33 protein-coding genes, 1 other RNA gene and 1 pseudogene (2 of these 35 running past the window's edge) are annotated in these 50,714 nt (G+C 34.7%); 20 read left to right on the top strand and 15 right to left on the bottom strand.

The genetic code is table 11. The annotated features are described in order from the left end of the window. From C1A40_RS17215 to C1A40_RS17205, 3 genes are all read left to right on the top strand, one after another. Positions 1-118 carry the 3' end of an ISAon1 family transposase N-terminal region protein gene (locus tag C1A40_RS17215; RefSeq protein WP_102995903.1) on the top strand. Its footprint begins 227 nt before the window's first position, so only the last 118 of its 345 coding nucleotides appear in the window; its start codon lies off the left edge, out of view; its stop codon occupies positions 116-118. Positions 119-149: 31 nt separating this feature from the next. Then, positions 150-692 carry a transposase gene (locus C1A40_RS17210; protein WP_158651405.1) on the top strand — a complete coding sequence of 181 codons (543 nt, stop codon included), beginning with the start codon at positions 150-152 and terminating at the stop codon, positions 690-692. A 228-nt stretch (positions 693-920) separates the two neighbouring features. Further along, the gene (locus tag C1A40_RS17205) at positions 921-2,114 is read left to right on the top strand and encodes an IS256 family transposase (RefSeq protein WP_102994979.1); all 1,194 of its coding nucleotides are present in this window, start codon (positions 921-923) and stop codon (positions 2,112-2,114) included. A gap of 38 nt (positions 2,115-2,152) precedes the next feature. On the opposite strand, the gene C1A40_RS17200 is transcribed toward C1A40_RS17205, so the two are convergent. Further along, the gene (locus C1A40_RS17200; protein ID WP_102996965.1) at positions 2,153-3,328 is read right to left on the bottom strand and encodes an IS4 family transposase; all 1,176 of its coding nucleotides are present in this window, start codon (positions 3,326-3,328) and stop codon (positions 2,153-2,155) included. 39 nt (positions 3,329-3,367) lie between these two features. Beyond that, on the bottom strand, positions 3,368-4,372 hold the full coding sequence (locus tag C1A40_RS17195) for an IS30 family transposase (RefSeq protein WP_102996964.1): 1,005 nt from the start codon (positions 4,370-4,372) through the stop codon (positions 3,368-3,370). A gap of 385 nt (positions 4,373-4,757) precedes the next feature. On the opposite strand from C1A40_RS17195, the gene C1A40_RS17190 reads away from it, so the two are divergent. After that, positions 4,758-5,920, top strand: a protein-coding gene (locus tag C1A40_RS17190) for an IS3 family transposase (RefSeq protein WP_102996963.1) whose coding sequence is annotated in 2 segments (ribosomal slippage) — positions 4,758-4,995 and positions 4,995-5,920 — 1,164 coding nt in all. Because the reading frame shifts where the segments join, the coding sequence is not laid out codon by codon here. Positions 5,921-6,284: 364 nt separating this feature from the next. Here the strand turns inward: C1A40_RS17190 and C1A40_RS17185 are convergent. The 3 genes and pseudogenes from C1A40_RS17185 to C1A40_RS17175 form a co-directional block, all read right to left on the bottom strand. Continuing rightward, complete coding sequence (locus C1A40_RS17185) at positions 6,285-6,701, bottom strand: hypothetical protein (protein ID WP_102996962.1); 417 nt, start codon at positions 6,699-6,701, stop codon at positions 6,285-6,287. 10 nt (positions 6,702-6,711) lie between these two features. Next, complete coding sequence (locus C1A40_RS17180; RefSeq protein WP_102996961.1) at positions 6,712-8,256, bottom strand: T9SS type A sorting domain-containing protein; 1,545 nt, start codon at positions 8,254-8,256, stop codon at positions 6,712-6,714. Positions 8,257-8,336: 80 nt separating this feature from the next. After that, positions 8,337-9,119: pseudogene (locus C1A40_RS17175) on the bottom strand (IS30 family transposase); the annotation flags it as partial. A gap of 86 nt (positions 9,120-9,205) precedes the next feature. On the opposite strand from C1A40_RS17175, the gene C1A40_RS17170 reads away from it, so the two are divergent. The 3 genes from C1A40_RS17170 (at position 9,206) to C1A40_RS17160 (ending at position 13,148) form a co-directional block, all read left to right on the top strand. Then, the gene (locus C1A40_RS17170) at positions 9,206-10,375 is read left to right on the top strand and encodes an IS4 family transposase (RefSeq protein ID WP_102996525.1); all 1,170 of its coding nucleotides are present in this window, start codon (positions 9,206-9,208) and stop codon (positions 10,373-10,375) included. Between the two features lie 178 nt (positions 10,376-10,553). Beyond that, positions 10,554-11,753 carry an IS4 family transposase gene (locus C1A40_RS17165; RefSeq protein WP_102994434.1) on the top strand — a complete coding sequence of 400 codons (1,200 nt, stop codon included), beginning with the start codon at positions 10,554-10,556 and terminating at the stop codon, positions 11,751-11,753. 195 nt (positions 11,754-11,948) lie between these two features. Next, entirely contained in the window at positions 11,949-13,148 is a 1,200-nt protein-coding gene (locus tag C1A40_RS17160) for an IS4 family transposase (RefSeq protein ID WP_102994434.1), read from the top strand. A gap of 266 nt (positions 13,149-13,414) precedes the next feature. On the opposite strand, the gene ribB is transcribed toward C1A40_RS17160, so the two are convergent. From ribB to tpx, 6 genes are all read right to left on the bottom strand, one after another. Next, positions 13,415-14,581 carry a 3,4-dihydroxy-2-butanone-4-phosphate synthase gene (gene ribB, locus C1A40_RS17155; protein ID WP_241910446.1) on the bottom strand — a complete coding sequence of 389 codons (1,167 nt, stop codon included), beginning with the start codon at positions 14,579-14,581 and terminating at the stop codon, positions 13,415-13,417. 55 nt (positions 14,582-14,636) lie between these two features. After that, entirely contained in the window at positions 14,637-16,658 is a 2,022-nt protein-coding gene (locus C1A40_RS17150) for an LptF/LptG family permease (protein WP_102996959.1), read from the bottom strand. 7 nt (positions 16,659-16,665) lie between these two features. Continuing rightward, entirely contained in the window at positions 16,666-17,301 is a 636-nt protein-coding gene (gene lolA1, locus C1A40_RS17145; RefSeq protein ID WP_102996958.1) for an outer membrane lipoprotein periplasmic chaperone LolA1, read from the bottom strand. Positions 17,302-17,312: 11 nt separating this feature from the next. Next, the gene (locus C1A40_RS17140) at positions 17,313-19,724 is read right to left on the bottom strand and encodes an FtsK/SpoIIIE family DNA translocase (protein ID WP_102996957.1); all 2,412 of its coding nucleotides are present in this window, start codon (positions 19,722-19,724) and stop codon (positions 17,313-17,315) included. 110 nt (positions 19,725-19,834) lie between these two features. Beyond that, positions 19,835-20,203: a diacylglycerol kinase gene (locus C1A40_RS17135; RefSeq protein WP_102996956.1), complete on the bottom strand. Its 369-nt coding sequence runs from the start codon at positions 20,201-20,203 to the stop codon at positions 19,835-19,837. 1 nt (position 20,204) lies between these two features. Beyond that, positions 20,205-20,702: a thiol peroxidase gene (tpx, locus tag C1A40_RS17130; RefSeq protein ID WP_102996955.1), complete on the bottom strand. Its 498-nt coding sequence runs from the start codon at positions 20,700-20,702 to the stop codon at positions 20,205-20,207. 198 nt (positions 20,703-20,900) lie between these two features. On the opposite strand from tpx, the gene katG reads away from it, so the two are divergent. Both katG and C1A40_RS17120 read left to right on the top strand, forming a co-directional pair. Continuing rightward, positions 20,901-23,108, top strand: a complete 2,208-nt coding sequence (gene katG / locus C1A40_RS17125; protein WP_102996954.1) for a catalase/peroxidase HPI — start codon at positions 20,901-20,903, stop codon at positions 23,106-23,108. Between the two features lie 74 nt (positions 23,109-23,182). After that, entirely contained in the window at positions 23,183-23,653 is a 471-nt protein-coding gene (locus C1A40_RS17120) for an ankyrin repeat domain-containing protein (RefSeq protein ID WP_102996953.1), read from the top strand. A 446-nt stretch (positions 23,654-24,099) separates the two neighbouring features. Here the strand turns inward: C1A40_RS17120 and C1A40_RS17115 are convergent, their stop codons facing one another. From C1A40_RS17115 to C1A40_RS17105, 3 genes are all read right to left on the bottom strand, one after another. Beyond that, on the bottom strand, positions 24,100-25,119 hold the full coding sequence (locus C1A40_RS17115; protein ID WP_102996952.1) for a cytochrome d ubiquinol oxidase subunit II: 1,020 nt from the start codon (positions 25,117-25,119) through the stop codon (positions 24,100-24,102). Position 25,120: 1 nt separating this feature from the next. Continuing rightward, positions 25,121-26,425, bottom strand: coding sequence for a cytochrome ubiquinol oxidase subunit I (locus C1A40_RS17110; RefSeq protein ID WP_102996951.1), 1,305 nt, complete (start codon positions 26,423-26,425; stop codon positions 25,121-25,123). A 97-nt stretch (positions 26,426-26,522) separates the two neighbouring features. Further along, a complete protein-coding gene (locus tag C1A40_RS17105; RefSeq protein WP_102996950.1) occupies positions 26,523-27,557 on the bottom strand; it encodes a glutaminyl-peptide cyclotransferase in 1,035 nt (344 codons plus the stop codon). An 88-nt stretch (positions 27,558-27,645) separates the two neighbouring features. Between C1A40_RS17105 and ffs the strand changes: the two genes are divergently transcribed. From ffs to C1A40_RS17090, 3 genes are all read left to right on the top strand, one after another. Further along, positions 27,646-27,744: signal recognition particle sRNA small type (gene ffs, locus C1A40_RS17100), an RNA gene on the top strand. Positions 27,745-27,939: 195 nt separating this feature from the next. Next, on the top strand, positions 27,940-28,287 hold the full coding sequence (locus C1A40_RS17095; RefSeq protein ID WP_102996949.1) for an ISAon1 family transposase N-terminal region protein: 348 nt from the start codon (positions 27,940-27,942) through the stop codon (positions 28,285-28,287). Positions 28,288-28,321: 34 nt separating this feature from the next. Beyond that, entirely contained in the window at positions 28,322-29,266 is a 945-nt protein-coding gene (locus C1A40_RS17090; RefSeq protein WP_479685327.1) for an ISAon1 family transposase, read from the top strand. Between the two features lie 135 nt (positions 29,267-29,401). On the opposite strand, the gene C1A40_RS17085 is transcribed toward C1A40_RS17090, so the two are convergent. After that, positions 29,402-30,571: an IS4 family transposase gene (locus C1A40_RS17085; RefSeq protein ID WP_102994761.1), complete on the bottom strand. Its 1,170-nt coding sequence runs from the start codon at positions 30,569-30,571 to the stop codon at positions 29,402-29,404. 291 nt (positions 30,572-30,862) lie between these two features. Between C1A40_RS17085 and C1A40_RS17080 the strand changes: the two genes are divergently transcribed. The 8 genes from C1A40_RS17080 to C1A40_RS17045 form a co-directional block, all read left to right on the top strand. Further along, positions 30,863-35,218 (top strand): hybrid sensor histidine kinase/response regulator transcription factor, encoded by a 4,356-nt coding sequence (locus C1A40_RS17080; protein WP_158651404.1) that lies wholly within the window; start codon positions 30,863-30,865, stop codon positions 35,216-35,218. Positions 35,219-35,838: 620 nt separating this feature from the next. Next, the gene (locus C1A40_RS17075; protein ID WP_241910445.1) at positions 35,839-39,195 is read left to right on the top strand and encodes a SusC/RagA family TonB-linked outer membrane protein; all 3,357 of its coding nucleotides are present in this window, start codon (positions 35,839-35,841) and stop codon (positions 39,193-39,195) included. Positions 39,196-39,219: 24 nt separating this feature from the next. Beyond that, positions 39,220-41,034 carry a RagB/SusD family nutrient uptake outer membrane protein gene (locus C1A40_RS17070; protein ID WP_102997256.1) on the top strand — a complete coding sequence of 605 codons (1,815 nt, stop codon included), beginning with the start codon at positions 39,220-39,222 and terminating at the stop codon, positions 41,032-41,034. 16 nt (positions 41,035-41,050) lie between these two features. Next, positions 41,051-42,700 (top strand): DUF4957 domain-containing protein, encoded by a 1,650-nt coding sequence (locus tag C1A40_RS17065; protein WP_102997255.1) that lies wholly within the window; start codon positions 41,051-41,053, stop codon positions 42,698-42,700. Between the two features lie 185 nt (positions 42,701-42,885). Further along, a complete protein-coding gene (locus tag C1A40_RS17060; protein WP_102996945.1) occupies positions 42,886-44,364 on the top strand; it encodes a pectate lyase family protein in 1,479 nt (492 codons plus the stop codon). Positions 44,365-44,625: 261 nt separating this feature from the next. Then, complete coding sequence (locus C1A40_RS17055) at positions 44,626-46,260, top strand: glycoside hydrolase family 43 protein (RefSeq protein ID WP_102996944.1); 1,635 nt, start codon at positions 44,626-44,628, stop codon at positions 46,258-46,260. Positions 46,261-46,263: 3 nt separating this feature from the next. After that, a complete protein-coding gene (locus tag C1A40_RS17050; protein WP_102996943.1) occupies positions 46,264-48,900 on the top strand; it encodes a beta-glucosidase in 2,637 nt (878 codons plus the stop codon). Positions 48,901-48,930: 30 nt separating this feature from the next. Further along, positions 48,931-50,714, top strand: partial view of a glycosyl hydrolase family 95 catalytic domain-containing protein gene (locus tag C1A40_RS17045; protein ID WP_102996942.1) — the 5' portion only. Its footprint extends 1,141 nt past the window's final position; only the first 1,784 of its 2,925 coding nucleotides appear in the window; its start codon is at positions 48,931-48,933; its stop codon lies off the right edge, out of view.

Raw genomic sequence — 50,714 nt, 5'->3', positions numbered from 1 at the left:
CCGCAGATGGCGTGATGTAGACACAAAAGAAACCCTGCAAAGAGACTGGAATAATGTAGCAAAAGGCACTCGTATGACCACCGAGTTTGCCGCTTTTTTAAAAGAAATTAATCGATAATAACAATACTAGCACGCAAACTATAGCTAATTTGTATGGTTTAGATGGTAAAAAGCTACAGCGCCAATATCGAGATTATTTAAGTGAATTTAAAGATTGGGAATACCTTGAGCAATCCACCAAATGGTTAGTCTACCCTCAAAATATTGGCAAACGATTATCTATAGATGAAATAGCACTTTCACAAGGAGAGTTATACACCGTAGTAACCAATAAAAAAGCCAAAGGTAGAGCAGGTTCTATTGTAGCTATTATTTCAGGAACTAAGTCTGAAGAGGTTATTAAATATCTTAAAAAGATACCTGAAGGCAAGCGGAGGTTGGTAGAAGAAATAACCTTAGTTATGGCCGGTGGCATGAAACTAATTGCAAAGAAGAGCTTCCCAAGAGCCGTGCAAGTCATTGATCGCTTTCATGTACAACAACTAGCTTCTGATGCTGTACAAGATATTAGAGTAAAATACCGCTGGCAAGCTCTAGAACTAGAAAATGAGGCTATCAAGACAGCTAAAAATAATAACTACCAACCCGTTGTGCATTTTAAATTATTGTTGTCCGATAAAAAACAGAATTAGCTAAAAAAGCTTTGGTGTTGACCTTTTTTATTGATCGCACTCTTTATTTTGAAAACAGAACCTCCTTATGGGTCAAAAAGGCTTAATTGCCCAATGTTTTTGGTTGTAATCTCTTCCCAATTAGCTTCTGGGTTGGGACTGTAAACTATTTTGTGTTTTTGCTGTTAGTTAGTTTAAAAATGATTTTGAAATTCATAGGCAAAAAATTTACTTTTAAATTTTTATTTTATGAACTCAGACTTAGAAAAACAATTAGACGCCTTGATCGGCAAAATCAGCAACAAGGAGGACTTTGACCAGGTCAAGGAACAGTTGCTTAAACGTGGTATTGAATCACTTTTAAAAGCAGAAATGACTGCCCACTTAGGGTTTCAAAAAGGAGGTTCTGTAATTGAGAACAACCAGCGCAATGGTTTCTCAGAGAAAACTATCAAGACTCATAACGGCGAACAACGCATCAAAATCCCCAGAGATCGTCAAGCGAGCTTTGAGCCTGTTATTGTCCCCAAACATCAATCGATTAGTCAAGAATTAGAAGATTGTATTCAACTGCTTTACGCCAAAGGTATGAGCAATAGCGATATTATTGATTTTATTGAAAGTACCTATGGAGTGCAGTATTCCACATCACAGGTATCCATTATCACCAATCAATTATTGGAAGACATCAAACAATGGCAGAATAGACCTTTAGAAGACGTATATCCCATTGTCTGGATAGATGCTATTCATTATAAAATACGTCAAGAAGGCAAGGTAATATCTAAAGCCTGTATGATAGTTTTAGGGGTGAATACCGAAGGGCAACAAGATATTTTGAGCATGAGTATTGTGGAGACAGAAAAGGCAGCTGCTTGGATGTCCATTTTAGACGATCTGCGCTCTAGAGGCGTAAAAGATATCTTCTTTCTGTGTTCGGATAACCTCTCTGGATTAGATAAAGCTGTAGAAGCTATTTTTCCAGGTAGTATACGTCAAATATGTATCGTACATCAAATTAGAAACTCTTTAAAATATGTGAGCTATAAGGACCGTAAATCAATAATGGTCGATATTAAAGCTATTTATCAAGCCGATAATGAGAAATTCGCTTTAGAGGCTTTCGAAGTCTTTAAACAAAATTGGGAAGATAAATACCTCTCTGCCGTACAGTCTTGGGAAAACAATTGGGATAATTTGACCTCGTTTTTAAACTACCCAAAAGAGATTAGAAAACTTATATATACTACCAATATCATTGAGAGTTTTAATGCCAGTTTAAGAAAATATACACGCAACAAAAAAGTCTTTCCTCATGATGATGCAGCACTGAAATCCATATATTTAGCAGCTCAAAGCATCAGCAAAAAATGGAAGAAAACACGATTTAAATGGGGCCAAATTTACAATCAATTGTATATTTGTTTTCCAAACAGGTTATAATCTATATTATTTTAACCTATGAATTTTGAAATTATTTTTCAAAAACACAAAATTTTGGATAAACTCTCTGGGTTTTTCAGGAATTTGAACAAATCGATATATGTCATCAAATGGTATCGTATGACGGACATCATATTGGAATAAGCCCAGTTTCTTTGGGCTTTTCTCTGGATCACAAGCATAATGAGCTGGATTATCAAACTGACCCAGATTTGTATTTCGATGGCATTTTGATTGTCTCCCAAAAAATACTTTAGCGGAAAGTTCTGTTTAAGCCGCTTGAACATCGTCTCAATCTGCCACCTATTTTTATAGATGTCGGCTATTTTGTCTGCATCAAGATCATAATTATTAGTGATGAACTCATAAACTTTTTGGTGCTTTTCGTGCCAAAAAGCGATTCTCCTCAGGGAAAAAGCATTGCCGTTTTTGTCCGTAAGCCCTATTTTTTCGTCCTTTAGGACAGCATCGTCCACTTTATTGGAGATATCAAACTCTTCAAGGCTTGTATAGCGAGCATTGTCCTTTTGCCGAGTCACAAAGTAAACATCTTCCAGTGTCCATTTTTGGTATTGCTCATAATCCACATACCCTTTGTCAAAAACCACATAAGAGCCCTTCTTGAGTTCCAGGTCTTTTAAAAAGGTGTGGTCGTGCGTGGCCGCGCTTGAAAACTTAATCAGACAAGGAACGTCTTCCATGACGTTTATCATAGTATGCATCTTGATACCTCCTTTCTTTTTGCCGTTGAGCGGGTTCCTTCCTACACCTTTAAGAATGTCGCTAAATAGGGGGATGGTCGAGGAATCAACGATTTTAAGGTTCTTCACTGCAGGTTCTAAGGGTCTGCTGTCCGATAAAAAGCGATGGTAACGTTTGTAGAGTAAATGATAAATATCGGCAAATACTTCAGAGCTTCTTCTCCTGTTAGCATCTGACAAGGTACTGCGTTTTGGAAAGTCCGTGAGTCCTAGATGGTTGATCTTTCCCTCGCAGGCAAGCATAATACTGGAAACCTCACGAAGTGAGCTACAGCCACTGATCACGGTAAATACCATAGTGGCCAAATGCTCATAGGTGGTAAACTTTTTGGTATAGCGATCGCTGTTGTGCTTTTTGGCTGTCCGATGAACATCTTTGGGCAAAATGAAATTTAATACCTGTTTGATTATGGGGTGTCCGCTAAAGTTTTTACTTTTATTCGCTGCATTCAAGGTTCTAACGCAACAAACGTTGCTTTTTTTTGTATGAGTCTAAGCTACAATTTTTAGTTCTTTTATCATAACTTCATTAGGGGTTTTAAATCCAATAATTTTACGAGGTCTATTGTTTAATTTTTCTTGAATTTCGATGAATGTATTTAAGTCAATTTTGTTAAAATCTGTTCCTTTTGGGAGGTACCTTCTGATGAGTCCGTTAGTGTTTTCATTGGTACCTCTTTCCCAAGAAGAATAGGGGTGTGCAAAGTAAATTTTCATACCTGTTTTCTTGGTAATTGTTTCGTGTCTTGCCATTTCAATTCCATTATCGTAGGTCATAGATTTTTTGAATATGGGATCTAGTTTGTTAAGTTCTTTAGAAAACATTTTAGCAATTTCCTTAGAGTTCCTGGCTTTTAGTTTGATAATTAATGTATATCTAGATTTGCGTTCTACGATAGTTCCAATAGCCGATTTTTGATCCTTCCCAATCATTAAATCTCCTTTCCAGTGTCCGATTTCATTTCTTAGGTTAATATGCTCGGGCCTTAGGTCTATACTGACTTGGTTTAATATTTTAGATCCTGTTCTGCGTCTTTTTTTAGAGGGTCTACGTCTTGTTTTTTTGCGTACGAGGAGCTTAATTAGTTTTTTATTTAAACTAGCTTGAGGCTTTGCATATATGTACCTATAAATTGATTCGTGAGAAATAGACATTATAGGATCATTTGGGAATTCTTCTTTTAGTCTTCCAGCAATTTGTTCAGGAGTCCATTGTGATAATAAGCCCCTATAGACATAAATTCGAAGTCTAGGGTACTTAGATATTTTATCAATATTTCTTTTGTTTAGGTAATCATCTTTGGCGCACCAATGAGCTAGTTCTGCTGAGTATTTATCTCTATCTGTTTGCACCCATTTATTAACTTCTCTTGTAACCGTAGATCGAGCTCTGTTAATGGTTATAGCGATGTATGATTTATTCTTTTTTTCAGTTAAAAGAGTCTCAATCTGTATTCTTTCTTTAAGGGTAAGTCTACCTGTTTTTTTTCGTACCATAATTACAAATCTATTAATTTAGATTTGTTGCGTTAAGTTCTTGAATACGGAGATTTGAGTAAACCATGTACGCTAACGGTCTCGTGTATGGAAAGTTGCGTTTTTGCATGCGAGGATTTTCCGAAGGAAAATCAGCAGCTAGCAAAAAAGCACTTGCCCTTAACTTTTGCCTAAAATAGCAATTTTTTATACATTTTGTTGGCGCACGTGATATTTTTAAGAATCTGCTAAACAATTTTTAAAAAACTAATTTTTAGATTCTGATTTGCGGTAAATTTTAAAAATCCGCCGTATTGCTTTCGAACTGCAAAAAGTCCGAAATCGTAAGTGAAGTGTCTACCTTTGTTGTGACGGTTTTATATAGAGTATAAACTATATTTGAATTATGGGAAAAAAATATGACAACGAGTTTAAATCGATGATATTAGATTTATCAAAATCTGGTATACGAACAAAACAACTGAGTGAAGAATATGGAGTTCATACAAGTGTTATTAATAGATGGAAACAAGAGTATGATTTAAAAGGAGGAGATTTTTCTAAAAATGAACCTAGATCCAAAGAACATCAAGAACTTATAGCATTAAAAAAGGAATTAAGAGATGTTAAAATGGAACGTGACATCTTAAAAAAGGCGGTGAGCATCTTTTCCAAGAGCGACAGATAAGGTATAACTTCATTTTATCAAACAAAAATACTTATCCTGTCGAAAAGATGTGCAAATGCATGAAGGTTAGTAAAAATGCTTATTACCATTGGCTTAAAACCAAAGACACCTTAAAGGTTAATTCCTCTAAATCATTTTTAAAAGACAGAATCGAAGCTATATTTGACAATAGTAAACAGATTTATGGTAGCTATCGAATTCAAAAACAACTTGAACGAGAAAAGCTTTTTTATTCCCGTTCATATGTGGGGTTACTTATGAAAGAAATGGGACTAAGAAGTGTATTGAATAAAAAATTTGTGGTAACTACGGATTCAAATCATTCTCTAAAAACAGCTAAAAATGAATTAGACAGGGATTTTACCAGTTTTTCTTTAGGCTACAAATTAGTCTCTGACATTACGTATATAAGAGTTAATCAACAATGGAACTATTTAACCACGATAATGGATTTGGCTGATAGAAAAATAATAGGCTGGTCTTTAAGTGAAGATATGACTACTGAGAATACGGTTTTAAAGGCCTGGGTTGATGCTAGAAGAAACAGAGTGATAAACCAGCAGTGTATTTTTCATTCGGACAGGGGTGTGCAATATGCATCCAACAGAATCACAAATATGTTCTTTTTTAATCAAAAAGTGATACAAAGCATGAGTAGAAAGGGAAATTGCTGGGATAATGCTGTAGCTGAAAGTTTTTTTAAAACCATTAAATATGAGTGGATTAATAGATTTAAGTATACGTCTTATAATCAATTATACAAATCTATTGATCAATATTTAAACTGGTATAACACTCAAAGATTACATTCTAGTTTAGGATACATGACGCCTCTTGAAAAAGAATTACAATTAAAAGGATTTATTAACAAAGCTGCTTAGTATAAAATAGTACCAAATTTATTAGGTAGTCCATAAGAGTGGTAAAATCCGATTGCGTTTTACTTAAGCACAGTTTTTCAGTCCGCCGTAATATTTGCGTTTTGCTATTGTCCGAAATCGGTTGAGTAAGAAATTCAGATTTTCACGTTTTTATTTACGAAAATTTTGAGTTGTTAAATTTTAATTTTTAAACCGCTATTTTTTTTCGCGCCGTATTCATGAGCGCCAACGTGTTTGTATATGAAAAGTAGCAAGCTAAAAATACTATTTTTTCATATTAAAAGTAAAAGATAGCAGTTAAGAACCAAATTTTTAATTTAGCTCTTAACTGCTATTTTTTATATACGGTGTTGCAAACAGTTTATTATTCTACTTTTTCAAATTTATAACTACAGCCTTCATCACAATTCATATATGTAGGTGTGAGAATAATATTTTCATCTTCAAATACATAATTTTCAACAAATGTTCCAGCAGGATTTTCAATACCTGTATCAAATCCTTCACAACCGTAAACTAATGTAATTGAATTGCTTGATACTCCATAAGTACCTGTAGTACATTCGGTAAATCTTGTTGAGGAGAATGTTCCATTATTATTAAAAGTATAAGTATAACCGTTATCAACTGATGTCCATTGAGAATTACTTCCTCCATCACTTCCATATGTTTCGATTAGTTTCCAAGTCCCTAAAAAATTATTTTCTTGAGATTTTGCTTCATCATCACTACAACTTGTGAGTGATAAGAAAATACATAAAATTAAAATTGTTAGTTTCATTTTTTATATTTTAATGTTGAATAATGAATTGTTTAGTAATAGTTTCGATTTCATTGTTTATTTGTAAGATGTATAAACCGTTTTTAAAGTTGCCTGTATTGATGCTTAATTTTTTATTTTTCTTATTTCTCTTCTCAAAAATAATATTGGAAAAATAATCATAGATTATTACAGATTGTTCATTTTCAGGAACATTTTCAAACTCAATTTCTAATTTTTCATTTGCTGGATTTGGATAAATAATTATGTTGTCGCTTGTTTTTGAGTAAGAACCACAGGGATAAATCTCTGCTTCAGTAAAAACTGTTTTCCAGCCACAGCTATTAGTTCCTTTAACCGAAAACTCTAGATAGCTAGAGTAGTTTTTAGGTATTTGGAATACATATCTATCGTTATTTCCCCAACCATGTGTCATACCTGGGATTGGCACAACAAAAAAGTTGTATGTTTCATTGGGTTGGCGATTACTAACAACAAATTTTACATAATGATATTTATTATCACAGGATTCCTCTTGTGCACTTACTCGTGAAACATTAAAGTTAGGTTTTCCTATCCAAATATCTTTTCTGATGGTTTGTGTTGGTAAAATTGCTTCAATAAATGCCGCTCCATTTGTTGATGTACTAATTGGGGTTACTGTAATTGAAGTTGTGTTTTGAGAATTTATAATTAGATTAGAAGAAACATTCCAAGCTACTGAACTACCACCGTTTGATAATGTGTAAGTTGTTCCAGAGCTGTTACAGATAGTTTCTTGCCCATTAATTTCAGGTACTAAGCATGATGTTCCAACTACCTGCTGTAATAAAGAGTTACTTAAAATTGCTGACTTCATTCTAATGCTTTGTCCGTCTGTAAAATGGTCTCTATTAGAATAATAAGACATTATGTTGGTTAAATCGGGTGAATAGCCACCAGAGTTTCCTGTATTTGCGTCGGCAGGAGTATCACAAACCAAATCTCCACAAGAAGAGCAATTAGAACCATTAATTGCTTCTGCACAATAGTAGGTTTCAAAAGTATGCAATAAGTTTAAACAGTGTCCAACCTCATGAGGTGAGGTAGAGCTTAATACTCTATCATTTCTAATAATTAATCTGTTAGAAGGAATTGACAAAGCTGTACCTGTAACAAATCCTCCTCCCGTATTCCACAAGGCATCTACAATGTAATAGTTAATGGCATTTGACTGATTGTTTATTTGCCCCAAAGCGTTTGCCTCGCTTTCACTTACTTGTACGTAGTTGGAGTTATTGATATAATCAAATCCAATATTTGAAAAATAAATATCAAAAACATTATAAAACAGGTTTAAGTTATTTACGATATTATCAAGCTGATTTGGATTGATGCCTCCACTTCCATTGGTTTCCCTTACAATATGAAAATAAATGTTTATACATATTGCCTCATCATTGGTTGATTTGTTATTTACAGTGCTATAATCTTGGTAATTGGCTGGTGTTGTCGTACCACAGACTTCTTGTGCGTTTAGATTATTTGATGAAATAATTCCAATTAAGGTTACTAAAAGTAAAATTTTCATTTTCATAATTCACTGTTGTTTAAAATTAGAAGTATAGCTGCATTCAAGGTTCTAACGCAACAAACGTTGCTTTTTTTTGTATGAGTCTAAGCTACAATTTTTAGTTCTTTTATCATAACTTCATTAGGGGTTTTAAATCCAATAATTTTACGAGGTCTATTGTTTAATTTTTCTTGAATTTCGATGAATGTATTTAAGTCAATTTTGTTAAAATCTGTTCCTTTTGGGAGGTACCTTCTGATGAGTCCGTTAGTGTTTTCATTGGTACCTCTTTCCCAAGAAGAATAGGGGTGTGCAAAGTAAATTTTCATACCTGTTTTCTTGGTAATTGTTTCGTGTCTTGCCATTTCAATTCCATTATCGTAGGTCATAGATTTTTTGAATATGGGATCTAGTTTGTTAAGTTCTTTAGAAAACATTTTAGCAATTTCCTTAGAGTTCCTGGCTTTTAGTTTGATAATTAATGTATATCTAGATTTGCGTTCTACGATAGTTCCAATAGCCGATTTTTGATCCTTCCCAATCATTAAATCTCCTTCCCAGTGTCCGATTTCATTTCTTAGGTTAATATGCTCGGGCCTTAGGTCTATACTGACTTGGTTTAATATTTTAGATCCTGTTCTGCGTCTTTTTTTAGAGGGTCTACGTCTTGTTTTTTTGCGTACGAGGAGTTTAATTAGTTTTTTATTTAAACTAGCTTGAGGCTTTGCATATATGTACCTATAAATTGATTCGTGAGAAATAGACATTATAGGATCATTTGGGAATTCTTCTTTTAGTCTTCCAGCAATTTGTTCAGGAGTCCATTGTGATAATAAGCCCCTATAGACATAAATTCGAAGTCTAGGGTACTTAGATATTTTATCAATAGCGTCCAAAACGCTTAAAAAGAGAAAGGGATTTTGTATCTCAAAATATTATTTTTGAGTTGCACAACAAAAAATAACCTTTCTCCATGACAAATATAACATTGTTCTCTCAGATAATCTCCAAATTAGACCGTTCTAGTTTTTCTAAACTTGTAAAAGCCAAGGGAACAGATAAACATCAAAAAGGATTTAATAGTTGGACACATTTAGTCTCCATGTTGTTTTGTCAATTTGCAAAAAGTCAATCCGTCCGAGATATAAGTAATGGACTTCGCTCTGCCACAGGAAACCTTAATCATTTAGGCATACAGAAAGCACCTTCTAAATCAACGATAAGCTATCAAAACAAACATCGAGACTGGACGCTTTATCGAGATTACTACTATGTTCTTTTAAAAAGTTTTGGACAGCACCCTCACTTAAAACGTGTTAAATTCAAAATTAAATCCAAGATATTTCTATTAGATTCTACAACGATAAGTCTATGTTTAAGTCTCTTTGATTGGGCAAAATACAAAACCCACAAAGGAGCTGTAAAAATGCACACCTTGCTTGATTATGATGGTAATTTACCGCACTATGTAAATATTAGCGATGGTAAAACAGCAGATAATAAAGGAGCTTACGATATTCCTTTGATTAGCCGTTCGGTTATTGTCGCAGATCGATTTTATAATGATTTTTCGTTACTTAACGTTTGGGACAGCAACCAAGTGTTTTTTGTAATTAGGCACAAAGAAAACATCCAATTTAAGAGTATTAAAGAAAAAGAATTGCCAGAAAATAGACATCATCATGTTTTAAAAGATGAAATCATTGAGCTAACAGGGGCTAAATCAAAAACAAAATACCCAAAGAAGCTACGTAGAATAGCTGTATGGGACGATAAAAATAAGCAGGAAATAGAACTTATTACCAACCAAATGTCTTGGACAGCAAACACAATTAGCCAACTCTACAAAGCTAGATGGGATATTGAGATATTCTTTAGAGACATCAAACAACAGCTACATATTAAATCGTTTATAGGAACTTCTGAAAATGCCGTAATGATACAAATATGGACGGCTCTTATTACTATACTCATCCTAAAAGCCTTAAAAGCAAATGCAAAATATAATTGGTACTTGTCCAATTTAGTAGCTTTTATAAGACTTAACCTTTTTGTCAAAGTGGATTTGCAAAAATGGATTGATAGCCCTTTTAACGAGCAGCCTCCCCCCAAACAAAATTATACACAAGGGGTTCTTTTTTGAAAAAGATAAAAAACATGGCTAATTACCAGTAAAATCGTTGACTTTTGATTAGATCAAAAATGTTTAGGACAGGATTGATAAAAAACCATTAGTGTCCGATAAAAGATTTAAAAAGCGGGATTTCCAAGATAGGATTTCCCGCTTATTTTGTATCTTGAAGTTATCACACATCCAAGATATGAATAAAAGTAAAAACTTTAGCGGACACCCCATAATCAAACAGGTATTAAATTTCATTTTGCCCAAAGATGTTCATCGGACAGCCAAAAAGCACAACAGCGATCGCTATACCAAAAAGTTTACCACCTATGAGCATTTGGCCACTATGGTATTTACCGTGATCAGTGGCTGTAGCTCACTTCGTGAGGTTTCCAGTATTATGCTTGCCTGCGAGGGAAAGATCAACCATCTAGGACTCACGGACTTTCCAAAACGCAGTACCTTGTCAGATGCTAACAGGAGAAGAAGCTCTGAAGTATTTGCCGATATTTATCATTTACTCTACAAACGTTACCATCGCTTTTTATCGGACAGCAGACCCTTAGAACCTGCAGTGAAGAACCTTAAAATCGTTGATTCCTCGACCATACCCCTATTTAGTGACATTCTTAAAGGTGTAGGAAGGAACCCGCTCAACGGCAAAAAGAAAGGAGGTATCAAGATGCATACTATGATAAACGCCATGGAAGACGTTCCTTGTCTGATTAAGTTTTCAAGCGCGGCCACGCACGACCACACCTTTTTAAAAGACCTGGAACTCAAGAAGGGCTCTTATGTGGTTTTTGACAAAGGGTATGTGGATTATGAGCAATACCAAAAATGGACACTGGAAGATGTTTACTTTGTGACTCGGCAAAAGGACAATGCTCGCTATACAAGCCTTGAAGAGTTTGATATCTCCAATAAAGTGGACGATGCTGTCTTAAAGGACGAAAAAATAGGGCTTACGGACAAAAACGGCAATGCTTTTTCCCTGAGGAGAATCGCTTTTTGGCACGAAAAGCACCAAAAAGTTTATGAGTTCATCACTAATAATTATGATCTTGACGCAGACAAAATAGCCGACATCTATAAAAATAGGTGGCAGATTGAGACGATGTTCAAACGGCTTAAACAGAACTTTCCGCTAAAGTATTTTTTGGGAGACAATCAAAATGCCATCGAAATACAAATCTGGGTCAGTTTGATAATCCAGCTCATTATGCTTGTGATCCAAAGAAAAGCCCAAAGAAACTGGGCTTATTCCAATATGATGTCCGTCATACGATACCATTTGATGACATATATCGATTTGTTCAAATTCCTGAAAAACCCAGAAGCTAATTGGGAAGAGATTACAACCAAAAACATTGGGCAATTAAGCCTTTTTGACCCATAAGGAGGTTCTGTTTTCAAAATAAAGAGTGCGATCAATAAAAAAGGCCAACACCAAAGCTTTTTTAGCTAATTCTGTTTTTTATCGGACAACAATAATAAAAAATCATTAGTGTCCGATAAAAGATTTAAAAAGCGGGATTTCCAAGATAGGATTTCCCGCTTATTTTGTATCTTGAAGTTATCACACATCCAAGATATGAATAAAAGTAAAAACTTTAGCGGACACCCCATAATCAAACAGGTATTAAATTTCATTTTGCCCAAAGATGTTCATCGGACAGCCAAAAAGCACAACAGCGATCGCTATACCAAAAAGTTTACCACCTATGAGCATTTGGCCACTATGGTATTTACCGTGATCAGTGGCTGTAGCTCACTTCGTGAGGTTTCCAGTATTATGCTTGCCTGCGAGGGAAAGATCAACCATCTAGGACTCACGGACTTTCCAAAACGCAGTACCTTGTCAGATGCTAACAGGAGAAGAAGCTCTGAAGTATTTGCCGATATTTATCATTTACTCTACAAACGTTACCATCGCTTTTTATCGGACAGCAGACCCTTAGAACCTGCAGTGAAGAACCTTAAAATCGTTGATTCCTCGACCATCCCCCTATTTAGTGACATTCTTAAAGGTGTAGGAAGGAACCCGCTCAACGGCAAAAAGAAAGGAGGTATCAAGATGCATACTATGATAAACGCCATGGAAGACGTTCCTTGTCTGATTAAGTTTTCAAGCGCGGCCACGCACGACCACACCTTTTTAAAAGACCTGGAACTCAAGAAGGGCTCTTATGTGGTTTTTGACAAAGGGTATGTGGATTATGAGCAATACCAAAAATGGACACTGGAAGATGTTTACTTTGTGACTCGGCAAAAGGACAATGCTCGCTATACAAGCCTTGAAGAGTTTGATATCTCCAATAAAGTGGACGATGCTGTCCTAAAGGACGAAAAAATAGGGCTTACGGACAAAAACGGCAACGCTTTTTCCCTGAGGAGAATCGCTTTTTGGCACGAAAAGCACCAAAAAGTTTATGAGTTCATCACTAATAATTATGATCTTGATGCAGACAAAATAGCCGACATCTATAAAAATAGGTGGCAGATTGAGACGATGTTCAAGCGGCTTAAACAGAACTTTCCGCTAAAGTATTTTTTGGGAGACAATCAAAATGCCATCGAAATACAAATCTGGGTCAGTTTGATAATCCAGCTCATTATGCTTGTGATCCAAAGAAAAGCCCAAAGAAACTGGGCTTATTCCAATATGATGTCCGTCATACGATACCATTTGATGACATATATCGATTTGTTCAAATTCCTGAAAAACCCAGAAGCTAATTGGGAAGAGATTACAACCAAAAACATTGGGCAATTAAGCCTTTTTGACCCATAAGGAGGTTCTGTTTTCAAAATAAAGAGTGCGATCAATAAAAAAGGCCAACACCAAAGCTTTTTTAGCTAATTCTGTTTTTTATCGGACAACAATAATAAAAAATAAAAAAAGAGGCCGTTTGAAAAGTAAATTTGTTGTCATAATTTGGTTGTCGAAATATCTCCATGTACCAAAACAATAGGGATTTCGACAGGCTCTACCTAAGTAATCAAATTATATAGACTTTTCAAACAGCCTCTTTAAATAATATGGTACATTTAATGTAGTTAGTATCCTACATAATCGGTGATTTCTAAACCATAGCCTATTAAACCTACACGCTTACTTTGTTGTTGTGTGTTAGAAATTATGCGCAGTTTATGAATGTTTAAATCGTGTAATATTTGAGCACCAATTCCAAAATCTCTATTATCCATATTAATTTTTGGAGCTTTGCTTACTTCATTTTCTACTTGATGGTTTTTCAAGTAAGCCAATCGCTTTAGAATATTCATGGATTGTGCTTCTTGATTAATAAAGATGATAGCGCCTTTACCTTCATCATTAACTACTTTGAACATGGCGTTTAAATCATCGTCGGCTTTATTGGTAAGGGTACCTAAAATATCGTTATTAACTAATGTAGAATTGATTCTGGTTAAAACCGCTTCATCGGCTTTCCAAACGCCTTTAGTTAAAGCTATATGAATTTGCTTGTTTGTGGTTTGTTCGTAGGCTCTTAACCTAAAACTACCAAAACGGGTTTCTATTTGGAAATCTTCCTTTTTCTCAATTAAAGAATCGTGTTGCATACGGTAAGCAACCAAATCTTCAATAGATACAATTTTGATATCATGTTTTTTAGCTACTTCCATAAGTTGAGGAAGTCTTGCCATGGTACCATCTTCATTCATGATTTCAACAATCACACCAGCGGGTTTTAGGCCTGCTAATCGTGCGAAATCTATAGCAGCTTCGGTATGTCCTGTACGTCTTAAAACGCCACCTTCTTTGGCTACTAAAGGGAAAATATGACCTGGTCTTGCCAAATCGTACGGTTTTGTATCTTCGTCAACAAGGGCTTTAACGGTTAAAGCTCTATCGGCTGCTGAAATCCCTGTAGTAACACCTTTACCTTTTAAATCAACCGATACGGTAAATGCCGTTTCCATGTGGTCGGTGTTGTTTCTAACCATCATGTGTAAGTCTAAATCCTTACATCTATTTTCGGTTAGCGGTGCACAAATGAGTCCGCGACCTTGAGTGGCCATAAAATTTATAATCTCAGGCGTTATTTTTTCTGCGGCAGCTAAAAAATCACCTTCATTTTCTCGGTTCTCATCATCCACAACAATGATAACTTTACCATGTCTAATATCTTCAATAGCAGAATGGATGGTATCAAGCTTGATTTTTTGTGTGGTATCTTGTGTCATAGGTTCTTCTAATATCATGCTGCAAAGATATTGCTATTTTATCGAAATCAAACAATTTGATTACAGCTCTATTTTAATTCTGATTTTTGGAAACTTGGATTAACGGATCATGGATTTCATCCTCTTTCACATCTTTATTAAGCATGCGCTTTTGCACGATATACACAATAAAGAACAGTGGTAATCCAACTAAAATGTAAAGAATTGAATTGGCAAAAACTTCCTTTTTCACATGCTTTTTGAAGTTTGAAAAACTAATAAACGAACGTGAAAGCGCAATGAGGTATACCACTCCAATGACTACACCTGAAATAAATAAGCCTTTTCCAATGGATTCATAATGATTGTTTTCTAAAATTTTACCTACCAATACTAATGGGGTAAAAAATACATAGAGGATAAGCGCAAGATTAGCATCTTCATCACATGCGTTTTTAAGTCGGATGGTTTCATCAAAACGCTCATCAGAATATTCACCAGTAAACTTTAATTGTTGTTTGGTAACGCCTCTTTCATTTAATATCTCTAATGCCGAGTTTTTATATTTAATATCATAATTGTAGTGTTTGTAATTTTTTATGATATCTATAAGTTTGGCATTGTCATAGGTGGTTAAAGTTGTGTACTCATCGGTTTCAGTACTGAAAGTTGACAAGTCCTTTTCCTGAGGCTTAATTTTAATTCCGAATAATTTTTTAAGCGGTTCTAGAATACCCTGGCTTTCAAAAAGTCCACGATCGGCAGTGGCACGTCTGGTTAAAAAGATGCCTAATGGGAGCATGATAAGCGTTGAAAACCAACTGGCCAAAATGGGATTAAAACCACCACTCTTAGCACTGTTTGTTGAGAAAATCCCAATGAAGTGATAAGTTAAAAAAAGTAAAATAGCAATAACCATTGGTAAGCCAATACCACCTTTTCTAATTAGGGCTCCTAATGGTGCGCCTACGAAAAACAGAATTATACATGCAAAGCCCAAGGCAAATTTTTCATGTAAAGAAATAACGTGCTTATTAAGCCAAGTCTGTGAATTTCTAAGACTTTTTTCTTTGGTAGTTAAAATTTGTTGGGAGCTAATAAGTGATTTATTAGCTAAATCTACCAATTGCAGTTGGGTTTTGGTATCAAAAATGTCTAAAATTTCACCAGTATAAACCGAATCTTTATTAATGGTTTTGGAAGGCGCTCGGTAACGCATAAACCCTGTACGCTGATAAAGGTTTTTTGTAAATCCTTCATAGTCCGATTCACTTTTTTGTACTAAAGAGTCGATGGCTTTATTCAAACCAGGAACATCAAGCATGTTGTATTTATCGGTTTGAGATTTATCGTCAAAATCTACTTTATTAAGTTTCGATAAGTCAATGTTCATCAGTTTTTTGTCAAAATTACTCTTAACAAAAGGTTTTTTCTCTCGCGCTTTAAAGGTTTTTGCGGTCACATCATTATAATAATGTCCATCGGTTAAAATAAGGGTAAGCACATTGGAATCTTCTTTACTTGTTAGCTCACCTAATTTGGCTTTTATTACCGTGGCATTGGTTCTTCCATTGCTTCCTTTAATATGAATGGTCACATTATCGAGAAATTGATCGCGATCACCATGTTTTTTGTCAAATTTAATGTTGTAATCGCCCATTTCATTAAACTGACCAACCGCCAATAACATAGCAGGTTTTAGTTTGGCTATATTGCGTCTTAAATTATACGAGTTGTATTCTGCCCAGGGAATGACATTATTTGAGAAAAAAAACGTTACGATACCTAAACCAACAATAAAAATACTTAACCCAGACATGGCACGTTGCAATGAAATTCCTGTAGATTTCATGGCTGCAAACTCATAATTTTCAGCAAAACTACCAAAAACCATAATGGAAGCCAGTAGTATGGTTAATGGAAGTACCAACGGAATTAGTTTTGGCATAAAGTAAAATAGAAATTTTACAATAACGATAATGTCTAAATCCTTTCCAGCCAACTCTTTAATGTATAGCCAGATGGTTTGTAAAACAAAAATCATCATAAGTATTAAAAATACACTGATGAAGGTTTTCAAATAAGACGTGAGTATGTAGCGATCTAGTATTTTCACAAGTTAATTAGTCTAGATTATTGATGTAATAATCTTTGTATTTTGATGCATCAAAAGTAAATACATGATTAGGTAATTGCTCATTGGTATGAAATGAATTTACCGTAAGTTTTGTTTGGGTACCATTATTACCAATTTGAATAAGGTTGTAAATGTGCTTTGTTTGTGCATCAATACCTAAGAGGATATGCTTGATTTCGGAGTTAGAGTCGATAGGTGTTAATTTCATATATTGAATTTTGCGCCCTTTGATATCCTGTTTGATGTCCATTTTATAGGTGTAACCACTTTCGTAAAAAGAAAGCATTTTACTTGGTGTAACAACATCTTTGTCCTGATCGATGTGCGAAGATATGGTAACCTCTTCATCTTCGGTACTTATGCTGTAAAGTTTTTTGCCATCGAATAGTTGCGTTACGCCTAAAATATTTAAGCGGTATTTGTCGCCTTGTAAAATAACATCACCTTTAGTTTCTTGTTTTATATTTTCTGAAGGATTTTCAAGACTATATTTAAAGTCTAAAGAAATATTGTCATAGCTTTTTATTTTTTTTGAAACCTGATTTAATAAGGTTATAGCATCGCTCTGTCCAAAAGCATTAAAAGAGACGGCGATTATAAGTATTACAATAAATTTTTTCATGATTTAAGAAATTAAATTTCGTTTTCTAAGTGTGCATCAAGAGCGATTAAATCGGTGATTAAAACTTGTCTGGCTTTACTGCCTTCAAAAGGGCCAACAATACCAGCTGCTTCAAGTTGATCGATGATTCTTCCTGCTCGGTTATATCCTAATTTTAATTTTCGTTGTAATAATGATGCCGAACCTTGTTGTGCCGTTACAATAACGACCGCGGCATCTTTAAACAGTTTATCTCGGTCTGAGATATCTATATCAAGACTTGTGCCATCTTCTTCACCCACATATTCGGGTAGGAGGTAAGCATCGGGGTAAGCTTTTTGTGAGCCTATGAATTCGGTGATACGTTCTACTTCAGGTGTATCTACAAAGGCACATTGTACACGAATTAAATCGTTACCTTGGGTGTAAAGCATATCTCCTCGTCCAATAAGCTGGTCGGCTCCAGAGCCATCTAAAATGGTTCGCGAATCAATTTTTGAAGTTACTCTAAACGCAATACGCGCCGGGAAATTCGCTTTAATAATACCTGTAATAACGTTAACAGAAGGACGCTGGGTGGCGATAATTAAGTGAATACCAATGGCACGCGCTAATTGGGCTAATCGCGCAATAGGGGTTTCAACTTCTTTTCCGGCGGTCATAATTAAATCGGCAAACTCATCAACCACCAAAACAATGTATGGTAAAAATTGATGTCCGTCATTCGGATTTAATTTTCGAGATTTAAACTTTTCATTATACTCTGCGATATTACGACACATGGCGTTTTTAAGCAGTTCATAACGGTTATCCATTTCAATACAAAGTGAATTTAGAGTATTGATAACCTTGTTGTTATCGGTGATAATGGCTTCTTCACTATCTGGAAGTTTTGCTAAATAATGACGTTCAATTTTGTTGAACAAGGTAAGCTCAACCTTTTTAGGATCGACCAATACAAACTTAACTTCAGCAGGGTGTTTTTTATACAGCAAGGAGGTTAAAACAGCATTTAATCCTACCGACTTACCTTGACCAGTGGCACCGGCCATAAGCATGTGAGGCATTTTAGCTAAATCGACTACAAAAGTTTCGTTACTAATGGTTTTACCTAGCGCAATAGGCAGTTGCATATCGGTTGTTTGAAACTTTTTAGAGGCGATTACCGAACGCATCGATACAATAGTAGAATCTTTGTTAGGCACTTCAATACCAATAGTTCCTTTTCCAGGAATTGGTGCTATAATACGAATTCCTAATGCCGAAAGTGATAAAGCAATATCGTCTTCTAAATTTTTAATTTTAGATATACGAATTCCAGCCTCGGGAACAATTTCATAAAGGGTTACGGTAGGCCCAATCGTTGCTTTGATACTTGCGATACCAATTTTATAATTGTTCAAAGTATCGACAATTCTATTCTTATTTTCTTCGAGTTCTGCTTGATTTATTTTAATGCCTTCGGCGTCGTATTTTTTTAATAAATCGAGGGTTGGAAATTGGAACTTACCCAATTCTAAAGTGGGGTCGAATTGTCCAAAATCTTCAACCAGTTTATTGGCTAAATTATCGGTTTCAGAAAGTTCTTCTTTAACTTCTTCCACTTTAATTTCTAGGGAAGGGTCGTCCTCTTCAGACTCTTCCTCAGTGACTTTAACTTCAAATGATGTAGAAGCTACTTCAGGTTTTAATGTGGTAACAGCTACTTTTTCCTCAACCTCTTCTTTACTTTCTGTTTCGTCTAGCGATCCTTTATAAGCTTCTTTAATAGCTTCGGCTTCTTCAGTTAAATTATTATTTAAAGGGACAACTTGGTTTTCTGCGTTACTTGAAAGTTCGTCCGAGATGTCTTTTTTAGCCGATTTGAACACATTAATAATGCTTTCAAACGTGACTTTAAAACGAATGGCTAAGTAGGTGATGAGTCCAAAAATTAGCAATAGAACTGTACCTGTTTTACCAATGTAATCTTGTAAATAGCTATTAACTTCAAAACCTATAGTACCACCTAAAACATCATTTTTATCACCGAAAAATCCGAATAAAATGGATATCCAAATGATAATAAATATGCCCCAAAACCAATGTTTACGAAGCTTACTGATGCTTAAATTCATTAAAACAAATACGCCAGAAAGAAAAACTAAACCTGAGAATATAAATGAAGAAATACCAAAGCCACGTTGAATGAATAAATCGCTTAGCCAAGCGCCAAATTTACTTAGCCAGTTTTTTGTTTTAACATGGCGAGAAGCAAATTCAGACAAAGCACTTTGATCAATTTTACCTGTAAATAAATGCGATATAAAAGCAATACAAATAAGTAAACCACTAATAACAAGAAAGCTACCTAATACCAGTTTTTGCTGGCTAGATAACTTAAAATTAGGCATTTTAAATTTCTTTCTAGGTGCTTTTTTAGTTTTGGGTTTGCTTTTAGCCATTAATGCGTTTTTGATTCAAAATGTAATACTAAAATACATGCTGCTCTATCATGTTTTCACAAAGCAACAAAAATACAAATTACTAACGTTTATCCTAGAGGTAAAAGTATTTAAAAAAACTTAGGAAGGTAGATGATTAATCCAATGATACAAGCAAAAACAGAGGCTATAAAAACAGCCCCTGCAGCGATATCTTTAATCAAACCAATTTTAGAATGTTGTTCGGGGTGAATAAAATTTGCTATTTCTTCAATAGAGGTGTTTATGCCTTCCATGCTCATAACGAGTCCGATAGAAAGGATTTGTGCCATCCATTCGTAGGTTGAAATATTAAAAATAAATCCGAATAGGGTTGCAATTAAGGCGATAGCGCATTGAATTTTAATACTCGCTTCCGTTTTTAGTAAATAAACAGCGCCCTTAAAGGCGTAACCAACACTTTTTAATCGGTTTTTTAAAAGTGATTCTTTGTTATGCATTTTAAAGCGCTTCTAAAGCAGCTTTGTAATTAGGCTCATCAACCGTTTCACTAACTTGCTCGGTATGTTTTACAACACCATTTTCATCTAAAACAATAACGCAACGCGAATGTAAGGCCTCTAATGGACCATCAACAAAGTTTAAACCGTATGATTTACCAAAACTTCCATCTTTAAAGTCTGATAAACTAATCACATTATCCAGGCCTTCAGCACCGCAAAATCGCCCCTGAGCAAAGGGTAAATCGCGCGAAATACAAAGCACTTTAGTGTTTTCTAAATTACTAGCTTCTTTGTTAAAGGTTCTTACCGATTGCGCACAGGTTCCTGTGTCAACGCTAGGAAAAATATTTAAAACCACTTTACTTCCAGCAAAATCACTTAAGCTTTTAGAAGATAAATCGGTTCCTGTTAATGTAAAATCAGGGGCTTGAGATCCTACTTCTGGTAGGTTTCCCGATGTATGTATGTCGTTTCCTTTTAATGTTACTGTGGCCATTGTTTTGGTTTTTAAATTTTTATAAAATTAGAACAAATAAATGTGAATGAATATAAGAATTTAATTTTTCTATCGTAAAATTTTTATCTATCAGTTTTATTTATTCTTTAATAGATTATTATCATTTGCTTGATATCTTTTAAGGGTGTATATTTAGTAAATTTGTAATTATTCGGAACTATTTAAATCATATTACCAATGGAAAGTTATCAAAATTCTAATTCATCTAAAAGTAATGAAAGCAAGTGCCCTTATTTTGGAGGCGAACAAAAAGTAACATCGGGTAACGGTACACGAAATCGTGATTGGTGGCCTAATGAATTGAAGTTGAATATTTTGCGTCAGCACGCCGTAAAATCAAACCCTATGGGGGAAAATTTTAATTACGCTGATGCCTTTAATAGTATAGACTTTAAAAATTTGAAGCATGAAGTGATGCATTTGATGACAGATTCTCAAGATTGGTGGCCTGCCGACTACGGTCATTATGGGCCGTTTATGATTAGAATGGCCTGGCACAGTGCAGGAACATACCGGGTTGGTGATGGTCGAGGCGGAGCTTCAACTGGAAATCAGCGTTTTGCGCCTTTAAATAGTTGGCCAGATAACGGGAACCTAGATAAGGCACGGTTGCTTTTATGGCTTATTAAAAAGAAATATGGAAAACATATCTCTTGGGCCGATTTATTAATTTTAGCTGGAAACTGTGCTTTAGAATCCATGGGCTTTAAAACCTTTGGTTTTGCAGGTGGACGTGAAGATATATGGGAACCGGAACAAGATATTTACTGGGGATCAGAAGCAGAATGGCTGGGTAACCAAGAACGTTATAAAGACGGCGAGTTAGAAGGGCAATTAGGCGCTGCACATATGGGGTTAATTTATGTGAACCCAGAAGGTCCTAATGGAAAGCCTGATCCGTTAGGTTCGGCCATTGATATTAAAGAAACCTTTGGGAGAATGGCGATGAATGATGAGGAAACCGTGGCATTAGTTGCGGGAGGACATACTTTTGGAAAAGCCCATGGTGCAGCCAATCCAGATGAATACTTAAGTGTAGAACCTGCAGGAGCCGCCATAGAAGAAATGGGTACCGGTTGGAAAAATAGCTTCGGAACAGGGGTTTTAGATGATACCATTACGAGTGGACTTGAAGGGGCGTGGACACCAAATCCAACCCAATGGGACCACGATTATTTTGATGTGCTACTTAACTACGATTGGGAGTTAACAAAAAGTCCTGCTGGGGCTCACCAATGGAAACCAACAGCGGCTTCAAAAGCAAGAATGGCTCCTCGTGCAGGTGATGCTTCAAAAAAACAAGAGCTAATGATGAGTACCGCCGATATGGCACTAAAAATGGATCCTACTTATTTAGAAATATCTAAACGTTTTCATAAAGATCACAAGGCTTTTGAAGATGCCTTTGCCAGAGCTTGGTATAAATTAACACACCGTGATATGGGACCTGTTTCTCGTTATTTAGGACCTGAAGTTCCTCAAGAGGAATTGTTGTGGCAAGATCCAATTCCTAAAGTGAATTACACCTTAAGTGATGATGATGTCGCGACCTTAAAAAATTTAATTTCGAATTCTGGTTTGAGTATTTCTCAATTGGTAACTACAGCTTGGGCTTCAGCGTCAACCTACAGAGGTTCGGACATGCGTGGTGGTGCTAATGGCGCACGTATTAGACTGGCACCTCAAAAAGATTGGGAAGTAAATAACCCACCAGTTTTAGCTAAAGTTTTAGGGGTTTATGAAGATATTCAGAAACATTATAATGGCGAGGTATCTATTGCCGATTTAATCGTTTTGGGAGGTGCTCTAGGTGTGGAAGAAGCAGCTAAAAATGCGGGATATAACGTTAGCGTACCATTTTCTGGTGGTCGAGGTGATGCATCTCAAGAACAAACTGATATCGAATCATTTAATTATTTAGAGCCTCAAGCTGATGGTTTTAGAAATTATTTAAAACCAGATTTATCGGTTTCTGCCGAAGATCTATTAGTTGATAAAGCGAATTTATTAACCCTTACCGTTCCTGAAATGACCGTTTTAGTTGGTGGTTTACGTGTTTTAGGCGCTAATTATGATGGTTCAAAGCATGGTGTGTTTACCGATAAAGTAGGCCATTTAACCAATGATTTCTTTAGTAATATTTTAGATTTCCGATATACTTGGAAAGCGTCTTCTAGTGATGATGCCTTCTTCGTTGGTTCAGAAAGAAAGACTGGTGCCGAAACTTTTACAGGGACTCGTGCCGATTTAATTTTTGGTTCAAACTCAGAATTAAGAGCTGTTGCTGAAGTTTATGGAGCCGATGATGCCCACGAAAAGTTCGTACACGACTTTGTAGCTGCTTGGGCTAAGGTGATGGATCTAGATCGCTTCGATTTAAAATAATTAATATCATGTTTTTTAAATTGGGATAAGTGTACTTTACGCTTATCCCAATTTTATTTTAAATATCTATTCTCATGGAAAACGTAGAAACATTTTTTAGTAAAATTCAATCAGGAAATCTTGAAGCGGTGAAGGCTTTTATAGAAGATCAACCTGAATTAATTCATACTACCGACGCCCGAGGGTTTACTCCTTTAATTTTAGCATCGTATTTTGATAAGAATGATTTGGCAAAAGCCTTAATCGATAAAAAAGCTCCAGTTGATGCCCGCGATGCCATGGGAAACACTGCTTTAATAGGTGTCGCTTTTAAAGATAACCAAGAGGTGGCCAAGTATTTGTTAAATCATGGCGCAGATATTAATGAAAAAAATAATCATGGTGTTACCCCTCTAATTTTTGCTTCGATGTATGATAAGGCAAACATGGTAAAATTTCTATTAGATAAAGGCGCCGATAAAACACTTCGGGATCACGAAGGAAAAACAGCGCTTCAGCATGCAGAATCTGAAGGTTTTGAAGGGGTGATTAGCTATTTGCTATAGGCGGTAAGCTTTATGCTAAATGTGTGTAACTCGTGTCTGGATAATGTTAATAGTTAGATGTAACTTTTAAACCTTAAACTTTTCACTTCCCATATCTAATATTTAACTTCTGTTATTACTAGTCTTGCGAAAGGTTCAGAGTGATATTTCGTGGCATTAGGCAGGGCAGAGTTCTGTCGAGATCTTGAACCCAAAAAAGGTAGATTGGTAGTTAATCATAAATTGTAGCAGGTTGTAAACCACATGTTGTACATCTTTATGAAACTTGTGAAATTCGATTAATGTTAATCGTTTGACGTAATTTTAAAGTTTAAACTTTTCACTTCCCAAATCTTATATTTAACTTCTAATATTGCTAATCCTTCAACAGGCTCAGGATGACATTTCTTGAGTTTAGCTAAGTTAATAATCAATTATAATTATTCATTAATCAATTATAAGTCCTATTAATCGTCTAAAACTTTAATCATTTTAAAAGACTTCATTAAGTGAAATAAACCAGGAAGAATTATCAAGCCGCCAATAATTAAAGAGATACCAAGCACGTTAATTACTTTTTCTGGTGAAGCGGTTTCTAATAAGTTAATGTTTTTGTTATAGGCTATAATAAGCACAGGGAAATGCGTTACAAACGCAGCGACTAAAATTAAAGTAACTTGTATACCTGCTAACAGTCTTGTGGTTACTTTTTTAGCTTTTTTGATGCTTATTATTAATGGAAAAATTAAGATAAAAGAAAGAATAACTAATCCTACCGTTAATGGGTTTTTAATAAAATCGGTTACAAAAGTGATGTTGTGATAAAACCCATAACAGATAACAATAAAACCGATACCAACAACGGCTGCGGTGGCTTTTTCAGATTTAGTAACATACACCTTACGGTCGTTAGCATGCGATTCTCCAATGAGTAAAATGGAAGCTAAAAAGGCACATAGGGATGCAAAAAAGACACCAACTAAAATGGAGAAACCGTTAAACCAAGGCTGTACAAAGAGGTCTATAAAACTATAGTTAGCATAATCATCTGTAATTACGAGTTGTCCCGATAACATAGATCCGGCGGTCATTCCTAAAAAAATAGGTGTCACCAAACTAGAAAAACGAAACATCCAATCGTATAAAATTTGAGATTTATCTTTAAAAGCATCATAATGTCTAAAAACAAAAGCGACGCCTCTCATGGTAATTCCTAGTAACACTAAAGTAAGAGGAATGTGTAAATACACCACCAAAACATTGTAAAATTCGGGGAATCCTACCCATAGTATAACGACTAAAATAATAATCCAAATATGGTTGGCTTCCCAAACAGGACCCATCACGCGATAAATGGTTTTTTTGGTGAGTTGTTGATTTTTTTTAGTAGAAAATAATTCAACAATACCAGCACCAAAATCTGCTCCAGCTAATATCACGTAGAGTAATAACGACACCATTAAAAAAAACAGAACAACGTTTAACATTTTAATACAGGTTTGGGTAGTTAAGTGATTTAATTTGACGCATCATTAGCCAGGTTACAGCAAGTGTTAAGATGCTATATAACCCCACATACATGTAAAAGCTATATATCATACCCGGCATGGGTGTTACGGCATCTTTAGTTTTCATGATGTTGTGAATAATCCACGGTTGTCTACCCACTTCAGTTACTATCCAACCTGCCTCTAAGGCTATGAAGCCTAAAGGTACTAAAAGCGTGAAGATTAACCAGAATTTTCGGTTTGTCCACCATGATTTTTTAACAAGGCTTACAAAAAAAACGAGTCCGAAAATTAAAAGTAAAGTTCCTAAACCTACCATAGTTTGAAAAGCATAATGAACAATAGGTACATTGGGTTGCACATCTATAGGAAAATCGTTTAATCCTTTTACTTCGGCATCAAAATCGCCAAAAGCTAAAAATGATAAGGCTTTCGGGATTTCTATTTTATGTGTAACCTCTCGAGTTTCTGTATTTACAATACCACCAATATACAGAGGTGCTCCTTTTTGAGTTTCATAATGTGCTTCCATGGCAGCCAATTTTACAGGTTGGCGTTTTGCGATATCTTTGGCCGATAAATCGCCACTAATAGGTTGTAAAATAGCAGCTACAGCGCCAAAGGTAATGGCTATTTTAAAAGCTTTTTTATGTAACTCCACATGGCGTCGCTTATAAATTTGATAAGCATGAATGCCTGCAACGGCAAATCCCGTAGCAGTGAATGCGGCTAAAGTCATGTGTAAAGCTTGAGTAAACCAGGCAGGATTGAGTAGGGCTTGAACTGGATCGATATTCACAAATTCGCCGTTTATATAATCAAAGCCTGAAGGGGCATTCATCCAGCCATTAGCCGAAACAACAAGAATCCCCGAAGCAACACCCGATACCCCCACGATAACCCCTGTAAACCAATGAAATTTTTCAGGAATTTTGTCCCAACCATATAAATAAAAGCCTAAGGCTATGGCTTCAACAAAAAAAGCTGCACCTTCTAATGAAAAAGGCATCCCAATTATGGGGCCGGCATGTTTCATAAATTCTGGCCAGAGTAAGCCCAATTCAAAGGATAGAGCCGTTCCAGAAACAGCACCAACTACAAAGAAAATAGCAACACCTTTTTGCCAAGACTTGGTAAGTTTTAAGTAGATGACATCCTTGGTATTTAACCATTTTTTATGGGCTACAATCATAAAAAAAGGCATAACCATACCAACACAAGCAAATACAATGTGAAAAATGAGGGTAAATGCCATTTGCAGTCTTGCGGCATCTAAATTATCCATAAAAGTGGGTTTAATGTATTAAAACAAATATAAAAGATATCGTTCTGTAAACCCTAATTATTTTATGAAATGACGAAAAAACTCCCTAAAAGGTATCTTATTCCTTCACAATTTCAATTTCAAAGAGTTTATCCCAGCGTTTTCCTGTCACAAAAATGGTTTTACTTTTAGGGTTATAAGCAATCCCGTTTAATACATCTAAGCCTTCATGTTGGGTTACTAGGTTTTTTAGTGGGGTGAAATCTACCACCGCAATAACAGCACCATTTTTTGGGTTTATTATAGCCACGCCATCTTTTTGGTATCGATTTGCGTAAATGTTGCCTTCAATCCATTCCATTTCATTGATGCCTATAATTTTTCCTTTGTTGGTGTAAACTTGTATATGATCTTCTTCCACAAGGGTTTCAGGATCTAGAATCCAAATGTTTTCAGAACCATCACTTTTATAAATAGTTTGATCCACATGGCATAAACCCCATCCTTCTTTACTGTTTCCGTATTTAAAAGTGCTTAATTTTTCAAAAGTATTCACATCATACACGAAACCAGTGCCTTTTTGCCAGGTAAGCTGATAAATTTTATCATTTAAAATGGTAAGACCTTCACCAAAATAGGCGGGATCTAAATCGGTGTTTTTTATAACTTCACCAGTTTTATAATCTACTTTTCTAAGTTTCGATTCTTCATATTGACCGGTGCTTTCGTAAAGCGTGTCATTATAGAACTCTAAACCTTGGGTGTAAGAGGTGATATCATGAGGATACTCATTAATTATTTTATAGGTGTAAACCTTAGGCAACTCATGATTTAAAATAGTAACTACCGAAGTTGTTGTTTGTTTTTCACCATTAAAATATACGGTGGCTTCAATGGTATGTTTGCCTAATTTTTTGTCTTCTAAGCTGAAACTTTCAGGAACAGAAATACCATCTAGTTTATAAGAAACCGAGTCTATAGTGTGACCTTTTTTGTTTTCTAAATCTAATTTTAGCGTTTTTTGATTCGATATATTACCTTTTAGAGCATTGGTGATGATAGAAAAATCACTTTTTTTAGGATTTCCATTAGATCCACAAGCGATTAAAGTGGTTGTTAAAATTATGATTATGAATTGCTTAAGTCTTGTCATTGTAATTATGTAATTTAAGGCAAGATATTTATTTAAAATCAGTTTAAAAAATCATTGTGATATTTTTAAAAGGTTGTATATTTGCACTCGGCAAGTCCTACACAACCAGCTCCTGTTGAATCCTCCAGGTCGGGAACGAAGCAAAGGTAAATGGTCGTAGCGGTGTGATGTAGGTAGCTTGCCTTTTTTTGTACCCAATACTCAAATCTTGAACAGCTTTAGTTTCAAGATTTTTTTATTTCTTCACTTCATTTTTATCATATAATGCATTAACTTTTATTAAGCGAAAAAAAGTTAAGATGTGTTGGGTCAAGCACAAAAGGGATCAAGCACAAAAGTTGGGGAGTAAAAATAATTTTATCTTTGGAAAAAATTAAATTCCGTGGAAATTTCTAAAGATTTATTATCCTTATTACTACCTGATTTTCTGGTAGCTCATTTTAGTTTTAAAAGTAGTTCTTCAACAGAAGATAAACTTCGGTTGTATTTCGAAGAGAAGAACATTGTCCCAAATAGTTTTAAAACACGTAAAGTAGAATCTAAAGGTTTTCATAAAGAAATAATTATCGAGGATTTTCCACTTAGAGGGAAACTAGTTTATCTGCATTTAAAGCGCCGCAGATGGCGTGATGTAGACACAAAAGAAACCCTGCAAAGAGACTGGAATAATGTAGCAAAAGGCACTCGTATGACCATCGAGTTTGCCGCTTTTTTAAAAGAAATTAATTGATAATAACAATACTAGCACGCAAACTATAGCTAATTTGTATGGTTTAGATGGTAAAAAGCTACAGCGCCAATATCGAGATTATTTAAGTGAATTTAAAGATTGGGAATACCTTAAGCAATCCTCCAAATGGTTAGTCTACCCTCAAAATATTGGCAAACGATTATCTATAGATGAAATAGCACTTTCACAAGGAGAGTTATACACCGTAGTAACCAATAAAAAAGCCAAAGGTAGAGCAGGTTCTATTGTAGCTATTATTTCAGGAACTAAGGCTGAAGAGGTTATTAAATGTCTTAAAAAGATACCTGAAGGCAAGCGGAGGTTGGTAGAAGAAATAACCTTAGATATGGCCGGTAGCATGAAACTAATTGCAAAGAAGAGCTTCCCAAGAGCCGTGCAAGTCATTGATCGCTTTCATGTACAACAACTAGCTTCTGATGCTGTACAAGACATTAGAGTAAAATACCGCTGGCAAGCTCTAGAACTAGAAAATGAGGCTATAAAGACAGCTAAAAATAATAACTACCAGTATCGAGCAGAAGTATTTAGTAACGGGGATACGCGCAAACAACTGCTAGCACGAAGTAGGTATCTTCTATTCAAAAGTCCTGACAAATGGACTAGTTCCCAAAAGGAAAGGGCAGGAATTTTATTCAAGCAATACCCTATGATAAAGGAAGCTTATGACTTGTCAAACCAGCTAAGAGTAATTTATAATACTTGTACAGACAAAAATATAGCAATGACTAAATTGGCACTTTGGTACAATCAAATTGAAAATAGTGGCTTTAAAAGCTTTAGAGTTGTTATGAACACAATCTCCCTAAATTACAGGGGAATATTAAACTATTTTGACAACAGAAGTACCAATGCGGCGGCTGAATCTTTTAATGCAAAGATCAAAGCCTTTAGACAACAACTTAGAGGTGTGAGAAATAAGGAATTCTTCCTCTTTAGATTAGCACAAATTTATGCCTAGTCCCCAACTTTTAGGACTGATCCGATGTGTTTAAATTGTTAATTTCTATATTTAGAACCAATCCTGTCCTAAACATTTTTGATCTAATCAAAAGTCAACGATTTTACTGGTAATAAGCCATGTTTTTTATCTTTTTCAAAAAAGAACCCCTTGTGTATAATTTTGTTTGGGGGGAGGCTGCTCGTTAAAAGGGCTATCAATCCATTTTTGCAAATCCACTTTGACAAAAAGGTTAAGTCTTATAAAAGCTACTAAATTGGACAAGTACCAATTATATTTTGGATTTGCTTTTAAGGCTTTTAGGATGAGTATAGTAATAAGAGCCGTCCATATTTGTATCATTACGGCATTTTCAGAAGTTCCTATAAACGATTTAATATGTAGCTGTTGTTTGATGTCTCTAAAGAATATCTCAATATCCCATCTAGCTTTGTAGAGTTGGCTAATTGTGTTTGCTGTCCAAGACATTTGGTTGGTAATAAGTTCTATTTCCTGGTTATTTTTATCGTCCCATACAGCTATTCTACGTAGCTTCTTTGGGTATTTTGTTTTTGATTTAGCCCCTGTTAGCTCAATGATTTCATCTTTTAAAACATGATGATGTCTATTTTCTGGCAATTCTTTTTCTTTAATACTCTTAAATTGGATGTTTTCTTTGTGCCTAATTACAAAAAACACTTGGTTGCTGTCCCAAACGTTAAGTAACGAAAAATCATTATAAAATCGATCTGCGACAATAACCGAACGGCTAATCAAAGGAATATCGTAAGCTCCTTTATTATCTGCTGTTTTACCATCGCTAATATTTACATAGTGCGGTAAATTACCATCATAATCAAGCAAGGTGTGCATTTTTACAGCTCCTTTGTGGGTTTTGTATTTTGCCCAATCAAAGAGACTTAAACATAGACTTATCGTTGTAGAATCTAATAGAAATATCTTGGATTTAATTTTGAATTTAACACGTTTTAAGTGAGGGTGCTGTCCAAAACTTTTTAAAAGAACATAGTAGTAATCTCGATAAAGCGTCCAGTCTCGATGTTTGTTTTGATAGCTTATCGTTGATTTAGAAGGTGCTTTCTGTATGCCTAAATGATTAAGGTTTCCTGTGGCAGAGCGAAGTCCATTACTTATATCTCGGACGGATTGACTTTTTGCAAATTGACAAAACAACATGGAGACTAAATGTGTCCAACTATTAAATCCTTTTTGATGTTTATCTGTTCCCTTGGCTTTTACAAGTTTAGAAAAACTAGAACGGTCTAATTTGGAGATTATCTGAGAGAACAATGTTATATTTGTCATGGAGAAAGGTTGTTTTTTGTTGTGCAACTCAAAAATAATATTTTGAGATACAAAATCCCTTTCCCTTTTTAAGCGTTTTGGACGCTATTGATTTAGAACCAAAATAAACCCTAACTAATTTTGAATAACCAAAATAAATGCGGTATTTGAAGAGTTCTGTTCTGTGTTACATGAAGTCTACTGGCATAGTGCAAAGCACCCATGATTTTTGTAAGTTTAGGTAAGTGTGACTTAATTTACAGCGAAATTAATAACTTTTCAAAAGGCTTCATATTTTCAAAAGAAATCACAATGCTTTATCAGAGAATTATTATTTGTCTTTTTTTATTAATTAGAATTAGCTTTATAAATGGACAAATTAAATGTAAAATAGAAAAATATACCACAGAAGATGGTCTTTCTCATAATGGAATTAGGGATATTATGAAAAGTAAAGATGGTTTTATGTGGTTTGCTACTTGGGATGGTATAAACCGATTTGACGGGACTAATTTTGTGACCTATAAAGCGAAACCAGGGGATGGCAGTACCTTAGGAAACAACCGCATTGATATGTTGGAGGAAGATTCATCTGGTAATTTGTGGCTTATAGCCTATGATGAACAAATTTATAGATTTGAAAAAAGTAAAGAGAAATTCTTATCTATTGCAGAAATCATAGGAACAAATAAAATAACTTTTGATAGAATAGTTCCAACAAAAAGTGGCAATGTCTGGCTGATTTCAGAAAATAGGGGGCTTTTTTTAGCAGAAGAAAATACAGAATCTAGCATACAGATATCTCATTATAGTAAAGATTCTATAAATGGCAACGCCATTTCGTCAAATTATATAAATTTTGTATATGAGTATAAAAAGGATTCGGTTTGGGTTGGCTCTCGTAAAGGCCTAGATGTTTTAACGAAATCAGAACCTTATAAATTTAGTTCAGCGAATATCATAAACGGTCAAAATGTACGCAGTTTTGCAGAGACGGAAGAAGCAATCTGGTTTGGTACAGGTGAAGGACATTTAGTTAAATGGGATAAAAGAACCATGGTGTCTCAAACTACCCAGCTTACTAACAGCATAATTAATGCTATTGAAGTTTCTAAAATTTCACCCGATATACTATATCTAACAACAGCAGGAGGTGAGTTCCTTACTTATAACATAATAACCGAAAAAATAGGAGGTAGACTTAAGCTATCTGAAAAAGCACTCCATAGTATTTTTGAAGATAAAGAGGGATTAATTTGGGTAGAACCACATAAGCATGGGGTTTTTATGGTAGATCCAAAAAGTTTTAAGTTTAGTTTTTTTTCACAACAAAATGATGCATCTTTTTTATTAATTGAACAAACTTACTCAGTATTAGAAGATTTATTTGGTAGGGTTTGGGTTAGGTTAAAAGGTGGAGGGTTTGGCTACTATGACCAGGAAAAGAGTGCTTTCGAATACTTTTATAATAAACCAGGTGATCCCAATCAAAAATTTTCAAATATTGTATCTTGTATGTATTTGGATAATACCTGTGGAGGGTTATGGCTTAGTACTAAGGATAGAAGTATTAATAAAATTATTTTTCAGAAGGGAAGCTTTGAGCAACAACTCGTAATTCCGGAAACTAAGAACAAATCCGAGAATGAGATTAGAGCCCTTTTAACCGATTCCCAGAAACGCGTATGGATTGCTTCTAAAGCTAGAAAACTTCATGTTTTTAGTGGTAAAAAAAAGGTTAATCTTAAAGACCTGTTTGTAAATTGGCCAGAGGATGATATCGGATTAATATATACCATGCTAGAAGATAGTCAAAGTAATATATGGCTAGGTTCTAAAGGTGATGGATTGTATAAGGCGGTGCCTATAAATAATGAAAAATCTAAATATGAATTAATTCATTTTAAAAGTAATGATAGTAATGCCAATAGTCTAAATAGTAATCTTATTTATTCCATTTTAGAAGATGCCCAAGGACGAATTTGGATTGGTACTTTTGGAGGTGGAATTACTCTTATTGAGCAAAGTGAAGAAGGTGTACGATTTATAAATAATTTTAAAAATTATCCCATTACAGCATCTGGACGGGTAAGGTATTTGTTAACAGGGTATGATGATAAAATTTGGGTAGCCACTACTAATGGGTTGTTAACTTTTGATCCCAATACTACAGACCATCAGAATATTGAATTTTCAAAATATGTAAAGAAGTCAGATGATGGATTTAGTTTGGGGAGTAACGATGTACTTTTTTTGTATAAAGATTCAGAAAATAAAATGTGGGTTTCGGCCGCAGGAGGTGGTTTAAGTTTGGTTTCGCAAAAGGAAAGTGGACGATTAAAATTTAAAACTTATACTAAGTATGATGGGTTGCCAAGCGATTTCATCCTAAGTATGATTGAAGATAAAGAGAAAAATTTATGGTTAGCTACTGAAAATGGCTTGTCTAAATTCAACTTAATTAATCAGAAATTTAAAAATTACGATTCTAACGATGGATTGGTGGATACTGGATTCTCAGAATCTACCAATGCCATGTTACCAAATGGAAATTTAATTTTCGGTTGTATAAAAGGTTATATAACATTTAACCCAAAAGATGTTGAAGACAATGAAATTGATGTGAAAATGGTTTTCACTAACTTAGAAATTAACAACAAAAACGCTACGATTAGTTCAGATGATTTCCCTCTTAAGAAGAATATTAATTATGAAGATAATTTATTGTTCGATTATAAGCACAGTACGATAGGAATAAATTATACGGTTTTAGATTATCGTTCTAATAACAAACAAATTTACGCATACAGATTGAAAGGGTTTAACGATGAATGGCAAAACGTAAGCAATCAGAGAAAAGCAACGTTTACCAATTTACCGCCTGGTGATTTTACTTTTGAAGTGAAATGTATGAATGATGATTTGTATTCTAACATGCCTAGTAAATCACTTGCATTTACAATTTCTCCTCCGTTTTGGAAATCTAATTTTGCTTATTTTTTATATCTAATTTTGATTTTGATTTTGATCGAAATAGCAAGAAGGATTGCTTATTCAATGATTAGACTTCGTAACAAAGTGGTGGTAGAACAAAAAATGACTGAATTAAAATTGAGTTTTTTTACTAATATTTCGCATGAGTTAAGAACACCACTAACTTTAATAGTAAACCCTATTGAGGAAATTGCTAAATACGAAAAGTTAAGTTCGGTTGGGAATGATTATATCGAGACCGTTAGAAAAAATACCAATCGATTAGTACGTTTTGTAAATCAATTACTCGATTTTAGGAAAGTACAAAGCGGAAAGGAAGTGTTGCATGTGGAAGAAATGGAGATGATTTCATTTTTAAATGAATTAGCTTCTTTATTTGCTCAAACAGGGAGCGAAAAACAAATTAGAGTTAAAATTGATTCTAATTTTGATGCATTATGTGTGCATTTGGATAAGAAAAAAATTGATATAGTAATTTATAATTTGTTATCTAATGCCATCAAGTTTTCACCTCATAATAGCACCATTATCATTAATTTGGATAAGGACAATCACAATATCTTAAAAATACGGGTTATCGATGAAGGTGTCGGTGTTGAAGAAAATAAGCTACAAGACATCTTTAAATTGTACTATGAAACTGAAATGAACCAAAGACATATTGAAGGCACAGGAATAGGTTTGGCTCTATGTAAGGAATATATACAGCTTCATCAAGGTGAAATTTATGCAACAAATAACGAACATGGAGGTTTGACGGTCCATATTGAAATAGATTTAAATAATAAAATATTTAATTTTGATGAAAAACCTAATATCGTAATCCCTAAACCTAAAACACCTAAAATAGAGAAATCATTAACTTCTGAAATTGAAACTTCAGATGTAGAGAATATGACCCATGCGCCTTTAGTGTTAATTGTTGAAGATAATGATGAACTAAGAGCTTTTTTAAGGAGTCAGCTTAGGCGATTTTATCGAGTTGTAAGTGCATCCCATGGCAAGGAAGGCTTAGACCTAGCCATTAAAAAAGTGCCAGATTTAATTATTAGTGATGTTATGATGCCAGTGATGGATGGTATTCAATTTTTGGAAGCACTAAAGAATACCACAGAAACTAGTCATGTTCCTGTTATTTTGCTAACAGCAAAGTCTTCAGTAGAAAGTAAAATAGAAGGTTTAAATTATGGTGCCGATTATTACATTACTAAACCATTTGATACCGAATTTTTAAAAGCTTCTATTGAAAACTTAATCAGTAGCCGAAAGAAATTTTTTCAAACCTTACAGGGTAACATTAAAAAAATAGCCCTAGAGCCTAGTGAAATTATTATCACGACTAAAGATGAAAAATTTCTGAAAGATATTATATCCATAGTAGAAGAGGGACTTAGCGACCCTAGTTTTAATATTAATATTATTGCAAAAACCATTAAAATGAGGCGCCCTACTTTTAACAAGAAATTTAAAAGTCTTACGGGTATGACCCCAGTTGAGTTTGTTAGGGATATGCGTTTAAAAAGAGCCAAACAATTTTTGGATGCTGGAGAAACAGATATTGCAGATGTAGCATATAAAGTTGGGTTTAATGCAGCTGGTTATTTTAGCACATGTTTTAAGGAGGTCTATAACGAGTCTCCTTCAGATTACGTAAAAAATAGAAATGTTAATTAGTTGGACAACGAATTAATAACTATTTGTCATTTCGGACATCGAAACAACTTACGAGAATCTTAATATATTTTAAGATTTTCATATTCCTTGTAAGTGTAAATCTTTTTAATATCAATTCATAGTATTACATCCAAGTGATATAATTCTTTTGTCTTCTAAAAGTCAAAAAGACTTCTCTTTTTTCAAAATGTAACCTTTATAATCAGATTCATAAGATCCCTTCAATCTGAATATAATGCAACCTGTTTGTGTAAATTCAATTTGAAATCTCTAAAAATTACAAGTAAAATTTATAAATCGTTCACTTTTTGGTTCTTAAAATTGAACGATTTATTAAAAAAATCAGCAATCATTTTGTGAAACAGTTGCTCTAAACCCTTTAAAACTCTGTAAACGTTAAAAATTTGAAAGCAATCGATTAAAATTTAAAAGTGCTTAACATTTTATTAAGATAAATTTGACCAAGTGATAATATTATGCATTTGTTAAGACAAAGCAGTTAATAATGTTGAATCAATAAAATTGTATAAAACATTTTGATGCATTGTTAATAAGTGGGTTTTAAAGTCATAGATAATTCTAGCCAAATTATTGATTAAACTAAACTAAAACCAATATTTATGGTAAACTATTTTTATTCTAATTATTTATTATTCCTCCTTAAAGTGAGGAAAATGGAAGGAAAGGCTTTGCAAAAAGTTGTTTTAAGTGCTTTTGCAATGCTACTTTTTTTAAGTACAAGTTCAAGTTTTGGACAAACAATTTCAGGTACAATAACGTCTAGTGATTTTGGAGACCCGCTACCAGGTGCTTCCATTATTGTTAAAGGTACTAAAAATGGTACAGTGTCAGATTTTGATGGTAATTATACCCTTAATATATCTACACCAAACCCAGTTTTACAAATTAGCTATATGGGGTATAAGTCCCAAGATGTTGTTGTAGGCGATCAAACAGTTATTCAAATCATCCTTGAAGTGGATGAGAACCAACTCGATGAGGTTGTTATTGTTGATTATGGTTACGGAAAAGTAAAAAGGGAGAACATGACTGGTGCCGTAGCTAGTATTTCTGGTAGTGAAATTGAAAAAATTCCGGTAGCCACAGCAGCAGAAGCTATTACAGGGCGACTCCCTGGAGTTAACGTGACATCTGCCGATGGAGAACCAGGAGCAGATATCCAAATACGTGTTAGAGGAGGTGGTTCGATCACTCAAGATAATTCACCGCTTTATGTTGTCGATGGATTTATTGTAAGCACAATAAATGATATTCCAGCAAGTGATATTGAAACCCTTGATGTACTCAAAGACGCTGCAGCTACCGCCGTTTATGGGGCTCGAGCATCAAATGGAGTTATTGTTATTACCACAAAAAGTCCAAAGCTGGGTAAAGTATCTGTTGCTTATAATAATTACTTTCAATTTAATACCTTACCAGAAGATAGACGATACGAGGTGTTATCTCCTTATGAATTTGTTTTAGCTAATTACGAATATCAAGCCCTACGTGGTGAGACAGCTATTAGAAGTCATGAACGTTATTTTGGTAATTATGAAGATATTGATATTTATAAAAGTAAAACCCCTACCGATTGGCAAGAGGAGTTATTTGGAGGTTCAAGATTATCTCAATATCATAATTTGAGTGTGAGTGGGGGTACAGAACTAACAAGCATGCGTTTAAGTGTGTCTCATAACGATGATGAAGGTCTTTTGGTTGGTTCTGGTTTTGCCAGAACAGCAATTAACTTTAAATTAAATCAAAAAATCACCGATAAATTAAAGTTAGATGTAGGTACCAGAATTACAAATACAGAAATTAATGGTGCTGGTACATCAACAAGGGCTCAGTTAAAAATAAAGGATGCCGTTCAAACGAGACCTGTTAATGGTATAGCTGATGATATAGATGTTGACTTAAATAACCCTAGCGCGGATAATGATTATCAACAATTTCTTTTAAGTCTAGTGGATCCAAGAGAGCTTGTTGAACAAGACTGGAGAAAGCGTACCTATAATTCATACGTTTTAAATGCTGGGTTAGCTTGGAATATTGTTGATGGACTGGAATTTAAAACAACCTTTTCAACTGAGAAAGAATTTAGAGAGGAATTAAGATTTTATGGGCCTTTAACAGGAGAGTCTTTCAATAACGGAGGGAGTTTGCCAATTGGTCAAAAGGACAACAGGGAAGAGTTTTCATACCGATGGTTAAATACTTTAAATTATAAAAAATCTTGGCATGATGATGATTATGTATTAGACTTTTTATTAGGCCAAGAAATATCATCAAGCGGTGGTAAGCGTGACTTTACTAGATCGGAAGATTTTAGAGCTTCTATTACACCTGAGGAATTATTCGCTAATATGGCCTTTGGTAGAGTAGACAGAAAAGAAACGGAAGATTTTACAAATTCTAATAGAAAATCGGTTTTTGGAAGATTGGATTTTCAGCTTATAAATAAATATATTTTTACACTTACATTTAGAGCAGATGAGTCTAGTAGATTTTCTGAAAAAAACAGACTAGGTATTTTCCCTGCTTTAGCATTTGCGTGGAAAATTCATGAAGAAGGTTTTATGTCTAATGCCAATTTTGTTAACGAACTTAAGCTTAGACTAACTTATGGTGAAACGGGTAACGATAGAGTCCCTGCAACAGCCACGCAGTTTTTATTTGGAGCAACAACCAATAGAGGTCCAGGTTTTGGGAATTTTGATAATGTTTATTACACACCCGATAGTAATTCATTATATAACCCAGACCTTGTATGGGAAACTACAGCAACCAATAACTTGGGTCTTGATTTCTTATTTTTTAACAGACGCTTAAACGGTAGTGTCGATTTATATTCTAATAAAACAACCGATTTATTGATTCAGTCTGCCATCCCAAATAATACAGGATTTACTACGCAGTGGGATAACATTGGTTCTACTTCCAATAAAGGTATTGAATTTGGAGCTACTGGGTTTATTGTAGATAATACAGATTTTAGTTTGTCTACCAATTTTAATATTGGTAAAAACACTTTTAAAATTGATGCTTTAGATGGAACTACCGAACGGTTTGAACGTTCAAATTGGGCGAGTACAGATTTAAATAATATCAACGATTATTATTTACAAGTAGGTGGTAAAGTAGGAGATATTTATGGATATGTTACCGATGGGATGTATACTGTAGACGATTTTTCAAGCTACGATGATGCCTCTAAAGCTTATGTGTTAAATAATGGTGTCGTAGATTCTGGTCCTGTTGTGGGGAATAGAAACTTAAGACCAGGTTTCCTTAAATTAAAAGACTTAAATACCGTAGATACAGACGGGGACGGTATTGCCGATGCTGGTGATGGTGTTATTGATGCTGACGACAGACAAGTTATTGGTAATGCTTTACCAGATTTTCAAGGAGGATTTGGTTTAAACGCACGTTATAAAGCATTCGATTTCTCTATATTTTTCAATTATCAATATGGAAATGATGTTTATAACACAGGAAAAATTCAGTTCAATCAATTTAGAAGAGTTACCAATGGTAACTTATTAGAAGGGATGAGTACCGATCACAGGTTTACATATATTGATGTGGATGGGCAGTACACAGGAACGCCAGGTGGTGTTGTGACAGATTTAGATCAATTAGCACAAATGAATCCTAATAAAGATATGTGGTCACACGCAAGTCATGGTGGTGCTGGTGCTGTAGTACATTCATGGGCTATTGAAGATGGATCTTTTATAAGGTTAAACAACTTAACTTTAGGGTATAACTTACCTTCAAAATTAATTTCAAAAATAGGAATGTCTCAGTTTAGAGTGTATGCCACTGGAAGAAATTTAAAGCTATGGACAAAATATAGTGGATACGATCCAGAAGTAAATTCGAGAGGTAATGGATTAACACCAGGTGTAGATGACTCTTCATTCCCAAGAAGTCGTTCATATACCGTTGGTTTAAACGTAACATTTTAAGCAATGGGATTAAAACATTTAAATATGAAAATAAAAAATATAATAGCAACATGCTCACTTGTAATGTTTGCATCTTGTAGTGAGGATTTTATGGAACCTGATTCTATTTCTACTTTTGATAATAATTACATTTACTCTAATGTAGACGATGCTAGAAATGGTGTTAATGCGGCTTACTCTTATTTTAATCAAGACGCATTTAGGTCAAGGTTGTCAAACAATATGACCGGAAATACGGATATAGAACACTCAAGTGGTTGGGGAAGTCAATCCGATCGTTATCAAATATGGAATTTAGATGCAAACCCAGCAAATAGAGATTTAGATATCGTATGGTCTAATGCTTATAAAGCCATTAGAGATGCCAATATTTCTATTGAAGGTATTAAAAATAGTGGTAAGCTAAATTCTAGTGATTCTACAGAAAGAGGCACATTTTATCAATTGTTAGGAGAAGCCTATACTTTAAGAGCTTACTGGTATAGTATGTTAAGTTTTTATTTTGGAGATGTCCCTTATGTTGTAGATGCTCCAGTAGCAGGTGCCGATTTCTTCCTGCCTAAAACACATAGAAACACCATACTTTCGGGTGAAATTCAAAACCTAATTGAAATTGAAGAGCACATGAAGTGGTCTGAACAAACCAGATTCGGCATTGAGCAGGTAAACAGAGAATATACTTTGGGTATGATTGCTAGGCTAGCTCTTCAAAGAGGGGGCTATTATTTAACCCCAGAATTAACCATGGTAAGAGACGCTGATTATTTGGAGTATTACCGTATAGCTAAAACCTATGCAGCTAAATTAATGAGTTTAAAAGATCGTGAATTGCCTAAAGATTTTAGGCAGATATTTTTAGATCAAGTTAAGTTTCAACAACCTTCAGAAAATGGAGAAATTTTATTCGAGGTGCCTTTCTCTTTAAATAGTGGTGATGTGGGTTGGAATATTGGAATTACTGTTGAAGGTGGTCCAACATCATCACACGATTTTGGCTCAGGAAATAATTATATGGCCATGCCTCCTTCTTATTATTTGTCATTTGATTCCGATGATTTAAGAAGAGACATAACCTGTGGTTTATATAAAATCAATGTAAACTTTGAAAAGGAATTTGTAGACAGACCTCTTAATATCTCACAAGGAAAATGGAGTAGAGCAGATTTAACTAATCCTCCAGGAGCATCATCAGCCAAAAGTACTGGGATAAACTGGCCAATGATGCGATATGCCGATGTGATTTTAATGTTTTCCGAGGCCGAAAATGAACTTAACGGTCCAACAATGGAAGCTCAAAACGCTTTAAGAAGAGTGAGAGAAAGAGCTTTTGATCAATCGACCTGGACTGAAGATGTAGACCAATATTTAGCTAGTGTATCCACATCAAAAGAAGCGTTTTTTGAGGCTATTGTTGATGAACGTGCTTGGGAGTTTGGAGGAGAAATGATTCGTAAATATGAGCTTATTAGATGGGGTATTTACTCTGAAAAAATGAGAGAAACCGTTGAAACGCTTAAAAATTTAGCCGATGATGCTTATAATGGTACTACTCAATATCCAGATTATATGTACTGGAAAATTGATGAAAATGGTGAGTTTGTCATATTAAACCCTGACAGAAAAATTGTTCCACCAGATGATTCTTGGACAAGAGTATCATTTTTATTAGAACTTCATGATGATGACCTTACTTATAAAGAATGGGTTACTAGAGATTGGGCAAACCATATTGATGAAGGACCGATGCCAGGAGTTGCAAGATATATATTTCCAATTCCTACAATTGCGATTGAAAATAGCCAAGGAACTTTAAAAAATGATGGTTATGCTTTTAAATAAAAAAAATACAATACACATGAAAAATAAATTTAACATATTTAATATAAACGTGTTAGCTTTATCTTGTATATGCATGGTTTTATGTTATGCATGTAACAATGATGATGATGTTTCTCAGGAAAAAACACGTTTGTTCGGTCCTGTACTAAATGAAGGGCTATTGGAAGCAATAGATAATACCATCATAGTAGATATGGCGCAATATAAAGATGCCATTAATTACACTGTAGAAGTGAGTCGAGATTCCTTTGCCACGGTAGAATATATAATTAAATCTGATACGAGTTATGTCGTTGTTGAAGAAGCCACAGTAGGAGAAGAGTTATTCTGGAATGTGATCTATCAGGTAAGAGCACAAGCACATGCTCAGGAGGCTATGTATGATAGTAAAGTTTCAGATTTTGGAAACATACGTACCCAAACTTTTCCTTCGATTTTAAATAAACCAGCACCTTTTGATGTAACTGATATCGCAGCAAGAGTAACATGGACACCTTCAGGTTTACCTGTTACAGGAATCCAAGTGTTTAGTGAAAACGATTTAAGATTAGAAAATCCGCTTTTTCCAGAGCAAGCAGTCACAGAAGACGAGCAACTGGCAGGTGTCGCCGTAGTTGAAAACCTAGAACCTGAAACAACTTATCAAATAGCCATTTATAGTGAAGATAGATCTAGAGGTTGGGTTAATTATACTACAAGAATTGCAGATATAGACCCCACAAGTCCAGGAGTAATCGATATAAGAGGAGATCAAAGTGTAAGTGCTGTAATTGATGCTTTAGCATCTGCTCCAGATAATTCTACAATCTTAATAGCTCGAGGTTCTGTTTACGATGCGCCTTCTGTTGCTTTAGATAAATCGGTTACTATTCAAGCGGCTTATGGTTTTGGAGAAGAAAAAGCTAAACTATTATTTAACGGGAATTTTGATGTGGCCGATGGTGCGAATGTAGGTCATCTACGCTTTGTAGGTTTAGAGTTACGTGGAACCGATTGGTCAGGTAAATATGTTATGAATATGAGTAAAACATCAACTCTCGACGAAATTAGCTTTGAAGATTGTTACATAACCAATTTTAGAGGGGTTTTAAGACAAAAAGATAATGCTAATGTTATAAATAATTACCTTATTAATAATTGTGTTTTAGACAGTATTAACGGGTATGGAGTTGTAGCTGTAGATAACGTTGCTGCCAAATTAAATCATTTTTCAATAACTAATAGTTCGGTAAATCATGCTGCATACTTTATTGTCTCAAAAAATGATTTTGAGTCTTTAAATATTAGCGATTGTAGTTTTGCAAATACACCAGAAACGGGTAGACAATTTCTACGATTTAGAGAATCAGGACAAGATAATGTAACTGGAGGTGTAACCATTATTAATACGATCATGGGGCATACTTGGGACATGACAGATTCTGATAACTATGGTATGCAAGGTATAGATGGTTTAGAAAATACTAGCTTTGATTTATTAAATAATTATACCACAGCAAACTTTTCATTTACACGAGATGAAATACCAGGTTTCCCGGTAGCAAATTATACAAACGCTCAGGATGATCTTTGGATAGATCCAAATATGAATGATTTTCATATCAAGGATAAAAGCTTTATTGGTAGATATGATTCTGGAGATACAAATTTTAGAGATAAAATCTAAAAAAATCACAGTGTGATTTGAATTAATTGGGTGCCTATTATGTTGTTAGTATTCATTTAAAGAATACCTTAAAAGTTAGTAAATTGTTTAGTTGTAACATTTGTAGATGTTTGGCAATTCCTTGCCAGAAATGGAGTTGACAATAAAACATAGGCACCTTTATTTATTGAAATAAAAAAATAAAAATGAAGAAGATTCATGTATTAATAGTTATAATTTTAATTTTCGCCTATAACTGTAGTTCATCAACTGTTGAGGATGAAAAGGAAGAAAAGGTGGAAGAAGTAACACCAGAACCTCAGCCTGAACCAGAAGAAGAGCAGCCAACAGCAGTCCAAGAGGAGGCTTTTGCTTTTCCTTCGGCAGAAGGATTTGGAAAATATACAACAGGAGGACGAGGTGGTAAAGTAATTTTTGTTACAAATTTAAACGATTCAGGAGCAGGTAGTTTTAGAACAGCTGTAAATACAAGTGGAAAACGTTATATATTGTTTAAAGTGTCTGGTACTATTGCCTTAAAATCGCCTATAAAAATTACAAATAATGATTTAACAATTGCAGGGCAAACAGCCCCAGGTGATGGTATTTGTATTAAAGATTATCCTGTTGTTATAAATGCAGATAACGTCATTATTAGATATTTGAGGTTTAGAATGGGTGATGCTGCAGCACAACAAGCCGATGCCTTAGAATCAAGATTCCATAAAAACATTGTTATCGACCATTGTTCTTTAAGTTGGTCGTCTGACGAAACAGCTACGTTTTATAATAATGAAAATACCACCTTTCAATGGTGTTTTGTAACTGAAAGTTTAAAAACCTCAGTACACGAAAAAGGTTCTCATGGATATGGCGGAATTTGGGGAGGAAAAAATGCCTCTTTTCACCATAATTTAATAGCGCATCATGATAGTAGGAATCCTAGATTAGGAGAGTATGCAGGATCATCATTTGCGTTAACAGATTTAGTCGACTTAAGAAATAATGTTATTTATAATTGGGGAGGCAACAGTTGTTATGGCGGTGAAGCTATGAATGTTAATATTGTTAATTGCTACTATAAGCCAGGGCCAGCAACCAAGAAAAAAACAAGAATTATTGCAATTGATAAAAATAAAAATGAAGGAACCGAAGTCTATGATATTTGGGGGAAGTTCTATATTGATGGAAATCTTATGGAAGGAAGTTCAAATGTAACCAATGACAATTGGACTTATGGCGTTTATAATCAATTTCACGGAAGTTATGGTACCGTTTCTGAAGAAGATAAAGCTAACATGAAACTAAATACACCACACGATATTGAAAATAATGTGCAAACAGATTCGGCTGAAGAAGCTTATGAAAAGGTTTTAGCACATGGTGGAGCATCTCTGGTGCGCGATTCTGTTGACGAACGTATTGTTAATGAGGTTAAAAATGGTACTTATACTTTTGAAGGTTCTAAAGGAAGTACTAGTGGCATAATAGACTCTCAGGCCGATGTGGGGGGATGGCCAGAATTAAAATCTACAGAAGCTCCAGTAGATAGTTCAGGCGATGGGATGCCAGATTCTTGGAAGAAAGAAATGAAACTTGATGTTACTAAAAACAACCCGAATGGGCACGAACTTAGTACAGGTTACGAAAATATTGAAGTATATATAAATAGTTTGGTGGATTAAATCACGATTAGATTATAACTAATCAATGTAAAAAAATCAACGAAAATATACCTCTTATAGACCTTATAATAGTGTTTAGGTTTTCCTTATTAACAAAATTTAACAACCTTTTATACGGTATCATAATATACAAATCTACAATCCTATGGATTATCTAGAAGTAATTTTAATGTCACCTTATTTATTTCGGTTTTCACATTTGGGGATGCTTTCTTGATCAGAATTTTTTAAAATTATTATAAAATAAACACAAATTTAAAAATGAAGTATTACTTTTTTTTATTAACTATCATATGTTATCATATTGGATTTTCTCAAAATAATAACAATTTTGTGTCAGATGTTTGGGTGTCCGATTTAGGTGATGAAACTTACCAAAATCCTATTATTCATGCCGATTACTCCGATCCCGATGTGGTGCGTGTTGGAGACGATTACTTTATGACGGCATCAAGTTTTAATTGTGTTCCTGGATTACCAATTTTACATTCTAAGGATATGGTGAATTGGAAGTTGGTTAATTATGCTTTAAAAAAACAAGTTCCAGAAGATGTTTTTAATATCCCGCAACATGGTAATGGCGTTTGGGCACCTAGTATTCGTTACCATAACGATGAGTTGTATATCTATTGGGGCGACCCAGATTTTGGGGTATATATGGTGAAGACCAAAGATCCCTTTGGAAACTGGGATGCTCCTGTTTTGGTTATGCCTGCCAAAGGTGCGATTGATGCTTGTCCGCTTTGGGATGATAATGGACGTGTTTATCTTGTTCATGGCTGGGCTGGAAGTCGTGCAGGCGTAAAAAGTATCTTAACCGTTAGAGAATTAAATAAGGAAGGAACAGCGGTAATTGATGAAGGTCAACATGTATATGATGGCCATGAGATAGACCCAACAGTTGAAGGATCTAAATTCTATAAAAGAAATGGTTATTATTACATTTTTGCGCCAGCAGGTGGAGTTTCTACAGGTTGGCAGTTGGCTTTAAGGTCTAAAAATGTATATGGACCTTATGAAAGAAAAGTTGTGTTAGAGCAAGGTAAAACAGATATAAACGGGCCTCATCAAGGGGCTTGGGTCGATACACCTAGTGGAGAATCTTGGTTTTATCATTTTCAAGATGTAGAAGCTTATGGTAGAATTGTGCATTTACAACCTATGTCTTGGAGTAACGATTGGCCTTTAATGGGGGAGGATTTAGATGGAAATGGTATAGGAGAGCCAGTTAAATCGCATAAAAAACCGCATATAGGAAAAACATACCCTATAGTAACTCCACAAGATACCGATATGTTCACAGGTAATAATATTGGCTTACAATGGCAGTACCAAGCCAATACCAATATTTTATGGCACTCTAAACTGCGTGGTTCCGACAACTTAAGGTTGTTTTCAATAAAAACACCTAAAAAGTCCAAGAATTTGTGGATGACACCTAACTTATTATTGCAAAAGTTTCCTGCTAAAAATTTCGTAGCAACAACAAAAATTAAATTAATTCCAGAGGAAGCCGTTTCCGATAAAGCTGCGGGATTAATAATTATGGGGATGGACTATGCTAGCTTACAAATCACGCATCAAGAAAATAACTATTACATACAACAGATTGTAGCCAAGAAAGCTATTAAAGGAGGAGAAGAAGAAATTATAGAGTCTCAAAAACTAAAAACAAATGAAGCCTATTTTAAAGTAGAGGTTACTGGTCATGGTTTGGATGCTATATGTCAATTTAGTTATTCTGAAAACGGAAAAAAATATAAGAAAATAGGAAAGCCATTTACCGCATTACCTGGTAAATGGATTGGTACAAAAGTTGGGCTTTTTAGTGTAAGGGGAGAAGAATCAACAAGAGGTGGTTATGCCGATGTAGACTGGTTTAAAGTTTCGAAGTAAACAATGAAAACGTATTTAAAATACTTGGCTTTTTTTGGGTTATTAAGTACTAAGGCTTTATTTGCACAACAAACTTATAAATTTCAAAATCCAGAATTACCTATTCAAGAACGTGTAGATGATTTAATTGCTCAATTAACTTTAGAAGAAAAAATAGAGCAACTAATGTCTGATGCACCAGCTATTAAACGTTTAGGTTTGCCAAAATACAATTGGTGGAATGAGGCTTTACACGGGGTAGCCCGTGCGGGTTATGCGACTGTTTTTCCACAGTCTATCACGATGGCGGGTTCTTGGGATTCCGAACTCATGTTTAAAGTGGCACAAGTTATTTCCGATGAAGCTAGAGCCAAACATCATGAATATAAACGAAATGGGCAGCATGATATTTATCAAGGATTAACTATTTGGTCGCCTAATATCAATATTTTTAGAGATCCCAGGTGGGGGCGTGGGCATGAAACTTATGGTGAAGACCCATACTTAACAGGACAAATGGGCTTACAGTTTGTAAAAGGTTTACAGGGGGACGACCCTAAATATCTTAAAACCGTAGCTACAGCGAAACATTATGCAGTACACTCGGGGCCAGAACCCTTAAGGCACGAATTTAACGTTAACGTGAGTACCCGTGATTTATGGGAAACTTATTTGCCTGCTTTTAGAACTTTAGTAGAAGAAGGTAATGTACATTCTATTATGACGGCTTATAATCGAGTTAGAGGAGAAGCTGCAAGTTCAAGTCCGCTTTTATTCAATATTTTAAGAAACACATGGGGGTTCAATGGTTATGTTGTTTCCGATTGTGGTGCCATTGCTGATATTTATAAAGATCATAACATTACTAAAACAGCAGCCAAAGCTTCGGCGCTTGCCTTAATGGAAGGTTGTGATTTAAATTGTGGAAGTACCTATAAAAATTTAAATGAAGCTGTAAGAGAGAAACTAATTGACGAAGGCAAGTTAAATTTAGCATTAACTAGGTTATATACTGCAAGGTTTAAGCTAGGTATGTTCGATGCTGATACGATAGTGCCTTATGCACAAATTCCATTCTCGGTAAATAATAATGCCGCACATAATAGTCTGGCAAGAAAAGCATCGCAAAAGAGTATTGTTTTATTAAAAAATGATAATATACTTCCTCTTTCAAAGTCATTAAAAAAAGTTGTAGTTATCGGTCCAAATGCTGATAACGTGCAATCGCTCTTAGGTAATTATAGCGGAACTCCTCAAAATCCAATTACAGTACTTGAAGGAATTAGAAATAAAGTAGAGCCTCAAGTGGAAGTTGCATATCAAGAAGGAGGTCCATTAGCAGAAGGGCTGCCAACCATGGAGGTTATTCCTTCTGTCTATTTAAGAACCGAAGAAGGTGTACAGGGTTTAAAAGCTGAATATTTTGATAATTTAGATTGGAGTGGAACACCTGTTTTAACGCAAATAGATGATCAAGTAAATTTTACTTGGGATGTCAATCCGCCTCACACCAAATTGAAAATGGGAAATTACAGTGTGCGTTGGACAGGGTATATCATAGCTCCCGAAACAGGAGATTTTTATTTTAGTAACTGGGCAAAACCTTTCCAAGAATATACTATTTCCGAAACTTTAAAAGACGGAGGTAAATTTACGCATCACGCCAAAGTTAATGCCAAAAAAATACATTTTGAAAAAGGTAAAACTTATCATGTAGAAGTTAAGTTTAAAAATTACTATGGCGAAGCTGAAGCGAAATTATTATGGGGTACCCCTAAAAATAATCAGTTGGAAAAAGCTGTGGATTTAGCCAAGAATTCAGATGTTATCGTGTTAGCATTAGGTTTAAATGAACGTTTAGAAGGCGAGGAAATGGGCGTGAGTTTAAAAGGGTTTGAAGGTGGTGATCGTACAAGTTTAGATTTACCTGAAGCACAAGTTAACCTTATGAAGGCACTTATTAAAACAGGAAAACCTGTTGTAGTGGTATTGCTTAATGGTAGTGCTTTATCTATAAATTATGCCGCAGAACACGCCGCTGCAATTGTATCGGCGGGATATCCCGGACAGCAAGGTGGAAATGCTATTGCCGATGTTTTGTTTGGTGATTATAACCCAGCAGGGCGCCTGCCAGTTACATATTACGAATCGGTAGATCAATTACCCGATTTTGAAAATTACGATATGCAGGGACGTACCTATCGTTACTTTTCTAAGGAACCATTATTTCCATTTGGTTACGGTTTGAGTTATACCAAATTTTTATATAGTGATCTAAAAATAGCGTCTAATTTAACAACTTCCGATGCTGTTAAACTTAGTGTTAAAATTAGAAATACAGGAGATTTTGATGGAGAAGAGGTTGTACAGGTGTATATATCCGACGAAAAAGGATCAACTCCAAGACCTATAAGACAATTAGTAGCTTTTAAACGAATCACTCTGAAAAAGGGAGAGGAACAAGAGGTAGAATTTACTATTAACTCTAGACAACTTGGTATGATAAACAAAAAGGAAGCTTTTGTTGTTGAACCAGGATGGTTTAAGGTTTCAGTTGGAGGTGAACAACCAGGATTTAAAGGACGTTTAAATGCAAATTCTACAGAAACCATTGAAGGACGTTTTCAAATGAAAGGCAAAGTGTTGAAACTGGAGTTTTAGTGATTATAGCTAAATCTAAATTATTTAAATATGAATTATAAAATAATCGTTTCTGTTTGTTGTTTCCTTTGTTTATTAAGGGGATATGCTCAAAGCACAACATCATTTTCAGTAAAAGATAATGACGAAAATGTGCTGTGGTATGAATCTGCAGCAAAAAACTGGAACGAAGCACTGCCTATTGGAAATGGTAGAATTGGAGGTATGTTGTTTGGAGGCATTACCCATGATAAAATTCAGTTAAATGAAGAAACGGTTTGGGCAGGCGAGCCGGGAAATAATATTACAAAAGATTATTTTAACGAAGTAGAAGAAATTAGACGCTTATTATTTGATGAAAACTATAAAGAAGCCCAAAGTCTGGCACTCGAAGTATTTCCAAAAGACACTCCAAAGAATAACAATTATGGTGTGCCTTATCAAACCGTAGGCAATTTGAATTTACACTTTCCTAATCAACAATCTGTTTATAACTATAGAAGAGATTTAAACATAGCTAATGCCATGGCTTCGGTTAGTTATACAGCTAAAGGAATTCAATTTAAAAGAGAATATTTTGTGTCCTATCCCGATCAAGTCATGGTAATCCATCTTACGGCAGATAAACCAAGTAGTTTGACTTTTGAAATTACTATGGATAGCCCACAATTGAATCATAATATCAAAACAGAAAATAAGTTTTTGAAGTTAGAAGGTGTTGGTGGTGATCATGAAAATAAAAAAGGAAAAATTAAATTTGAAACATTAGTATACCCTAAAGTATTTGGCGGTGAAATAGTAGAAAAGAACAACGGTATTTCAATTAAAAATGCGAATGAGGTTATTTTGTTAGTCAGTATTGGAACGAACTTTAAAAATTATAAAGATTTAAGTAATTCTGCGAATGAAATTGCTAAGTCTTTTATTGAAAAAAGCAAGAATAAAGGATATGACGAGTTGAAGAACAGTCATATAAAAGATTATCAGCAATTATTTAATAGAGTTACTTTAAACTTAGGAACGAACCAAAAAAATGAATTACCAACCAATCTGCGTTTGGCAAATTTTGCAACTAAAGAAGATTTATCGTTGGTATCGCTTTATTTTCAATTTGGGAGATATTTATTGATATCGAGTTCTAGACCTGGCGGTCAGCCTGCAAACTTGCAAGGTATTTGGAACGATCGGTTAGCACCTCCTTGGGATAGTAAATACACGGTCAATATAAATACCGAAATGAATTATTGGCCAACAGAAGTTACAAATCTTTCCGAATTGAATCAGCCTTTATTTTCCATGTTGGAAGATATTTCGGAAACAGGAAAATTAAGTGCGCAGAAACTGTATCATGCTAGAGGTTGGAACATTCATCATAATACCGATATATGGCGGATTTCGGGTATTGTAGATGGTGGCTTTTATGGTTTTTGGCCCATGGGAGGCGCTTGGTTAACACAGCATTTATGGCAGCATTATTTGTTTACGGGTGATGAAGATTTCTTAAAGGAATACTATCCTATTTTAAAATCAACAGCTTTGTTTTACAAAGATGTTCTTCAAGAAGAACCAAAAAATAAATGGTTAGTTGTTGCGCCTTCAATTTCACCAGAAAATAAATATGTAGATGGTGTTGGAGTAACTTATGGTACAACCATGGATAATCAGTTAGTTTTCGATGTGTTTAGTAATGTTATTAGGGCTTCAAAAGTGTTAAGCCAAGACTTGGAATTTGCAGATTCATTAAAAGTTTTACGTAGCAAACTGCCTCCAATGCAGATAGGTAAACATGGGCAATTGCAAGAATGGATTGAAGACTGGGACAGACCAAATGATAA

This window comes from Tamlana carrageenivorans, from assembly GCF_002893765.1.
GTDB classification, from domain to species: domain Bacteria; phylum Bacteroidota; class Bacteroidia; order Flavobacteriales; family Flavobacteriaceae; genus Pseudotamlana; species Pseudotamlana carrageenivorans.
This window is presented reverse-complemented; position numbering and strand designations above follow the sequence as displayed.

What these genes read in the sequence shown, in the direction of transcription:
- C1A40_RS17205 (WP_102994979.1), top strand. Translation starts at nt 921, where the DNA reads ATGAACTCAGACTTAGAAAAACAATTAGACGCCTTGATCGGCAAAATC.
- C1A40_RS17195 (WP_102996964.1), bottom strand. Translation starts at nt 4,372, where the DNA reads ATGGTACGAAAAAAAACAGGTAGACTTACCCTTAAAGAAAGAATACAG.
- C1A40_RS17185 (WP_102996962.1), bottom strand. Translation starts at nt 6,701, where the DNA reads ATGAAACTAACAATTTTAATTTTATGTATTTTCTTATCACTCACAAGT.
- C1A40_RS17180 (WP_102996961.1), bottom strand. Translation starts at nt 8,256, where the DNA reads ATGAAAATGAAAATTTTACTTTTAGTAACCTTAATTGGAATTATTTCA.
- C1A40_RS17170 (WP_102996525.1), top strand. Translation starts at nt 9,206, where the DNA reads ATGACAAATATAACATTGTTCTCTCAGATAATCTCCAAATTAGACCGT.
- C1A40_RS17165 (WP_102994434.1), top strand. Translation starts at nt 10,554, where the DNA reads ATGAATAAAAGTAAAAACTTTAGCGGACACCCCATAATCAAACAGGTA.
- C1A40_RS17160 (WP_102994434.1), top strand. Translation starts at nt 11,949, where the DNA reads ATGAATAAAAGTAAAAACTTTAGCGGACACCCCATAATCAAACAGGTA.
- ribB (WP_241910446.1), bottom strand. Translation starts at nt 14,581, where the DNA reads ATGATATTAGAAGAACCTATGACACAAGATACCACACAAAAAATCAAG.
- lolA1 (WP_102996958.1), bottom strand. Translation starts at nt 17,301, where the DNA reads ATGAAAAAATTTATTGTAATACTTATAATCGCCGTCTCTTTTAATGCT.
- C1A40_RS17140 (WP_102996957.1), bottom strand. Translation starts at nt 19,724, where the DNA reads ATGGCTAAAAGCAAACCCAAAACTAAAAAAGCACCTAGAAAGAAATTT.
- C1A40_RS17135 (WP_102996956.1), bottom strand. Translation starts at nt 20,203, where the DNA reads ATGCATAACAAAGAATCACTTTTAAAAAACCGATTAAAAAGTGTTGGT.
- tpx (WP_102996955.1), bottom strand. Translation starts at nt 20,702, where the DNA reads ATGGCCACAGTAACATTAAAAGGAAACGACATACATACATCGGGAAAC.
- katG (WP_102996954.1), top strand. Translation starts at nt 20,901, where the DNA reads ATGGAAAGTTATCAAAATTCTAATTCATCTAAAAGTAATGAAAGCAAG.
- C1A40_RS17120 (WP_102996953.1), top strand. Translation starts at nt 23,183, where the DNA reads ATGGAAAACGTAGAAACATTTTTTAGTAAAATTCAATCAGGAAATCTT.
- C1A40_RS17115 (WP_102996952.1), bottom strand. Translation starts at nt 25,119, where the DNA reads ATGTTAAACGTTGTTCTGTTTTTTTTAATGGTGTCGTTATTACTCTAC.
- C1A40_RS17110 (WP_102996951.1), bottom strand. Translation starts at nt 26,425, where the DNA reads ATGGATAATTTAGATGCCGCAAGACTGCAAATGGCATTTACCCTCATT.
- C1A40_RS17105 (WP_102996950.1), bottom strand. Translation starts at nt 27,557, where the DNA reads ATGACAAGACTTAAGCAATTCATAATCATAATTTTAACAACCACTTTA.
- C1A40_RS17085 (WP_102994761.1), bottom strand. Translation starts at nt 30,571, where the DNA reads ATGACAAATATAACATTGTTCTCTCAGATAATCTCCAAATTAGACCGT.
- C1A40_RS17080 (WP_158651404.1), top strand. Translation starts at nt 30,863, where the DNA reads ATGCTTTATCAGAGAATTATTATTTGTCTTTTTTTATTAATTAGAATT.
- C1A40_RS17075 (WP_241910445.1), top strand. Translation starts at nt 35,839, where the DNA reads ATGGTAAACTATTTTTATTCTAATTATTTATTATTCCTCCTTAAAGTG.
- C1A40_RS17070 (WP_102997256.1), top strand. Translation starts at nt 39,220, where the DNA reads ATGAAAATAAAAAATATAATAGCAACATGCTCACTTGTAATGTTTGCA.
- C1A40_RS17065 (WP_102997255.1), top strand. Translation starts at nt 41,051, where the DNA reads ATGAAAAATAAATTTAACATATTTAATATAAACGTGTTAGCTTTATCT.
- C1A40_RS17060 (WP_102996945.1), top strand. Translation starts at nt 42,886, where the DNA reads ATGAAGAAGATTCATGTATTAATAGTTATAATTTTAATTTTCGCCTAT.
- C1A40_RS17055 (WP_102996944.1), top strand. Translation starts at nt 44,626, where the DNA reads ATGAAGTATTACTTTTTTTTATTAACTATCATATGTTATCATATTGGA.
- C1A40_RS17050 (WP_102996943.1), top strand. Translation starts at nt 46,264, where the DNA reads ATGAAAACGTATTTAAAATACTTGGCTTTTTTTGGGTTATTAAGTACT.